Consider the following 54,607-nt stretch of genomic DNA (forward strand, 5'->3'; position numbering starts at 1 on the left):
CGTTTCTTCCCTGACAAAAGAGCTTTACAACCCGAAGGCCTTCTTCACTCACGCGGCATTGCTGGATCAGGCTTGCGCCCATTGTCCAAAATTCCCCACTGCTGCCTCCCGTAGGAGTCTGGACCGTGTCTCAGTTCCAGTGTGGCTGGTCGTCCTCTCAGACCAGCTACTGATCGATGCCTTGGTAGGCTTTTACCCTACCAACTAGCTAATCAGATATCGGCCGCTCCAGGAGCATGAGGTCTTGCGATCCCCCACTTTCATCCTTAGATCGTATGCGGTATTAGCGTAACTTTCGCTACGTTATCCCCCACTCCAGGGTACGTTCCGATATATTACTCACCCGTTCGCCACTCGCCGCCAGGTTGCCCCGCGCTGCCGTTCGACTTGCATGTGTAAGGCATGCCGCCAGCGTTCAATCTGAGCCAGGATCAAACTCTTCAGTTTAATCTCTGTTTATTTGCTGCTTTCGCAGCACCGTGATTGCTCACGGGTCGCTCACTCAAAATACTGACAGGCCACTACTTTCGTAGCGCCTATTTCATTACTTCTTGTGAACATTTAATATTTTAAGTATCGCGGAACCGAGGCTCCGCGTGCACTTTCATCAAACGCCCACACTTATCGACTGTTAATTTTTAAAGAACTTGTTCGGTACTGCTTGGTACTGCTTGCTGAAGAAGCGTTGTGTTCATCAGCGAAGAGGCAAGATTATGAGGCGTTTCGAACATCTCGTCAACCACTTCTTTTTGCCCCGCTTCACTCTGCAACACGCTGTTTTGTGCACGCCGTTTTGCGGGGAGGCGAACTATAGCAAAGGGTTCGACTGCTGACAAGAGCGACAGCGTAAAATGTCGCTTTTACCGATCCAAAGTACGTCATGTCCATCCTGCTCACCACCCTCAACGCCCGCTACACCCACGCCTCGCTGGGTTTGCGCTATCTATTAGCGAACATGGGGGAACTGCAGGAGCAGACGCGCTTGCAGGAATTCGTCATCGGCGCCAAGACCACCGAGATCGTCGAACGCATCCTGGCGCACTCGCCGAAGATCGTTGGTTTCGGTATCTATATATGGAACGTCGAGGAAAGCACCAAAGTCGTCGCCATGCTCAAACGCGTGGCGCCGCACGTGATGGTGGTGCTGGGCGGGCCGGAAGTGTCCTACGAGTCGAACGAGCAGGAAATCGTCAAGCTGGCCGACTACCTGATCACCGGCTGGGGCGACGTCACCTTCCCCAAGCTGTGCGGCGAGATCCTCAACGGCCCGAAACCGCTGATGAAGGTGCACGCCGGCGTGCAGCCGCCGATGGCCGAGATCAAGCTGCCCTACTCCCTATATACCGACGACGACATCAAAAACCGCACGATTTACGTGGAAGCGTCGCGCGGCTGCCCGTTCAAGTGCGAATTCTGCCTGTCGGCGCTGGACAAGACTGCCTGGCCGTTCGCGCTGGAGAGCTTCCTGGCGGAGATGGAATCGCTGCATGCGCGCGGCGCGCGGCTGTTCAAGTTCGTCGACCGCACCTTCAACCTGAATATCAAGACCAGCCTGAGGATCATGCAGTTCTTCCTCGATAAGCTGGAGGCCAACCCCGACGATCCGGTCTACGCCCACTTCGAGCTGGTGCCGGACCACCTGCCCGACGCACTGAAAGAGGGCATCAGCAAATTCCCTCCCGGAGCGCTGCAGTTCGAGATCGGCATCCAGAGCTTCAACCCGGCGGTGCAGACGCTGGTCAGCCGCAAACAGGACAACCAGAAGGCCGCCGACAATATCCGCTGGCTGACCGACCACTCCAACGCCCACATGCACGTGGACCTGATCGCCGGCCTGCCCGGCGAGACGGTGGAGAGCTTCGCCGAGGGCTTCAACAAGCTGTGGGCGCTCGATCCGCACGAGATCCAGTTCGGCATCCTCAAACGCCTGCGCGGCACGCCGATCATCCGCCACACGCAGGAATTCGGGCTGGTGTTCGAGCCGTACGCGCCGTACACCATCCTGGCCAACCGCGACATCGACTTCCCGACCATGCAGCGGCTGGTGCGTTTCGCCCGCTACTGGGACCTGGTGGCCAACTCCGGCCGCTTCGGCAATACGCTGCCGGTGCTGCTGGGGGATTCGGCGTTCGAGCGCTTCATGGCCTTCTCGGACTGGCTGTACGCCAACACCGACGCCACCCACCGCATCGCGCTGGAACGGCTGGTGGCGATGGTGTCGCGCTATTTGCAGGAGCGCGGCATGGACAAGGCGGAAGCCGACGCGCTGCTGGCCAGCGATTACGCCGGGTCCAAGCCGAAACCGGCCGAAACGCCGGCGCCCAAGCGGCAGGCGCGCAGGCTGGCCGCCTGATGCCAGGGAGCGCCAGCGCACCCTCGCATGAAGACAAGTGGCGGCCAGGGCCAAACTCCCTTAAACTGACGTAATGCCTACAGCCCAAGAGCCTACCCTCACTCTCAATCCCGGTGCCGCCGACGGCCCGTCGGTCGCGGCGGGCGGCACCTGGCAAGTGCACGCTCTGGCGCAGGGCAAGGCGATGGCAACCATCACCGGGCTGCTGAAATCCCTCAAGGCCGACAAAGTCCATTGGGACCTGTCGGCGATCGACAGCATGGACCACATCGGCGCCCAGCTGTTCTGGAACGCCTGGGGCAAGACCCGCCCGCCCGACCTGCACCTGGCGCCGGGGCAGGAGGAATTCTTCAACCGGCTCGAAACCACCGGCAAAATCGAACTGCCGCGCCCCCGCCAGCAGCGCCTGACGTGGGTGATGAAGCTCGGCTTCGCGATGCTGCTGTTCTTCGAGCACATGGCCGGCTTCATCACGCTGATCGGCCAGCTGACGCTGGACCTGTGGCGCTTCGTCCGCGCGCCGCAACGCGGCCCGTGGAAGGAAATCTCGGCCAACATCTTCCACGCCGGCTTCCAGGCGCTGGGCATCACGGCGCTGGTCGGATTCCTGATCGGCGTGGTGCTGTCGTTCCTGTCGGCCCAGCAGTTGCGCGCCTTCGGCGGCGACATCTACCTGGTCAACCTGCTCGGCATGAGCATCATCCGCGAACTGGGGCCGCTGCTGGCGGCGATCCTGGTGGCCGGCCGCTCCGGCTCTTCGATCACCGCGCAACTGGGCGTGATGCGGGTGACCGAGGAACTCGACGCCATGCTGGTGATGGGGATCTCGCACGGCTTTCGCCTGGTGATGCCGAAGGTGCTGGCCCTGGCGATCTCGATGCCGCTGCTGGTGATCTGGACCGATTCGATGGCGCTAATCGGTGGCATGCTATCGGCCAATGTGGAACTGGGCCTGTCGCCGCAGTATTTCATCTCCAAGCTGCCGGACGCGGTGCCGCTGGCGAACTACATGATCGGCCTTGGCAAGGGCGTCGTGTTCGGCGTGCTGATCGCGCTGGTGTCGTGCCACTTCGGCCTGCGCATCAAGCCGAACACGGAAAGCCTCGGACGCGGCACCACCACCTCGGTGGTCACGGCCATCACCGTCGTCATCCTGGCCGACGCGGTGTTCGCCATCCTGTTCAACGGCGTGGGGTTCTGATGGCCGACCAGGCGCTCGTCCCCGAAAAAGCCTGCGGTCCGGGCACCGGCACCGGCGAACTGACGCTCGACGGCAGCGTGCCGATCGTCGACATCACCGGCCTGTGGACCAAATACGGCCGCACCGTCGTGCACCAGGACTTGAACCTGGAAATCGAGCAGGGCGAGATCATGTCCATCGTCGGCGGCTCCGGCACCGGCAAGACCACGCTGCTGCGCCAGATGCTGGGCCTCGAACGTCCCGCGCGCGGCTGCGTGCGCGTGTTCGGCGAAGACATCAGCGAGATCGGTCCGGCGCAACTCCAGCAACTGCGCAACCATTGGGGTATGCTGTTCCAGCAAGGCGCGCTGTATTCGGCGCTGACGGTGTTTGAAAACATCGCCCAGCCGATGCGCGAACTGCAGGTGTTGCCGGAAGACCTGGTGCGCGACGCCGTGCTGCTGAAAATGAATATGGTCGGCCTGGGGCCGGAGCACGCGATCAAGATGCCGTCCGACCTGTCCGGCGGCATGGTCAAGCGCGTGGCCCTGGCGCGCGCGCTGGCGCTGGAGCCGAAGCTGCTGTTCCTCGACGAGCCGACCGCCGGGCTCGATCCCGACCTGTCGGAAGCGTTTGTGTCGCTGATCAAATCGCTGCACCGGGAGCTCGGACTGACGGTCGTCATGGTCACGCACGATCTGGATACGCTGTTCGCGCTGTCGACGCGCATCGCCGTGCTGGCGGAAAAACACGTGATCGCCCTCGGCCCGCTGCAGGAGGTGCTGAAGGTCGACCACCCGTTCATCAAGGAGTTCTTCCTGGGCGACCGGGGACGCCGCGCGCTGGAAGCACTGGACGAAAAGGCGCTGGACGACAAAACCAATAAGGATCACTGATGGAAAACAGATCTCACGCACTCACCACCGGCTTTTTCACGATCACCTTATTGATCGCGGCGATCCTGTTCGGCATCTGGTTCAACCGCGACCGCGTCGAACGCCTGCCGTACGTGATCGCCACCACGCAATCGGTGCCGGGCCTGAACCCGCAGGCGCCGGTGCGCTACCGGGGCCTCGAAGTAGGCAAGGTCGGCGGCATCGCCTTCAATCCCAAGATGGCCGGCCAGATCCTCGTCATGCTCAACATCAACACCGACGCGCCGATCACCAAGACCACCTACGCCACCCTGGGCTACCAGGGCGTGACCGGCATCGCCTTCATCCAGCTCGACGACGAGCAAACCGGTTCGCCGCTGCTGGCCACCAGCAGCGAGGCGCCGGCCGTCATCCCTCTGCGCCAGGGCTTCCTCGACCAGGTGGAAAAGCGCGGCAAGGAGATCCTGTCGCAGACCGAGGAAGTGACCAAGCGCCTCAACACCCTGCTCAGCCCCGAGAACCAGAAGATCATGCTGGCGGCGTTCGCCGACGTCAGCGAAACCGCCAACAAATACCGCGACCTGCCGGCCAAGCTGGAACCGACCATCGTCAAGCTGCCGGCGCTGGCCAACGAAGTCCAGCGCACGCTGGTTTCCGTCAACGCGCTGGCGACCGACGTCAATCGCCTGACCACCGGCCTGCAGGCGCCGGACGGCCCGATCGCGCGCGTCAGCGGCACCGTCGACCGCATCGGCCTGTCGGTCGAATCGGTGGCCGGCGGCCTGGAACTGGACACGCTGCCGCAAGTGAACTCGCTGGCCGACGACACCCGCTCGTCGATGCGCGCGTTGCGCAAGACCATGAACAAGATTAACGATCGTCCGCAAAGCCTGATCTTCGGTGCGCCCGGCACCCCGCCCGGCCCGGGGGAAGAAGGCTTTACCGCTCCGACCAAATAAGGATCACCGATGACCACGACCCTGCGCGCCCGCGCCATCATCATCGCCGCCGCCGTCCTGCTAAGCGCCTGCGCCAGCAAAGGCCCGACCAACGCCAACTACGACTTCGGCCCGCTGCCGCCGCAAGCCACGGCGGCAGGCGCCAACAGCATCGGCGCCATCATCGTCGCCGACGCCACCGGCCCGGCGTCGCTCGATTCGGAGCGCATGCAATACCGCCTGCTGTACGCGGACGCGCGCCAGTCGCGCCCCTACGCCTACAACCAGTGGACCAGCACCCCGCTGCAGCTGATCACGCAGCGCATGAAGGCGCGCATCGCGCAGGCCGGCGTGAAGGTGCTGTCGACCAGCGACTCCGCCGCCAGCGTCAACCTGCTGCGGCTCGAGGTCGACGACTTCGCCCAGAACTTCGAGTCGGCCACGCAAAGCAGCGGCAACATCAGCCTGCGCGCCTCGGTGTTCCGCAGCCACCGCCTGGTGGACCAGAAAACCTTCACCCGCAGCGCCCCGGCGCCAAGCGCGGACGCCGCCGGCGGCGCGCGCGCCCTGGCCGACGCCGCCGACGCGTTGGCGGCCGACGTGCTGGCATGGCTGGCGGCGCTGCCGCCACAGGGGCAATGACGCAACCGGCAACATCGGCGCCGCCCGTTCCGGCGCCCGTCCGCAAAGGCTCGCCGCTCTCGCGCGCGGCGCTGCTGGCCTATCTGCTGCTGATCATCTACGCCAGCTGGTTCCCGTTCTCCGGCTGGCAGAACCAGGGCCTGTCGCCGCTGATCTTCCTCGAAACCTCGAGCATGCCGCGCTACTGGACCAAGTTCGACGCCATCATCAACGTGGTCGGCTACGTGCCTTTGGGCGCGCTGATCGTCTACTCGCTGTATCCGCGCATCCGCGGCATCTTCGCCTTCCTGCTCGCCACCTTCTGCGGGCTGCTGGTGTCCGGCACGATGGAGGCGGTGCAAACCTATCTGCCCAGCCGCGTCTCGTCCAACCTGGACTTCTACACCAACGCCGCCGGCTGCGCGATCGGCGCGCTGGTCGGCGCGCTGACGGTGCGGCGGCTGCTCGATGAAAGCCCGCTGCAACGGCTGCGGCGCGCCTGGTTCGCGCCGCACGCCAGCCAGGGCCTGGTGCTGCTGGCGCTCTGGCCGCTGGCGCAAATCTATCCGCAAAGCTTCCTGTTCGGCCTGGGCCAGCTGCTGCCGATCCTGTCGGACTGGCTGTCGCAGCTGCTCGACATGGACATCGACCTGGCCAGCTACGTGCGGCCGGACATGGTGCTGACCGTCGAACAATACTGGCTGTCGGAGACCATCATCACCGCCTGCGGCATGGTCGGCGCGGCGCTGACCTTGCTGTGCCTGCTGCGCAAGCCGGCCCCGCGCGCGCTGCTGGTGACGGCCATGATCGCTTCGGCCATCGTCGTCAAGGCGCTGGCGACGGCGCTGCTGTTTTCGCCCGAGAACGCCTTCGCCTGGGTCACGCCGGGCGCCGAGGGCGGCTTCCTGATCGGCGCCATCATGCTCGCCGGCCTGATGTTCGCCCCGCAAGTGGCGCAGCGGCGGCTGGGCGCGGTCACCTTGCTGTTGAGCCTGGTGATCATCAACACCACGCCCGCCAACCCGTATTTCGTGGCCACTTTGCAAACATGGGTGCAAGGCAAGTTCCTCAATTTCAATGGCGCGGCGCAATTCCTGTCGCTGCTGTGGCCGTTCTTCGCGGTCTGGTTCCTGTGGCTGCCGTCTCACAAGCTCAACAAAGAGACCAGAGAACCGGCCACCGCCCCCGGCCAAGGGCGGGTATCATAGCGCCTCAAGCATTGGCCTCGCCGGCTGACAACTTTTTCCGAGAGAGATAGCCATGAGCGACACTCCGTATTTCAAACACCACGTCTTCTTCTGCATGAACAAGCGTGACGACGGCCGCAACAGCTGCGGCGACCACGGCGCGGAAACCGCCCAAAAGCACGCCAAGAAACGCTGCAAGCAACTCGACATCAACGGCCACGGCAAGGTCCGCATCAACCAGGCAGGCTGCCTCGACCGTTGCGAGGAAGGCCCGGTGCTGGTGGTCTATCCGGAAGGCGTCTGGTACACCTACGTCGACACCAGCGACATCGATGAAATCATCGACAGCCACCTGGTGCAGGGCAAGATTGTTGACCGTCTTAAAATCTAACGAGCTATGAACAAGAACGAAAAATTCACCCTGGCGGGTAACGCCGGCCTGATGGAAGGCCAGATCGACTATCCGAAGAACGACACGCCGGTCGGCGTCGCCCTGGTTGCCCATCCGCACCCGCTGTACGGCGGCACGATGGACAACAAGGTGGCCGTCACCCTGGCGCGCACCTTCGCCAGCCTCGGCTACGTGGTGGCGCGCATCAACTTCCGTGGCGTCGGCGCCTCCGAGGGCGTGCACGACCACGGCCATGGCGAAACCGACGACATGGCCATCCTGCACGCCTGGATGACCGGGAAATATCCTGGCCTGCCGGTGGCGCTGGGCGGTTTCTCGTTCGGCACCTTCGTGCAATCGAAGCTGGCGCAGCGCCTGGCCGCCGCCGGCACGCCGGCCGAGCGCCTGGTGCTGGTCGGCAGCGCCGCCAAGAAATGGGACATGGCCGACATCCCGGCCGACACCATCCTGATCCACGGCGAAAACGACGACACCATCCCGCTGATCGACGTGCTCGACTGGCTGCGTCCGCAGGAGATCCCGGTGATCGTCATCCCGGGCGCCGACCACTTCTTCCACCGCAAGTTGCAACACATCAAAAGCTGGGTAACCCAGCTGTGGCGCCGTCGCAGCGACGTTGCCGACACTGAAACGGACACCTCCGCGGCGGATTAACGCTCTATAATCCCCGCTGTTTTTTACGCAGTCTTTTAACCTTACCACCGAATAATTAGCCCATGAAAAAATTGATCGCGGCACTGGCCACCAGTGTGATGTTGATGTCCGCCGCTGTGGCGCAAACCCTGCCGCCCCCCACCATCGCCGCCAAATCCTGGCTGCTGCTGGACGCCACCAGCGGCCAGGTGATCGCCTCGCAAGATCCCAACGCCCGCGTCGAGCCGGCCTCGCTGACCAAGATCATGACCGCCTACGTCGTCTTCGGCGCGCTGCGCGACAAGAAGGTCACCCTGAACCAGATGGTCAACGTCTCGACCAAGGCGTGGAAGGTCGACGCCAGCAGCTCGAAGATGTTCATCGACCCGGCCACGCCGGTCAGCATCGACGACCTGCTGCACGGTCTGATGATTCAATCCGGCAACGACGCCGCCGTCGCGCTGGCCGAAGCGGTCGCCGGCGACGAATCGGCCTTCGTCGTCATGATGAACAAGGAAGCCGAGCGCATGGGCTTGAAGTCGACCCGCTTCGCCAATCCGCACGGCCTGCCCAGCCCGGACAACTATTCGACCGCGCAAGACCTGTCGGTGCTGGCCAAGCGCGTGATCCTGGACTTCCCGCAGTTCTACAAGATCGACTCGATCAAGAGCTTCACCTACAACAAGATCACGCAGCCGAACCGCAACCGCCTGCTGTGGCTGGACCCGACCGTCGACGGCATGAAGACCGGCCACACCGAAGCGGCCGGCTATTGCATGATCGCCTCGGCGCGCCGTCCGAACGGCGCCAGCGAACGCCGCCTGATCTCGGTGGTGCTGGGCACCAACTCCGACAACACCCGCACGCAGGAAAGCCAGAAGCTGCTGAACTGGGGCTTCCAGAACTTCGACACGGTCAAGCTGTACTCCAAGGGGCAAGCCATCGCGACGCCGGAAATCTGGAAGGGTTCGCAAAGCGCGGTCAAGATCGGCTTCACCAGCGATGTCATGGTGACGGTGCCGAAAGGTGTCGCCGCCAAGATGAAGCCGGTGCTGGAGCGTAAGGACCCGCTGGTCGCGCCGCTGCCGCTGAACACCCGCGTCGGCTCGCTGAAGATGATGGTTGACGGCAAACCGCTGCTGGAGCTGCCGGTGGTGGCGCTGGAGAACGTGGAAGAGGCGTCGATCTTCGGCCGGGCCTGGGATTCGATTCGTCTCTGGATGAATTAAGTTAATCCACGTAGGGCGGATTAGGCGGAACGCCGTAATCGGCCATGCATGCGTCATCGTCGGCGCATGCATGGCCGATTACGCTGCGCTAATCCGCCCTACGTGTCTCTTCGTATCTCTCTCCTACCGAAAGCACGCCCATGAGCTCCAACCTGTCCTGCCCGTCCATCGCCACCAGCAACGGTGGCCCGACCTTGTCGCGCATCGTCGCCGGCATGTGGCGCATGAACGAATGGAACCTGACGCCCCAGCAACGCGTGTCGTTCATCGAGCAATGCCTGGAGATGGGCGTGACCAGCTTCGACCACGCCGACATCTACGGCGGCTACGGCGTGGAGGCGGTGTTCGGCGAGGCGCTGACGCTGCAACCGTCGCTGCGCGCGCGCATGCAGCTGGTAAGCAAGTGCGGCATCAAATTGATCAGCGCGGCCCGTCCGGACCATACGATCCAGCACTATGACACCAGCGCCAGCCACATCATCGCGTCGGCGGAACAGTCGCTGCGCCAATTGGGCACCGATCATCTGGACCTGCTGCTGATCCACCGCCCCGATCCGCTGATGAATTTCGACGAGATCGCCGACGCTTTCGGACGTCTGCGCCAGGAAGGCAAGGTCCGGCATTTCGGCGTGTCCAATTTCAGCCGCCACCAGTTCGAGAGCCTGAACCGCCGCATCGCGCTGGCGACCAACCAGGTGGAGTTCTCGCCGCTGTGCGTGGCGCCGATGTTCGACGAGATCTTCGACGGGTTGCAGGATCTGGGGGTGTCGCCGATGATCTGGTCGCCGCTGGCCGGCGGCCGCCTGTTCAGCAAGGACGATGCGGCGGGCGTGCGGGTCAGCGCCGCGATCCAGAAGATCGCCGACGAGCTGCGGCGTCCGTTCGGCAGCGTGGTGTTCGCTTGGATTATGCAGTTGCCGAGCCGGCCGGTGCCGTTGACCGGGTCGGGGCGCATCCAGGCGGTGGCTGAGGCGGTGGAGGCGACGCAGTTCACGTTGAGCCGCAGCCAGTGGTTCGAGATCCTGCGCGCCGCGCGCGGGCACGAAGTGGCGTGATCCGCGCGCTTACTCCACTGAACCTCGCTTAAATCTAAAACACGTAGGGCGGATTAGCGTAGCGTAATCGGCCAATGCATGCGTCTCGACGGCGCATACGTGGATCAGATAGCGCGCCCGTCCCGTACCGAGCTCAAATCTCGTCATACACGACCGGCGGCGCGATCCCCTTCCAGCCCTTCTTCCAAGCCAGGTTCAGCGCCAGCGTGAAGGCGATATACACCACAAAGAACAGCACGAAGTAAGCGGCCTGCAACCACGCCAGCAATCCCAGGTTCACCACCAACAACACCAACGCGCCCCAGCTCTTCTTCTGCTTGGAGCTCGGGAAGCGCACCGTCGACACCATCAGCGTGCCCACCACGAACAACAGCAGCACGACCAGGATCGCGTGCCAGGTGGTCGCCGCCGGGTCCGGCCAAGCCACCACCACCGACGCCACGCAAGCCGCCCCCGCCGTGATCGGCATGCCGACGAAATAACGCGGGTCGGTCCGGCCGACGCTGACATTGAAGCGCGCCAGCCGCAACGCGCCGCAGGCGACAAAGAAGAAGCTGGCGATGCCGCCGGCCCGCAGCAAGGTCGGATGGTCGACGCCCAGCTGCACGAATCCGTAGCAGTACAACAGCAGCCCCGGCGCGCAGCCGAAGTTCATCACGTCGGCGATGGAGTCGAGCTGCATGCCGAACTCGGACGAGGTGTTGGTGGCGCGCGCGACAAAGCCGTCGAGCGCGTCGAACACGCCGGCCAGCACCAGCAGAATGGCCGCCAGCCGGTAGTCCTCGGCGGACCCGACGAGGGCGTTGTCGACCGAGATGACGATGCTGCCGAAGCCGCAGGCGATCGACATCAGCGTCACCATACTGGGCAATGCGAACTTGGCGCGCCGAACGCGCGCTTGATTGATAGGTTTCAAATGACAAATTCCAGGTTAAGCATACCCTCAACGCCAGCGGATGGCTGGCTGAACGGTTAGCTTACCATTTTACGCAAGCCGTCCCGTACGAAGCGGTCCGGCTGGCAGATTGCGTGCCGCAGCCGCACAATCTGGCTTAGAATCGCTGTAGCCAGCCCGGGCAAAACGCCCATACGCACAGGAGTTTTCAACATGGCAAACCACAAGCACCGGCAACTCCCCTTCTCTCCGTTGCCGGCGGCAATGCTGCTGATCGCCGCGCTGCTCGCAGGCTGTGGCGGCGGAGGAGGCGGCAACAGCAGCCAGACTGCGCCAACGACATCGACCACCCCGCCGCCGCAGGAACCCGGCGCCCCCACGCTGACCGGCAACACCGCCCTGGACGGCTACAACTGGCTCAATTACCGGCGCGCCCAGCTGGGCTTGTCGGTCCTGGCGCGTAACAGCCAGGTCGACGCGGCCGCGCTGGGGCATTCCAACTATCTGCGCCTGAACAATACCGTCAGCCACGAGCAGACCGTGGGCGCGCCCGGGTTCACCGGTGTCAACCTGACCAACCGGCTCGGCGCCGCCGGCTATGCGCTGACCGGCGGCTACGCGATCGGCGAGGTCATCTCCGCCACGACGGAGACCTCCGGCTTCTACCAGGCCGAGGAGCTGATCACCGCGATCTATCACCGCTTCGTCATGTTCGAGCCGGTCTTCAAGGAAGTCGGCACCGGCGCCACCACCGTCTCCGGCGGCTACACCTACTTCACCGCCGACCTCACCGCGACCAACGGCCTGGGCGCCGGCATCGGCGCGGGCAAGCTGGTCAATTACCCGGTCGGCAACCAGACCAACGTCCCGATCAATTTCCTCAGCGATACCGAATCGCCCGATCCGGTGCCGAACCAGAACGAGGTCGGCTACCCGATCAGCGTCCACGCCGACAGCGGCCGGGGCGGCGCCGGGGTGGTGGTGCGCAGCTTCACCATCGCGCCGCGCGGCGGCAGCGCGCTGAACACGCTTCTGCTCAGCAGCGCGACCGATTCGCGGACCACGTCCTCGGCCGCCGCCATCATCCCGCTGGCGCCGCTTCGCCGGGGCACGGTCTACGATGTCAGCTTCGATGGCTCGGTGAACGGCGTGGCGGCGCCGCGCACGTGGTCGTTCACGACCCGGCAGTGACCCGCCGCGAGGGCGGCCCATGCGTTGTTGCGGCGGGTAAGGTCTGCTATGGTACGGCTTCCGTACCGCTTCCGACCAACCACCGATCCGCGATAACGCACCGCCCATGACATTTTCCAGCACGCCAGCCTTAGCGATTCGCGCCGAGGGCCATATCCTGCAAGTGGAAACCGGCCTGCAGCAGCTGATGGGCGACCGCGCCCTGTATCTGCAGATCCTGCGCCGCTTCCGGCAACGCTACCAGGACAGCGCCAACCAGGCGCGCAACGAACTGACCGCCGGCGACGCCGCCGGCGCGCAACGCATCATCCACACGCTCAAGGGGGCGGCCGGCATGATCGGCGCCCAGCAGGTCTATCTATTGGCGGTCAATCTGGAGCAGGCCTGCGCGGGGCCGGCGGCGCTGTGCATAGGACCGCTGGCGCAGCTGGAGCACGCGCTGCGCTGCCTGATGGGCGCGATCGACGCCGAGCTGGACGCGGCCGACGAGCAACCGCCGGCGGAATCGGTGGCCGCCGGCCAGCATCCACCGGAGACGCGCATGCTGGTGCAGCATCTGGCCCGGCTGCTGGAGGAAGGCGACGGCGCGGCGATCGATGTGCTGGAGCACTCCGCGACGGTGCTCGCGGCAAGCTTGGGAGTGGCGGTGTTTCAGGAGGTGACCGAGGCGGCGCATCAGTTCGACTTCGAGGCGGCGCTGGCGGTATTGCATGCGGCGAAGAGCTAGTCTTCAGCGCGTATATTCTTTTTCTTCGTCGAAGGCGTCGGCGCATTCCTTGTCGCAGAAACGTTTGACGTTGTCGAGCGGCTTCTCGCAGTACCAACACGACCCCTTGGGCGGCAGCATCTGCCGCGTGCGGGCCGGCGAGACGGGCGCCGCCATCGCAGGAGGCGCCGTGCCGGCGCCGTCGTCCGGTACGCTTTCTTGTGTCGGTTCCACGATCCCCTCCGTTCCAGGCGGTGCCCAAGTCAACGTTGCAAGGTTACTTCAGCGGAATATCTCAAGCATGAGAATTCTCAAGGCCGTGCCGGTTTCGAGCCATGTGTTGGAAAACCGAACACTCATCTGCGACGAATCAATCATAGCAGGTTCGGGGAACCGGCCACAGCCGCCGGATCGGCAAAAAATGCACCCATGCGACACTTCTCCAGCGCCGCCCACTGCGGTCGCGCCGCCGCTCATAGGGGATAAATATTTTTTAATTGAAAAGTCGAAAATGATAGTGAGTCGCCATGAAATTGTGGCTTCATGGCATCTTCGGCGGCCCCACGGCCAGCCAAGCGGCTTATAATCATTACACCATTATCATTCCCGCCTGGAAAGTTCGAATGCCTGAAACTGTTCACGCTTCCCCGCCGTCCACTGCGGGCCACTCCCCCCTGTCCACCCGCGCGCTGGCGCTCGCCGACCTCGGCCTGATCGTGCTCGACGCCGGGCAACGCATCGTCCTGTGGAACCAATGGATGGCCAGCCACTCGGGCCAGTCGTCGCACCGGGTGCTCGGCAGCGATCTTTTCGACGTGTTTCCCGAATTGCGCGGCCAGCGGCTAGAGCAGGCAGTGCACAGCGCGATGCAGAGCAAAACGCCGCAGCAGCTGTCACCGGGACTGAACCGCTCGCCCTTCCCCCTGTTCCCGACCGGCACCTGGGGCGGCGAGCGCATCGAACAGGCGGTGTCGGTAACGCCGTTCACCGAAGGCAAGGAACGGTTTTGCCTGATCCAGGTAAGCGACATCAGCAGCACCGTCGGCCGCGAGCGCCAGCTGCGCGGCCAAGCCGAGGCGCTGCGCGCGCAATCGTATGTCGACGGGCTGACCGGCATCGCCAACCGGCGCCATTTCGACGTCGCGCTCGACCGCGAATTGCGGCGCGCCCAGCGCAACGGCGGCCAGCTGTCGCTGCTGTTGATGGATATCGACTCGTTCAAGGCATATAACGACCACTTCGGCCACCAGCAGGGCGACGCCTGCCTGACCCTGGTCGCGGAAGCGTTCGCCGCCATGCTGCAGCGTCCGGCCGACCTGGCCGCGCGCTACGGCGGCGAGGAATTCGGCGCCGTGCTGCCCGACACCGGGCCGGAGCAGGCGGCGCTGGTCGCCGAGACCATCCGCGCGCGCATCGCCGCACTGGAGGTCACGCACGCGCCCGCCGCGATGCGTCCGTATGTGACAATGAGCATCGGCGTGGCCAGCTTCGTCAAGGACCGGCTGTGCACCGCCGAAACCATGCTGGCGGCCGCCGACAGCTGCCTGTACGCCGCCAAACACGCCGGACGCGACTGCGTCATCGTTCACAAACTGGAAGAAACCAACGCATGAAAATTCGCCCCGCCTTCACCTTCGCATCGATTCTGTCCGCCGCCGTCGCCGCCACCCTGGTGGCCTTTACCTCCCCGGCCGCCTTCGCCGCGCCGACCGCCTGCACCGGCGCCGCGCCGTCCGGCGAACTGACCGCGCAGCGCATCGTCGCCGCCAACCCGACGCGGTCGGAGCCGGGGTTGTATGAAGGTCCGGTATGGATCAAGGACGCGCTGTATTTCTCGGACTTCACGTTCGGGCCGGGCTTCCCGTCGCGCATCCAGAAGCTCGATGCCAACGGCAAGGTCACCACCCTGATCGCCGACAGCGGCAGCAACGGCCTGGCGGTCGACGCGCAGGGCAACATCCTGGCGGCCACGCACAAGTACAAAAGCGTGTCGCGCTACACGATGGATGGCAAGCGCAGCGATGTCGTGACCAAGTACAACGGCAACGTCTTCAACTCGCCGAACGACATGGCGCTGGCCGCCGACGGCACCTTGTACTTCAGCGACCCGGCGTTCCAGCGCGACGCCGCGCCGGGCGGGCAGGACAAGACGCGCGTGTACCGCGTGGCGGTAGACGGCACGGTCACCGTGGTGGACGACACGCTCACCAATCCGAACGGCGTATCGCTGTCGCCAGCAGGGGACATGCTGTATGTGAACGGTATGGTTGGCGAAAAAGGCGTGCTGCGCGCGTACCCTATCGCCGGCGGCAAGCCTGGCAAGGGACGCGACCTGGTCAATGGCCTGGGCATCCCGGACGGCATGGCGATCGACTGCCACGGCAACATCTACGTCACCGAGCACACGGACAAGCGCATCCGCGTATTCACGCCGCAGGGCAAGCACATCGCCACGATCAAGGTGGATGCGAATGTCACCAATGCGGCGTTCGGCGGTGCGGATGGCAAGACCTTGTTCATCACCGGTGCCGGGTCGGTGTGGAAGATCGCGCTGAACGTCAGCGGCTTGCCGTACTGATCGCGCGGCGAATCTGATTCGCCATCCTGGCCGGATGTCGAATCCGGTCCACGGGGCCACAATCCGAACCAAAATCTAAAACACGTAGGGCGGAACGCCGTAATCGGCCATCGATGAGTCGCCGATAACGCATGCATGGCCGATTACGCTGCGCTAATCCGCCCTACGTGGTTCCATCGTCGGGGGTCAAGTCTGACATTCGGACACGCTCTTAACCGTAGGTGCCTACGGCGAAGCTCGTGTCCGAATGTCAGACTTGACCCCGGAGTTTATTTCGATACAGAAGCGGCTAATCTCAAAGTGAGCCCGCAGTTAAAGGCATTGTTGCTGAAATTATGATCCTGTGTACTTACCTGTGTACTAAAAAAATCATCTGTCCGCAGTTTCTGGCTGCTGGCAGTCGGCCGCCGCTTTGCGATTAGTAAGGTGTCGCTGGCCTACCTACCTGCAGCGAATCTCCGACGGCGATCTGGTGAGCAGGTACTGCGCTGGCCCCTGCGCGGGGTCGGTGGCTGAGAGTAACGCGTAACAGAGCTAGGAGCCCTGTGAACCCTCTCGACTGCCTGGCGTTGGAGGCAAGACTCCAAGCTGCCGGAGCCCTTCAGCAAAGCAGGCTGACGAACGTTCTTGACCTTCTGTCACTACGTCCATTCTATTCGCGATTTGATCCGTCGGCATATTAACGCGCGGGTCACTGAGGTAGTCATCGATAATTTTTTCGAAGACCGTGATGCACCCGATCATCCCAAGCAATCCCTCAACCATTTCGTACGATCCGAGATCATGGGCAGGGATTTGTTCGAGCGCACTTCTTCTGGCAGATAGTACTTTGTTCGCATTTCGGAGCATTGTGCGCATATGTGCTTGATTTCCCTCGCGCGCGACAGACCGGACTGCATCCACGCAGTTGCTAATTTGCCGCTCGGCGCGGTAGACGAGCGCGGAAACGCTTCGTGCGCGACGCTGATGAGTGCGCAAATCGGCGTCGACCGCCAATTTTGCTGCGGCCGCGTTCTGACCCCTCATTACAAAGATTGCAACGCCAAGCGCCACGATCGTACCAATGGCCTGTACCCACGCCGCCCAATCAGACTTCCCGAGATCGAGCCGGGCCCCCGTTGCGACAGTCGCGGCGAGCGCGCCCAATGCGAGCAGAGGGTAGCGAACCACTCGCGTTTTCCAATAGTTGCTAAAAATTATCATCAAGGAATAGTAGCATGATCGACTACCTCCTATGTTCCGAACTCATCCCAGCCCTATCACTGCAAGGACCACAAACGGCATGCTGTCGCCGGCATTACTGATGAGCGCGACACGGTGTGTGCCGACGATGAGCAGCCAGTGCGCCGAGCGTAAAGGACAACGTGAATCGGCTATGCGAAGTGGTCCGACGTCAGCACCGTATAGCCATCTTCCACCTTGTGCGCAGTGAATGCGACGCCCTTGATTCGCTCGATGTTCTTCTCAAGCGATGCCAGCGGCGTGGTGCCGTCAGAACCAGCGAGCACGGTCAGTGCAGTGCGGCTGATGCGAAATTGACGCCACAGATCGGCGTCGAAAAGCTCGAACGAGACGAAGTCGCCAGTGGTTATTTCTTCAACGTTTCGGATATCAGGATCGTTCAGCATTTAGCCTCCATTGAAAGAGAGGCAAGCTTAGCACGATGCGCGATTCAGTTACCGTCTGAGCCCCTAGCCCGCTGACCGAAACGTCCGCGCTCTATACAAGGGCGTTTGTTGCCGGCGACGCAGGGCTGACTGCCGAGACGCGCCGCCGTGTACCGCGAGCGTGAGAGGGGAGGGACGAATGGGCGCGCTCAGCTAAATTCGAGTCGCAAGAACGGAGATCAAGTAAGTTGCCTGCTCAAAAGCCGATTTTGCGGCAATCGCCATGTTGTCGATGTCGGTATCAAGAGCGCTCGCTTGCATCTGCTCGAACTCGTCAAAATCGACTGTGATCACCTCTGAACGCCGCTGATATTGCGATGCGACCGCTTGGAAGTACCTGTTGAAAGTTCGGCAGTGAACCGCAAGGGAGGCATCGGGGTAATCCAGGGCCGGAATGCTCGCGATCACCTCTGCGCAATCCTTTAGCGTTTTCAAATTATAGTGGACGACTTCATGCGCCATTCCGGCCTCGAAAAAATTCCTGAGCCGGTCAGAGTGTGCCTGCGCGTCGCCCATTACAAACTGAATAGTTTCCGCGCGTTGACTTCGTTCGGCGTTTCTATTGCGCTTATCGCGTTCTACGCTATCGCTGTGCTGTTTCGCTGTGAAGGCGTACGCCCCCAAAATCGCCGCAAGCGACCCAATGCCCTGGACCCAAGAAGCCCACTCCGATTTGTTGAGTTCGAAGTGATCTCCGATCACAACAAGACCAGCCAGAACCCAAATGCCAAGGCCAAGCCAAACACCCTTGTGCTGAATAAGTCGCTTAAAGGTTTCCATAGAGGAATCATAGCATGCACTACACATGAACGCGGTCGACCGTCATCACCAAGTCAACTGAACCGAATCAGCGCCGGTGTCACTGCCCCCGAAGCGCTGTGCATGCGGCAAACCTGCATTCGCCAAGCAGCTCGTCCAATACGGCGTCTGCATCGCCTGCCAGCTGGCCGCGCGCGTGGCCTCGCTGCGGCCGGAAGACCTGGACATCCTGCGCTTCATGCTGGGCTTGAAGCAATCCCCGCGCTCGCAGCGGGGCAACTGCAACGTCTACCTGTGGAACCGCCGCGACCTGCCGTCGATGGCTCGCTTGGTCGGTCGGCTTTGTCCGCGCTGGCGAGCAGGTGCTTCAGCTGCGCTACTACCACGCCACCGGCGCCGGCGCAAAACGATCCAGGCTGTACGGCTCCGCGATCGGCCGCGCGATGAGGGATCGCCAATGAAATAGAAGTTCACTCTGCGCTGGTGACCGCCTCGTAGACGGTCGTCATAACTTCCCACAGCCGATCGTTTTGGCGATTGATGATCTCTTTAGCAGATCTGGCCTCTTCAACTGAGATGCTCAGCGAATTGTGGGCAAATCGATAGTGTTGGGCGGGGATGCCGCTCAGAACGCCCGAAGCATTTCCGAGGGCACTTTGGACACCAGCGAGCTTGAGTGCCGCCTTTTGCCCAAGAGGTATCAAAGAGATTATCTCGTCACTATTGAAAGTTTTTGCAAGCTGCCCCAACTCGCTGATTGCGAATTTAATCGCGCTCTCAGTGATTCGCTCGGCCGGGGCGCCGGAGAGCTGTTTGCTAGTTTTCTCGACCCGCAATCTCATCGCTTGAAGTCTATGTTGAAAGTTCGCGGCGTGGATGATTGCAGCCACCCTGGCATCTTGATTCCGGGACCTGCTCTCGCTGTGCGCGATGTAGATCGCACCGATAAGTGTTCCGACCGTGCCAATAGCGCCCACCCAAGTGCCCCAGTCGGACGCCGACATGGGTTTCCAGCCGTGGCTTACGAATATCGCGACCACGATCCCGTGCAACGCGACCATCATTGCGGCACCAAAAAGTGTGATCACGAACCGCTGGAGCAAAAGCATGTCTTTCCTTGGCAAAAGGAAATACTAGCATGAACGTTCCCTCAAACACATTATGTGTTTTTGCCTTGGTGGTTTGCTCTACAACGACACGCACGAAAGCCAGGCCATGGTCCTCCACCGCGCCCGCAAGCAGGCGCAGGCCGGCGCCGAGCGCAGCCAGGATGACGCCGACCGCCACAACGGCGCGCTGATGCGCAAGGACGCGCGACTGGTGCGGCTGCTGAAGGTGTTCTCGGCGCTGGCCGACGACCAGCGCGAAGCGTTGGTTGAGCGGGCCATTGCCGGAGTAGCACCATGAATCACGACTGTTTAAAAAACGCCGCGATGGCCACGATCAGCGCTAAGAGGGAGACGAATGCCGCAAACATAGCGGCACGAGCAGACGTACCTGATGTCTGCGCAGATTCCAAAGCAGCGCCTGCCGAGTCCTCTGCGGCTTTGACGCTTCGCTCAGTCAGTCGCAGCTGCGCTGACTCAGACGCAAGCCGTTCCTTGCGCAAAGTGTCATCCAGCCAAGCGACGAGGACTTGCCTCTCCGGCATTCCAAGGATGCCCGCGAGCTTGGCTTGTACGGCTGTGATGCCGATACGGTCACATTCTGCCCAGACTAAGCTGCTTTTGGGATCGTCCATCGTAGCTCCGATTGAAAACCGGATCGTAACATGATGCGCCGCAGCCGACCGAGCGCCCTCACTGCGCCATCGATCTGGATCACGCGCGGCGAGCGACTGCGAAAATAATCGGGTTATCGCTTGGGCTTGGCCGACGCGCTGCGAGAGCGCTGCGCCGGCGCGACCTGCGCCGCATCGACCTTGGCGCGGGAGTCGAGCCGCTCCTCAATACGAGCCGAAATAATATCCGCCAGCTGGGCGATCGTTACGGCGTTTTCTGAGATAGCGAACGACGTGCCCGGTCCTGCAATGCTTTCAACCTCATTGCTCACCGCATCGTCCACCAGACGGTCATGGATACCCTGGCGCACGTAGTACTCGTGCAGCGCGTTGATGATTTCCGAGTTCATGCTGCGGCCATGGCGCTTGGCCGACTCGGCCACCATATCCCGCATACCGTCAGGAAACCGCAACATGAATTTGTCGGACTCACGCGACACAGTTTTTCTCGGGGCTTGGCTCATACACGCAGGATACAAGCATAGCGACTGTATTCAAATAGAGTCACGGTGACACAAATATCACTTGTAGTTAACAACATGGGGGTATACGATTACATCATGTCACCGTGACACTAAGGAGCTTTTCATGAAGAGTAGCCAAGCAGTAGCCCATCTCCAAGTTCGCACGTCTGAGGAAAATCGCGAATGGCTCAAGGCCAAAGCGCAAGACCAGGACCGTTCAGTGAACTGGATCATCAACAAGATTTTGGACGAAGCAAGGGAGGCGGAAGAGGCGAAGCCGCAGGAATAATCGCAGAAAAAACAAAGCCCCGAATCGAGAAAGCTGGGGAGCAGATCGATTCGGGGCTCTTGACACCCACTGATATGAGGCCAATAAATGAATGTTAACACCAGCATTGACACTGCACAAGCAAAAAATGCAACTCTGCCATTGTTGCAACTCGGCAGTCTGCAAGCCCATGTGAGCAGCGTGGAGGAGCAGGCCCTGACGGCGCAGACGCTCGCCGAGATCGCCTTCGAAATCATCGACGGCATGAACATCACCGACCCGGCCACTTTACAAGCCGCCACCCGCCTCGACGCCCTGTTTAAGTCAGCATACCGCGCCGCGATCCTGATTCAGGAATCGGCAGCGGCCATAAGCCTGGCCCTCGAAGAAGTCGAAGGCGGTGCCCAATGAAAGCGCGCACAAACACCGAAGCCACCGGCCAAAGTGCCGCCCTCGTCAGTGTGCTTCCGGCCCCGCGCATCATGCGCACCGGCGGCGTCGATCTGAGCGCCGTCGAGCAGCAACTGATCAAGGACTTCCGCCAGATGCGCGATGGCAGCCGCAGTGTCATGGTCCGCTTCTTCGAAAAACAGGCCAGTCGCGACCGTGAGCAGCGCATCGCCGAGAACAAACCGAAGTTCCAGCTGGTCGCGGGAGGTGTGCGATGACCGGCCGGAAGCTGATTACCATAGGCGGCACCAGCACGGCCACGCCGCCCGCGTTCGAAATGACCGCCGAGGAATCTGCTTGGGCTGTTCGATTCTTCACCGCATGCCGCAGCATGACCGAAACCTCGCGGCGCAACTGCTTAATCTTTGTGGACGTGGCAGAGGATCAGGCCAAGAAGCGTCCGCTCCGCCCGGCCGCCAAACTGCATCTGATAAGCGGAGGCGCCAAATGAGTGCACCGAAGAAACCACTTAGCGCCACCCCATCGGTGCGCGCGCCGGCGCCGTCGGCCGAACTCACCGCCAACCAGTTGCGCGCCGCCCAGCTCTTTGCCGCGCTAACGGACCAAACGCAAGAGGCGATGTTGCACATGATGATTGAAATGGCAAAGGACTTCCCGCGTCACAAGCGCCCGGTGCTACGCCTGATCGGCGGAGGTTCGAAATGACCGCGGCCACGACTACCCCGCCCCGTGCGCGCAAGAAACCGGCCGCCGAGCCGCTGCGCCTGGTGGTGGATAGCCTCAGCGCCGAGGACAAAGAGCTGCTCCGCTACTTCCACGCCATCGCTCACGAGGTCCGAGGGCATATGCTGGACATCGTCCGACAGGTGTCGGTCAGTAAGCCGCTGGTCGCGCCCGACAGCGCGCCGGCGGCGACTGGCCTGCGCTTGGTGACCGATGCAGATGCGCGGCGGCGCTGAATGACGACCCTCGCCGAGCTGGCGCGCATCCGTGCCGTCTACGGCCTGGCGCCAGTGGGCGGCGTCTTGTGGCTGGGCGTCGGTATGCTGCCGCCCAAGCGCAACGCTATCCAGATCGACCCGGCCAACCTGCCGACCGCGCTTGAGTGCCGCGCCGTGGCCGGTCTCGACGTGGTGCTGGTATTCCCGGGCAACCTGACCCGGTACGGCGCTCTGCGCACGCTGTCGGACCGACTCTATCAGGCCCGGCCGCGCCGGCTGCTGCTGGTCGACGGCGACCGTAACCGAACAGCATTTCTTAAACTAGCGGAATCATGATGGCAGATGGACACATGGACGGCCAAATGGCTGGCTTCATTTTAGACAAGGAGGACGGCCACGCCCGCGCGGCGCGCGTCGAGCTGGAGCGCCAGGGCGAGACGGCGCGGCCGTTCGACCGCTCGCGGCAGCACGGGGAGCGCGTCGTCAAAATCCGGTGCGGCGCCGACATCAAGCCGCTGCCGATCACCTGGCTGTGGCCGGGGTGGGTGCCGGCCGGGAAGCTGACCATTCTGGCCGGCGCAGCCGGTACCGGCAAAACCACACTCGCCCTCGCGCTGGCGGCGGTGCTGACCGCCGGCGGCCGCTGGCCAGACGGTACCGTGTGCGCTGGGCTGGGCAACGTGCTGATTTGGTCGAGCGAAGACGTGGCCGACGATACCCTGGTGCCGCGTCTGATTGCCTCCGGCGCAGACCTGGCGCGCTGCCATTTCATTGAGGGGATCGCCCAGGACGGCGAGAGCGTGCCGTTCGACCCGTCGCAGGATATCCCGGACCTGAGGCGCGCGGCCGAGGCCATCGGCGGCGTCAGCCTGCTGCTGATAGACCCGATCGTATCGGCGGTGGCCGGCGACATGCACCGCGCGAACGACGTGCGCCGCAGCCTGCAGGCGGTGGTCGACTTCGCGGACGCCCACGGCTGCGCGGTCATCGGCATCACGCACTTCGCCAAGGGCGGCGCCGGCAAGGCGCCACAGGACAGGGTCATCGGCTCCCAAGCATTCGGCGCGCTGGCGCGCATGGTTCTGGTGACGGCCAAGGAGGAAGGCAGCAACCGGCGCGTCATGGCACGGGCGAAGTCGAACATCGCGCCCGACGACGGCGGCGTGGCCTATTCGCTCGAGCTCGTGACGATCGCCGGCGGCATCGAGGCGACGCATGCTGTCTGGGAGGGGATCATTGACGGCACGGCGCGGGAGATCCTCGGCGACGTCGAGCACGACGACAGCGGCGAGGAAGGCGACGCGCGGCAGGATTTGGAGCGCATGCTGGTGGACACGCTCCGGGAGGCGGGCGGCAAGATGGCCGCGAAGGCGCTACAGGGCGAGGTGCGCGACGCCGGCCACTCATGGGACGCGGCCAAACGGCTGAAGAAATCCCTCGGCATCGAGGCAAAGAAACTCAGCATGGGCGGCGCTTGGCTGTGGTGCCTTCCAGAAACTACCGACTGAAGGGAGCGCGAAGGGAGCGAAGGGAGCGAAGGGAGCGCGAAAAAAACAGTGCTCCCTTCGCTCCCTTCGTGCACTCTTCGCACCCTTCCATTACATTCCTCGCTCGAACTGCCCCTGCTGGACCGTCTAGGATATTTTGCCTAGACGGTCCAGCACCCTCCGTCTGCTCAGTTTTGAGCCGACGCCCTCCTCTTCCGCGACCGATACAGGAAATCCTGCATCGCCACACCGTTCCGGGATTTCGCGGATCGGCGGGCACTATGGGAAATCCCATTGTGACGATAACGGCGGCGCGCCGGGCGATATGGGAAATCCCATACCGGTGCCGACTGCGGACGAAAACCGTGCGCGGTGGAGCATTTGCGACCTTCTTAGAGAGGGTCGCAAACCGGGGGGGGGTATCGTTTGCAGCAACGACACCGCCGGCGACGCATGCGCGCGGCGGTTGCCAGTCGGCGGTTGCCAGTCAGGTTGCCAGTGGAAAGCGGTATCGGGGCGGACTGTCCGGTGGCGCCGATGCGCACCGCCGGTGTACTTCAGCCGTAGAAGACTCAGGCAGGCTTGACCACGCCCAGGATGTTTGCGCGCGAGACGCTGTAGAGGCGGGCCAGAGCGCTGACACTCTCGCCGGCGGCGTACTTGGCGATGATGTCGGCGCGCTGGTCGGCGCTGGTCTTCGACGGACGGCCCAGTGTCTTTCCTTCGCTCTTGGCGCGGGCCAGGCCGGCGTGCGTGCGCTCGACCAGCATGTCGCGCTCCATCTCGGCCACGGCAGCGAGCATGGTCAACATCATCTTGCCGGCCGGCGACGTCAGGTCCAGCTTTCCGAGTTGGAGCACGATGACGCTGATCTTGCGGCTTGCCAGCAGCTTGACGGTGGCGCCCACGTCCTGCGCGTCACGGCCCAGGCGGTCCAGCTTGGCTACCACTAGCGTTTCGCCGTTGCGGATCTGGCCGAGCAGCGCGGCGAACTGCGGGCGCTGGGTGGCGCTGGTCTTGCCGCTGATCGTATCGGCGAACCAGTAATCGACCACATGGCCAGCGGCTTCGATTTCCAGCTTCTGATTGTCTGCGCTCTGTTCGGTGGTGCTGACGCGGCCGTATGCGAAGGTTGCCATGTGATTCTCCGGTGAGGACTGTTAGAAAACACTGTTAGAATATCCTCACCTGTTAGAAATAGCAAGCCCTATATTTCCAACAGTGATTTGTGTTGATCTTTGGTGATGTTAGTAATCGTTCGTTTTCTAACACCTCATGCACATATCGATTACCGTGTTGTAAGATGGAAAACATACGCATGGAGGTTGAGGGCTTGAAGGCCGAATACCGCTACGCGATCCACTCCTAGGACACGGCGACGGGTGGAGGCATCTGATACTTTCCCAGTAGGCTAGAAAGAGTGAGGCGCCCTGTTGCCGACACTTACTGGAAATGCTCAGCAATGACAACTTCAAAACTAAGATAGACAGGCCCTAATTATGAAAAGTTACTCTCTTCTTTTCGCCATTTCACTGTGCTCATCGACGGCCCAAGCTGGCTATGTAACAGGCTTCGACCTAAATACGTGGGGCGCGGCCAATGAAAGGATCGAAGCTGGTCGAGCCATCAATGACGACCACGCGACGAATAATAAATTCTACGGCTACGTGATGGGGGTTCACGATGCACTAGACGGAATAGTTTTTTGCTCCCCAAACAATGCAAAGGCCGGTCAGATTCTTGCTGTTGTAAAAAAATACCTTCAGCAGCACCCTGAATTGTGGAGTAAAGAGGCAAGTTTGCTTGCTGCATCGGCTCTAAAAGAGGCCTTCGCTTGCAAAAATACCAATTAGTCGTCATCGTCACCTCCTTGGGGTCTGCCAAGGCGCCAATGAACCAAGAGCTCCCAGAACCGTTCGGCGATGCCGTTTTCCGGTATCACTCTTATTTAGCATGGGCACAGAATTGTGCCGAAGGTAATGTGTGATTTTCACAGGATTAGGCCGACGGCGCGCCGCGTCCCATTACCAGATTTTCCGGTAACGCCGGCGACCAGGTCCAAACCCGGGATTTTCCCGCATTTGCAGCACGCCGTTCTACATGTGGGATTTTCTGGTATGTACTTGGTGCTGCGCCGACAGATCAAATTCGTTTGAATGCGATGTCGCGGCCCGGCGCGCTCCTCCAAATTTAGGGTCGCACCGGCGAGGGGTGACGTCCTGCATTGCAGGAGATGGATGTCGCTGCTGGTATTCCCGCTTTCGCCGGCATTTGGAGACGAGCGAAATTTTTCCCGCGTCTAAGCAGGATTTCCGGCTTTGCAGTCTAATAACTACGGGAAATCCCGGAGTTTGGTGCTGGCCCGAGGATTTGGGCCAGTGAGGCTCGCCGGCCGGCCTAAACTACAGGAAATCCCGAGATAGAGAACTCCTCAAATTGAGGAGTCGTCTGCCGGCCACGAAATACCGGAAATCCGGTAGATAACGAACTCCTCAAATTGAGGGAGTCTCCCGCCGGTGGTGGAAGTATCCCGTCCCCCACTGGGGGATCATCGGCATCCCGTCCGTCAATGGCGGATGGGCGGGTATCAACCGACTATGCGCTCGACGAATTGTCGGTCGACGATTTTTAGTAGGTGGCTTGCCAGAATCAGCATCTCTGCGGCTTCGACAGCATCCAGCGCAACCTTCCTGTGACTGTGCGGATTTTTGTACGAGCCTATAGCGCCCGCCATTATCGACTGAAGTGCTTGCCGTTCTGATACTGGCGCAGACTTATCAGAAAGTGGCCCGTCCTCGTGGAATGCTTTGCGCGCCAGATCAGTACCGAGCATGTGCGCGGGTAGTTCGCTGGCCACACGAATTTCGATTTCGAGTTCACGGAATGCTTTGAACACCGCTGTGTCGTACTCGCCGCGAAAGTACGGCGCCCAACAGGCCTCTAAAATCTGAGGGTGTAGCATTGAGCGAGGCAACTCGTTGGCTTTGCGATGGGCATCGACGCCAGCGCGATTGCTTAGTTTCGCACCTCGTCGAGTTACAAAATACCACCCGAATTGATCGCCAGGCTTGGGCGCAACCATTCCTTCCCTTATCAGCCAGTTCCAGGCCTCGGCAACGGCAAATCCGACTAAGTCGCGCTTTTCGGGATCGAAGGCGCCGAGAGTTGCGGCGTTCGTCAGATTAGCTGGGTGCACTCCCTTCGGTGCATTCCCCGGCTCCGCATTCAGCATCTCCAAAACGATGCCGGCCAGTTCTTCGGGCTCCAACGCCAGCACGACAGTCGCGTCAGGCAGCAGGTCACATAGTGTAGGCATTTCGGTGTCCGGGGAAATAATGAACCCTATGCTAACACTACCCGCTCGCCCTTCAGCATGCAGCCGAAGCAGACAATCTGTCGCGTGCCGCCCTTCAGCTTGCGCGCCTGCATCATTGCGCCCAGCACCGTCTCGATGACCTCGCGGCCACCGCAGCGCGGACATTGGATCATGTCGGCCGGCTTGCTCGCCCGCTTGCCGCGGTTGTTGACCGGCTCGTCGGGCTTGGGGATGGGAGGAACGATGTGCAGCATTAGTCGCTCACGCGCGGGTCGTCGGCTTCCAGCACGTCGCTGTAGTCGCCGTCGTAGAAGCACCGCCCGTCACTCGGGCGCACGTCGGCGCGGGCGCACCACACTGCATGCCCCTTGCGCTCAACGATCACATGACCGACCCATCGAGCGCGTATTGCGATGCTCTCCGGGCTTAGTGCGCCCATGCCGTCCGCCGGGTAGCGCAGCGGGACATCGGTGAAAAAATCTGATTCGGTGGCGTGGCTGGTGGTGGTCATTGTGCTTCAATCCTAACATGCCGCCCTTCGCCGCCGCCGGCGTCCGTTCGGCTTTATCGCGCGCCAGTTCAGCGAGAGGCGAGCACTTGACGGCTTGCACTCAGTGCCTGCTCACCGGCGCAGCAATGGAAACTGCGGCTCGGAAAGAGCTTCAGGGCGAGAGTCGAGCACCGGGTGGCGCCAGCCAGCCATATGCAGCTCTCTCATCTTCTCATGCCAGCCGGCGAGATAGGATTGATTTAAGAACACATCCGCCCGCGAGATGCCTTTATTTGCGTCTCGCGCGCCGATGTCCATCCAAGCCCCACTCCAGCCACGTGCAAAATTATTGTCCCGAGTCGCTTCACCTCGGTAAGCTGCGGCCTGCGCAACATCCCAGGTTCCGGCTGCGAGGTGCTCGAACTCTTCGAAAGCGAGCCGCCGGCCAGCAAGGGCAGCCCGCTCTTTCATCCACTGCCGCACTATATTCAGCATGCCCCTCCTCTTTGCAGTCGATGACAGCCACAGCGCGGAAGCAATCAATGCGTACCAAACTGCGCACCTGAAAATATTTTTTAGAGAATTTCCACATAAAAATCAAGGTGTTAGGTGCGTACCAAAGAAACTTATCTGAGAAATTCGATTTGATGGGCAACCAAGCGATCTATACGGTACTCCACCGCTCTCGCGGGACCAATGAGACTACCATATGCAAAAGCTTGCCCGTATTATTTTGACCACCATGATTTCGTGCGCTCTCGTGGGCTGCGCCACAATGCCCGTCCAGCCCTGCAAGCCTGGCGATATCCCCCATGCCGCCAGCATGCGCAATTGCCGAACGCGTTAGCCGGAAAGTGGAGTGGCGCGCGCATACATGCCGCCGACCTCGCGCGCGGCCTGCTCGATGAGCTGCACGGCCAGGGCAAGGTTCCCCATCCGCTCGGCCTGCTCGAGCATGCGCTCCAACCCTCGCAGACGGTACGCCTGGTGGGCGATGCCGATGTCGTCTAGTTCGGCAACCAGCTTCACCCGGGTTTCATAGAACAGCGCGCGCAAGGCCGGGTTCAGCTTAGCGCCGGCCTTGCGCTCCGGGTGGTGCGCCTCAACGCACTGGCGGCTCACATCGATACCGAATTTTTCTTTGACCGAGGCGGCCACCTGCGAGGGCGCGGCAAAGCACGCGAGCTCAGTCAGGATATGCATTCTCACGGCGGTGGGCAAGCCTCGCATGACTCCTCCCTGTCAAGCCAGGTCAAGCAAGCCGACGCCGGCCAGCAGCACCGCAGTGCCATCCACATCGATGATATCGGCGGACTGCAGGTGTCCGCGCTGCTTCGCACAGACCCTGGCCAGCGCGCGCAGGGCGGCCAGTTCCTTGCGCTTCAGCTCGGTCACCTGGCGCCCGGCCTCGCTCTGCTGGATGCTTCGTTGCAGGCTCCAGCCATCATCCCCGCCGGCCTTGAGCTGGGCATCAAGCCGGCGCTTCTCCCTGCCCACGGCCAGCCGGCGCGCGTGGGCGGTGTGCCACAACAGCGCGGCGTTTGTCAGTTCTCGGTCGCTCATCTCATCTCCGTTTACGCGGCAACGCCGTTTATCGCGCCGTGGCGACGCGAAAAGACTATGCGGGTGTGGTTGGGCCTGCCGGGCAGCGAAAGCCGCTCAGCGGGCCGTTTGGCTTAGTCGGTCATCGTCCCGCCGCTCTTGAAGTGAGCTGCGCGCGCAATCGGGGTGAGGCCATCGAACTGTGCCCGGGTGATGCTTCCGGCGCGCGGCGCTGGGGACGGGGCGGGTGCTGGAGTGCCTGCGCTTGCAACGTCGCCAATGCGACCGCCCTCGCTCATGAACTTGGCACGGCTGGCCGGCGGCAGCGAATCGAACTGCGTGCGCGTGATGGTGCTGCCGGTGCCCCGCTGCTGGCCAGCCGCTGCGGCGGGCGCCGGTGCGCCAGGCTCGCGTTGGATCATCCCTTTTTTTTCGTAGCCGTCGACCAGCTGAGCGAACGCCTCGTTGAAGTCGGCGGGCTCGCCGTGGCGAGTCGGCGAGTACAGCTGAATGCCGTGCTTGTCGACGGCCACCAGCTTGCCGGCCTCAAGGCGGAACGAGTCGCCAAAGAATGAGGCAGCCATGTCCGAAGGTAGCTTGATGCCTTCCATCACGGGGCTGTTTTTGAAGTGCTCGCCCAGAGCTAAGCGCCAGGCAGCCGGTGCGTCGAACGCCTCTTCTCGGCCGTTCGAATGCACGTAGACAGGTTTGCCGTCCTTCACGACAGCGGAGCCGTCTTTGTTCAATTTCAATTTCATGATGTTGCCTTTCGATTAAATTTTGTTCGAAGTGGGAAAATCCCACCTCGCTCCGGGGATGCCTCCGGGCCGGCTGTTGGTCATGGGTATAGGTGGCAGGGGCTGCGCGGTGGTCCGGTGCTTTGTACGAACTCGCCCAAGTCAGCGCACCAGGTTTCGGCCGGCTGCTCGTCGTCGCGGTGGCGGTGGTAGTCGTCCTCCGCTTCCGGCACCACCCCCCCGCTGGGGGCTCGGATGTCCACCCCCAGCGGGGGAGCACCGGTGTGCGTCGGCTTGGCCGGCCTGTTGGTCGACCTGCTGAGTTTTGAGCAGGTCGATGCTGGCTATGGGGGTATCTCCAAATTTGGGGACACCTGCAGGGGGTGGTGAAATGCCACCCCCTTTGGAGATGCATCCACTTTTGGACACATCTTTGTGCGGACGCATTCCGTTCACACACGGCGCGGGGCTGGTGTTGGCAGGTGCTGAGGAGATGCGCGCAAAACTGCTCATATCGTCGGCGCCGGGCCGGTGGTCGCCGACTGCCTGAGGGGTGTCCTCAATTTTGTGGAGACCCCCTGGGGTATCGTAAATCTTGCCGACACCCCCTTGCGGTACTGAGGTGGCTAGGTCGGCGCCGGCCGCCGCCTGAGTCTCCTGAGCTTCAAGGAGATCGGCTGAGGACGCGCGGGCCTCCTGAAATCTCAGGGGGGTGTCGACTGGGGCGTTCGGCGCTGAGGTGTGCAAAGAATTTTGCGCACCCTGGGTTGGCTGGCGATCGGCAAAATTTGGATCGTGGAAATCGCCGAACCCTACACAGGATAGGGTTTGCGACGGCGCGCCGTCCGCGTCAGCATCAAACCCTATAGGCTTGCGGTTTGCGAACCCTATAGGCTTCTTCTCCGGTGCTGGGCGCGTCATGATCTCGACGAAGCTGGCTTTCGCTTTTCTCTTCGGCGCCGGCATGGCGATTCCCAGCACCTGAAGCAGCGGCAGGGGGTCAGCGCGGTGCGGCTCCAGGAGTGCCAGCAGCACGGCCATTTGCAAGCCGCTGTTGGTCTCCAGCGCAGCGAACGCCATATCGACCGCCTCCCGGCGCTGCGCGGCGTTGGGGCGTGCTGGCGTCGCTTGGCGGGCCAGTCCATACCGATGTGCCACCTTGAGCTGGAAATCAGCCTGTAGGGCTTGCAGCTTGGCCCGGTTGCCCATCAGGTCGCTTCCGACCATGCGGCCGTCGACCAGCGGCAGAATTAGAATGTGCGCGTGCGGCGCCGCCTCGTCGTTGTGTACTACCGCACTCAGCACCGGCGCGCCGATGGCGGCGGCGGCCCAGCGCACCGCGTCGGTGAAAAATGCGTCTTGGTCGACCGACGTATCGCTGGGTAGGCTGACGACAATCTCCAGCGCGCGCACTGCGTCCTTGCGGAGCGTGCCCAAGCCGGCGGCGGACATCAGCGCTTGAGCCTTGGCGACCACGCCAGCAGCATCGCCGGCGCCGGCCAATACGCGATTCAAAGGCGTGCGCCTCGGATCGATCGAGCAACCCGGGGTGCCTCCCATCTCTGCCAGGATCTCCCGGTGGTTGTGGCGCGCGGCGACGCCGACGACACCTTTGCCAGTCAGCTTCTGCATGCGGAGGAACTGCGCGCTCGCAGTCATCCGAGATCCAGCTTGCCCTGAGCGTCCGCCTGGCGACCGCCGAAGGCGTACCGAGCGATCCCGCAGTGGATAAGGCCGTCCGGACCTTCTACGCGCTCGCGGTGCGAGGTGATCAGAAAGCCGGCCTCCTCGAGCTCCTGCACCCGCGTGGCGATGCGGTAGAAACCGAGCCCGACGCCCTCTAACGTGTTCAGGCCACGGCCACCGAGGAACTGAAGAATGGCCAGCAGCGTTTCGCGCTGGCTGCGCCCGGTCGTATCGCGCAGGAATAATCCGGCCTGGCGCACTTCGCGGCGCAGCTTTGCGATATACTGGTTGCTGCACTTCAGTACTTTGATATTCCCACCTACGCCGCCCGCCAGCTTTGTAGGTCGAGCGCCTCCCTTACCGGAGGCGTTTTGTTTTTTGGGAGTCATGCTGCACCGCCTTCCGCGCGATAGCCGATCGGATCAGCCAGCCATCGGTGCACCTCGGCATTCGGGTACATGCTGCAGCGCTCGCTCAGCCGGACAGGCGCCGGCGCGCGGCCGGCGTTGACCAACTGGCGCCATTTCTCGCGGGATACCGGAATGATGTGTTGCAGCTGGAGCCAGCGGGACATGCCGACCAGCGGCAAGGATGTCGATACGGCGGCGCTCATTGCTGGCCACCGTTCAACAGGGCGACAATGGCCTCGGTCGGCCAAGCCAGGCGGCGATTAATTCGGACCGGCTGCAGCGGCCCGGTTCCTGTCCAGGCCCAACGATTCAACGTGAGGGGCTTCCGATTCAGTGCGGCGGCTGCCTGGGCAGTCGTCATTGTTTCTCGTACAGCAGTAGACGGGTTACTTGACATGGCGTGTGGCCTCTTGTGATGTTCAGTAACACCACTTCACAGCCGGGATTTTTTCCCGGCAAGAGGAAAATAAAAAAGCCAGCGCACCTTATGTACGCTGGCTTTCTTTAGATTTTCATACAGCGGGAAATTTTCCCGCTATTTATTTCCCGCCTTCCCGACTCACTTTCCCCGGTCTTTCGCATATGCTTTTCTGGTCCAATTCGCCCCCTGTAGCGCTTCCCTTAAAATATTCCCACCAGATAATTGCCCGTGCGGACCGAGTATCTTCTCTTTCGCCATAATTTCAGCCACTCTGTCAGCCATGTCTTTGATGCTCGACCGCGCCCCGGCACCGTTATCAGCTTCATCCAGTTGATCGGCTATATTTCGCGCGGCATCCTTCCAGCTTGCGGTGCTCGCACTCGTCGAATTGCTCGCCCCTACGGCTTCGCCGACGCATGCCACCGGCTGCACCACGGGCGGTAGAGGCTGAAACCCCTCGATCAACTGCGTGTCGCCGACGGTGCGCGCATAGGTCAAAGCAGCAATTCGGAAGACCTCCAACCGCGCGGCTATCTCGCGATCGCCATCCGCCCTTGCGCGCTCCTCCTCCTCGCTCGGTTCCGGCCTCGGCGCGGTAGCATCCATCACGGGATTGATTTTGTCCCAAATCGCGCGGCTGCGGATCTCATACTGCGCAAAATAGCTAAGCGCCTGGGCTGCGTCCAATTCGCGCAGCGTTGGCCTCAGGCTGCCAGGGTTAGCCAGGACTATGTTAGACAGCTCCAAGTCTGCTTGCGGGCTGTGCTCGCGCAGCCAATAGTGCGCGTCAGGGCAAAATCGTTGAAGATCATTAAGCGCGCTTATGCGTAGGCGTTGGTTTCTGTTCATCATCACCCCTTCAAGGTGGCTCTCTTCAGGAATCGGGGCACCAGCCAGGCGGTGAAGAGCCGCTTTTCGGGAGCTAACCTATGCTGGTGCTTTAAACTTTTGCTGGCGCTGGCGGGCGCGGCGCCGACTAAGCCGCTTGGCCGAACCGCCCAACGACCACCTTGCCGCCCTCGGCTATCTGCGCATCTACGAAGGTGGCCCAGAGTTGAAGAATCTTCCGGCGCTCATCCGCGTACTCAGCCCGGTTGTACACGCCTTTAATCCCTCGGATCTGGTGCGCCAGCGCTTTCTCGATAGCGTCCGACGACAGGCCCATCTCGTGCAAGTGGGTCGACGCGGTGCGGCGGAAATCATGGATGACGAAGTGCTGCAGGTCAGACTTCATCGCGCGCACGGCCTGGTTCAGCGTGGATTTAGCGATCGGCCGGTCCTCGTAGCCGCGCCGCATCGCGAACAGAAAGCGCTGGCTGTGCGACAGCGTCTGCAGCTCGCGGATCATCTCGACCGCCTGGGCGGATAGATACACCCAATGCTCGTTATCTTTCTTCATGCGCGCGGCCGGGATGCGCCACACGCCGGCGTCGAGGTCAAACTCGCTCCACTCGGCCTCAATCAGCTCGGACTTGCGCACCATGGTGATCACCAGCAGATGCAGCGCCAACTTATAGGCACGGCTCATGTTGGAGGCGTAGACGGCGCGCAGCAGGCGGCCAATCTCATCCGGCGCCAGCACGCGGGTGCGGCTCTGCTGCGTGGCAATAAAGCGAGCCACCAGCTGCTGAGCTGGGTTGACGGCTACGGCCTGCCGCGAGATCGCGTATTCGTACATGCGCTTCACCACGTTGCGGGTGAAGAGCGCCATTTGCGGCGCGCCGCGCCCCTTGACCTTGTCGCAGATGGCCAGCACGTGGCCGGCGTTGACGTCGGCCAGTGCCATATTCCCGATCGCCGGCAGGATGTCCTTGTCGAGGGCACGGCGGGTCACCGTTCGATATGAGTCGGACTTCCCCGCTATCTCCGACCCGAACCACTCGTCGGCGAAGGCGCGGACGGAGTCGAGCACCCTTGTCGCCCCCCTATCCTTCCTGGCCTCGACTATCGGCGAAATGCCATCCGAAACTGATTCCGCGTACTTTCTCGCCCGGTCGCGCGCATCCAACAGGCTGATCGCCGGATAGTCGCCGATCGTCACGAGCGGCTGCTGTTTGCCGTTCAGAGAGTAGCGGTAGCGCCAGATCTTGGCGCCGGACGTCATCACCTCCAGCGCCAAGCCGCCGCCATCCGCGACCAAGTAGCGCTTGTCCTTCGGCTTCATGGCCTTGATGCGCTTGTCGTTCAGTGGGATGGCTGCTTTAGGCATTTTGAGTACACAGATTTTTTCTATGGATGATTGTGTACTGAAGTGTGTACTTAAAAATGCTTGCTGTCAATTGGCATGGCTTGGCAAACTTTGTCGATAACCCTTTGATTTTCAACAAATTGTGCACTCGGAATTGGCGCATCCTGGCAATGCTGGGCAACTACTCATTTTCCGATACAGAAGCGGCTGAAGATCACGCCCAGCAAATCGTCCGACGAGAACGCGCCCGTGATGCTCGACAGCTGCACCTGCGCCAGCCGCAGCTCCTCCGCGAACAAATCCAGCGACTGATCGTTTTGCGCCGCGTGCTCGCCGGCCCGCTCCAGATGCGCGCCGGCGTTCTTCAGCGCGATCAGGTGCCGCTCGCGCGCGAGGTACAGCGACTCGCCTGTCTGCTGCCAGCCGGCGATGCGCAGCAGTTCCTTGCGCAGCAGGTCGATGCCGATGTTCTCGTGCGCCGACAGATATACGTGCGTCGCATCCGGCATCACATCCACGCTCGGCTTGTGGCCCGACAAATCGATCTTGTTCCAGATGCGCAGCACCGGCACGCCCGCCGGGAAGGCGGCAACGATGTTTTCATCCGCGCGCGACGGGCCATGGTCGGCGTCCAGCAAATGCAGAATCACGTCCGCCTTGCCGACCTCGCCCCAGGTGCGCTCGATGCCGATGCGCTCGACCACGTCCACCGTCTCGTCCGCATGCCGGATGCCGGCCGTGTCGATGATGTTGAGCGGGATGCCTTCGATCTGGATCGTTTCGGTGACCTTGTCGCGCGTGGTGCCGGCGATCGGCGTGACGATGGCGACGTCGGCACCGGCCAGCGCGTTGAGCAGCGACGATTTGCCGACGTTCGGCTGACCCACCAGCACCACGCTCAGCCCCTCGCGCAGCAGCGCGCCTTGCGCCGCCTGCTTGAACACCTGGTCCAGCGCGCTGACGATGCCGGCCAACTGCCCCCGCGCGTCCGATTTCTCCAGGAAGTCGATCTCCTCCTCGGGGAAATCCAACGTCGCCTCGACCAGCATGCGCAGCCCGGTCACGCCCTCGACCAATTTGTTGACCGTCTTGGAAAACACGCCCGACAGCGATTGCGACGCCGACTTGGCCGCCGCCTCGGTCGAGGCGTCGATCAGATCGGCCACCGCCTCCGCCTGCGCCAGGTCGAGCTTGTCGTTCAGATACGCGCGGCGCGTGAATTCGCCCGGCTCGGCCAGACGCAAGCCCAGCCCGGCGCCCGCTTCCAGCACGCGCGCCAGCAGCAGCTGCAGCACGATCGGTCCGCCGTGGCCTTGCAGCTCCAACACGTCCTCCCCGGTGTACGAGTTCGGCCCCTTGAACCAGATGGCGATGCCTTGGTCGATGATGGCGCCGTCGGCCTGCGTGAACGGAATGTAGGTGGCGTGGCGCGGCTTCAAGGCGGTGGCGCCGAACAGCGCGGCGATCAGCGGTTGCAAATTCTTGCCGGAGGCGCGTACGACACCGATGCCGCCGCGTCCCGGTGCGGTGGCGATGGCGGCGATGGGGGAGGAGTCGATATTCATGGGCTAATTGTAGAGGATATAAAAAAAGCCCGCGATCAACACGGGCTTCCTGGCAACACTAAGCGCTAAGGATTACGCCTTGGCGGGCTCCGGCGTCGCATACTTCTTGGTGATCACATACTGTTGACCGATCGACAGCACGTTGTTGACCACCCAGTACAGCACCAGGCCGGACGGGAAGAAGAAGAACATGACCGAGAACGCCAGCGGCATGAACAGCATGATCTTCGCTTGCATCGGGTCGGCCGGCGCCGGGTTCAGCTTGGTGGTGATGTACATCGAGATCGCGTACAGCACCGGCAGGATGAACCATGGGTCCGGCGCGGCCAGGTTGGTGATCCAGCCGATCCACGGCGCGCCGCGGATTTCCACCGACGCTTGCAGCACCCAGTACAGCGCGATGAAGACCGGCATCTGCACCAGGATCGGCAGGCAGCCGCCCAGCGGATTGATCTTCTCGGCCTTGTACAGTTCCATCGTGGCTTGGTTCATTTTGGCCGGGTCGCCTTTGTAGCGCTCACGGATGGCCTGCATCTTCGGCGTGACGAGCTTGACCTTGGCCATGCTCTTGTAACCGGCGGCCGACAGCGGGAAGAACAGCAGCTTGATCAGGATCGTGAAGACGATGATGGTCCAGCCCCAGTTGCCCAGCACCTGGTGGATATGCACCATGACCCAGAAGATCGGCTTGGCGATCACGGTCAGCATGCCGTAGTCCTTGACCAGTTCCAGGCCAGGGGTGACTTTTTCCAGCAGCTTTTCTTCCTGCGGACCGGAATACAGCTTGGCGGTGTTCGACACGGTGGCGCCCGGCGCCAGGGTACCCAGCGGCTGGATGGTGCCGATCGCGTACTGGTTGGTCGTCACTTTCTTGGTGAAGATGGTGCGCGGGGTCTTATCCTGCGGCACGAAGGCCGAGACGAAGAAGTGCTGCGAGATCGCGACCCAGCCGTTGTCGGCCTTGGTTGGATGCTCCTGGATCATGTCCTTGCCGGACTTGGCGGCGGACTCGGCGTCCTTCTCCAGCGTTTCGAACTTCAGCTTGTGGTACTTGTCGGCCGCCGTGTACAAGGTCGGGCCGGTGTAGCTGCTGTTGAAGAACGAGTCGCCGGCCGGCTTGTTGCCGTCGTGGACCAGCTGCAGGTAGAGCTCGGGCTTGACCGGCGCAGTGCCGACGTTGGTGACGTCGTGGCGCACGTCGATGACGTAATCGCCGCGCTTGAAGGTGAAGGTCTTGGTCAGCTTGACGCCGCCCTGCTCCGATTCCAGCACCAGTTGCACCTGGTTGGCGCCGTCGAGCGTGCGCGGACCTGGCTTGGCGACGAAGCCGGTGGTGTGGTTCGGCAGGCCGGGCGCGCCGATCAGGCCGGTCTGGCCCAGATAGGTCTTGCCGGTGGCGCTGTCGATGTCGAACAACACCTGGTTCTTGTGGGTGTCGACGCCGTCCTTGTAGTTGAGCAGCTCCAGGCGGCGGATGGTGCCGCCCAGGGTGTCGATGTCGACCTTGAACAGGTCGGTCGTTACGGTGATGCGCTCACTCTTGAACGGCGCGTCCGCGCCGGTCGCGGCGGTCGCGCCCGGCAATGCGGCGGCGCCGGCGGTCGCTTCGGCCGTGGCGGCGGTCGGCAGTTCCGATTTCTTCGCCTCGGGCGCCTTGGCGGTTTGGGCCGGAGCCGGGGCGAACATGGAAGGCTGGCCGGTCGAGACCATCCAGTTGTTCCATAGAACTACCAGCGACACGGCAAACACGATCCACAGGATGGTACGTTTATTGATATCCATTAGGGTATTTATCAGGAGTGGTTGCAACCGCAAGCGGTCGTTGAAGAGGAATTCTTGGCATCCGGCGCGTCCTTGGGAGGCACCGGATCGAAACCGCCGTCGTTGAACGGATGGCAGCGGCACACGCGTTTGGCGGCCAGCCAGCTGCCCTTGCCCGCCCCATGCACCTGCAACGCTTCCAGCGCATAGTTCGAGCAGCTCGGATAGAAGCGGCAACGCGGCCCCAACAGCGGACTAATGGTCAGCTGGTAGGCGCGCAGCAGGAAGCGGAGCAACTTGGTCATGACGGCGTAAGTGGAGGCGTGGCGGCCGAAGGCAAGGCCGCCAGCGGCGCCGATGCCACGGCGGGCGAAGCCGCCAGCGCGGCCTGCCGGCCGGACAACTTGGCCTGCGCGGCGAACAGGCGCGCCAATTCCACCCGCAGCGTCCGTTTGAGCGTCGCGGTGGTGGCGGGACCGTCCTTGCTGTTGACCGGCTTGGCCAGGCGCACCACGCAATCGATGGCGGGCAGGCCGGTCACGCGGAACAGCTCGCGGGTGACGCGCTTGATCGTGTTGCGCGTGACGGCCCGGGGCGCGAAGCGCTTGGCCACCACGACGCCCAGCCGCGCATGCGGCAATTCGTTCAGACGGGTGTAGAGCACGAAGTGCGCGCTTTTTTGCGTGGGGCGCAAACGAAAAACGGATGAAAATTCATCCGTTTTAACGATACGCCGAACGCGCGCGAAGTCGTGGGAACCTTCGCCTGTCGAGCCGCTTGAAATACAGCTTTCCACGCGATCAGCTAACAAGCAGGTGGCTTATACAGCCAGACGCTTGCGGCCTTTTGCGCGACGTGCGTTGAGCACATCACGGCCACCACGGGTAGCCATACGAGCGCGGAAGCCGTGGGTGCGTTTACGACGCACGACGGAAGGTTGGTAAGTACGTTTCATGTTGGTCTCGCTAAAAGCAGAAAAAAATACAAAATCGGGCCAGCGCCCGTCAATTTTTGGTGCCAATGACACTTCGCGCACCCATGCCAACGCTACCGGCACAGCTGGGTCCATCTCATCGCCCGCTAATCCACGCTTACTCCATATTGACGTTCAAGTGAATAAACACGGAATACGGGCGGGGAACCCTGAATTATCAGCATTTCGGCCCTGCTTGTCAACAACAGATCCCGTTTGGCGGCGATTCCGGCCCCACCGAAAGTATGAAAATAAGCGGCGTGCCTGTGGATAACTTTAGCGAGCGAGAGTAGAATAGCGCGTTACGTGTGGCGAACCCGAGGCGCAACAGCCCCGGTCCACACCCTCATCAGCAGTAGAGAATAGATAAGATTCATGGAAAATTTCTGGCAGACCTGCTCCGCACAGTTGGAGTTGGAACTGACGCCGCAACAATTTAGCGCGTGGATAAAACCGCTCATCCCACTCGATTACGAGGCGGGCAAGTTGCGTGTGGCCGCACCGAACCGCTTCAAGCTGGACTGGGTCAAGTCGCAGTTCGCCAGCCGCATCACGGCGCTGGCCAGCCAGTACTGGGAAGCGCCGACCGAAGTGCAGTTCGTGCTCGACCCGCGCCTGTCGATGCCGCGCAAGCCGGCCGCCGTGGTGCCCGCGCCGGACTACAACGACGGCAACCCGAACAACCACCCGCGCAATTCCGATCCGGTGCCGTCGGTGCCCGAGCTGCCGGCCTCGGCCGCGCCGCGCCGCGAGCAAAGCCGCATCAACACCGATCTGACCTTCGACAGCTTCGTGACCGGTAAGGCCAACCAGCTGGCGCGCGCCGCCGCCATCCAGGTCGCCAACAATCCGGGCGTGTCGTACAACCCGCTGTTCTTCTACGGCGGCGTGGGCCTGGGTAAGACCCACTTGATCCACGCCATCGGCAACCAGGTCATGGCCGACCAGCCGGGCGCCAAGATCCGCTACATCCACGCCGAGCAGTACGTGCGCGACGTCGTGACCGCCTACCAACGCAAGGGCTTCGACGACTTCAAGCATTACTATCACTCGCTCGACATGCTGCTGATCGATGATATTCAATTCTTCGGGGGCAAAAGCCGCACGCAGGAAGAATTCTTCTACGCGTTCGAAGCGCTGATCGCCGCCAAGAAACAGATCATCATCACCTCGGACACGTATCCGAAGGAAATCACCGGCATGGACGACCGCCTGATCTCGCGCTTCGACTCGGGCCTCACGGTCGCGATCGAACCGCCGGAGCTGGAAATGCGGGTCGCCATTCTGTTGAAGAAGGCCAAGCAGGAAGGCGTCACGTTCTCGGACGACGTCGCCTTCTTCGTCGCCAAGCACCTGCGCTCGAACGTGCGCGAGCTGGAAGGCGCGCTGCGCAAGATCCTGGCGTACTCGCGCTTCCACGGCAAGGACATCACGATCGACATCGTCAAGGAAGCGCTGAAGGATTTGCTGTCGGTACAGAACCGCCAGATCTCGGTGGAAAACATCCAGAAGACCGTGGCCGACTTCTTCAACATCAAGGTCGCCGACATGTACTCCAAGCGCCGTCCGGCCAACATCGCCCGGCCGCGCCAGATCGCCATGTACCTGGCCAAGGAACTGACGCAAAAGAGCCTGCCGGAGATCGGCGAACTGTTCGGCGGAAGGGATCACACGACGGTGCTGCACGCGGTCCGGAAGATCGCTTTGGACCGCACCAAGAACCCGGAATGCAACCACGAACTGCACGTGCTGGAACAAACACTGAAGGGCTAGCGGGACGCTAGTTTTGCCATTATGATTGGTTGAACTGCAGAGCTGCACATAAGTTAATCTTGAAATATCGTTAATCTTTACTACTGAGGATAATCTATGCAATTGGTCAAAACCACCCGAGATACCCTTCTCCGGCCACTGCAGATCGTGAGTGGTATTGTCGAGCGTCGGCACACTATGCCGATTCTGGCCAATATCCTCATCCGCAAAGACGGCGAGAACGTATCCTTCCTGTCGACCGACACCGAAGTCCAGATCACCACGAACGCCGCGATCGGTTCCGGCGCCGAAGTGACCGGCACCACCGTCGCCGCGCGCAAGCTGCTCGACATCCTGCGCGCGCTGCCGGAATCGGGCGACGTCACGATGACCCTGCTGAACAAGCGCCTGACCGTCCAAACGGGCAAATCGCGCTTCGCGCTGCAAACCCTGGCCGCCGAGGAATTCCCGACCGTCCAGCAAGCCGACAGCTACAGCGCCAGCGTCACCCTGCCGCAGAAAACCTTGAAGCACCTGTTCAACATGGTGCACTTCTCGATGGCGCAGCAGGACATCCGCTACTACCTGAACGGCCTGCTGCTGGTCCTGGACGGCAAGAACGTCATCGCCGTGGCCACCGACGGCCACCGCTTGGCGTTCTGCCAGGTCGAGACCGAGCAATCGTTCGAGCGCCAGGAAGTGATCATCCCGCGCAAGACCATCATCGAACTGCAGCGCCTGCTGGAAGAAAACGACGAGACCGTTCAACTGGACATCGCCGCCAACCAGGTCAAGCTCACCTTCGCCGACATCGAACTGATCTCGAAGCTGGTCGAGGGCAAGTTCCCCGACTACACGCGCGTGATCCCGAAGGGCTACAAGAACGAATTCACGATCGGCCGCGACGAGCTGCTGCGTTCGCTGCAACGCGCCGCCATCATGACGAGTGACAAGTTCAAGGGCGTGCGCTGCATCATCACGCCGGGCAGCATGAAGATCAGCTCGACCAATGCCGACCAGGAAGAAGCGGTCGAGGAACTGGAGATCGACTACGGCGGCGACAGCGTCGACATCGGTTTCAACGTCACCTATTTGCTCGACGTGCTCAACAACCTCAAGTGCGACCAGATCAACGTCGCCCTGGGCGATTCGAACTCGTCGGCGTTGATCTCGATCCCGGATAACACCGATTTCAAATATGTCGTTATGCCGATGCGGATCTAAGAGGTGGCGGATTACGCCTTCGGCTAATCCGCCCTACGTGTTTCCGGACAACGCCGCCGCCGCAAGCCCCAGATATATCAAAAGGCCTGCGGCGGCAACTACACCCGGAATCGGATCGGTACGGCTCGCGGCAAACACCGCAACCGAACCACCCGGAACATGATCGGTACGGCTTGCGGCGGATGCCGCGGCCAAACGACCATGGATCCACGTAGGGCGGATTAGCGCGAAGCGCGTAATCCGCCAAACCAGCAGGCCCCAATCAACACCAGCAACAGATAAACAGAGAAAGCAGTCCATGTCCGCCATCCCAGCAGAGAATCCAGCCCCAGTGGTACCGACCGAAGAATACGGCGCAGCATCGATCCAGATCCTCGAAGGTCTGGAAGCAGTACGCAAACGTCCCGGCATGTACATCGGCGACACCTCGGACGGCACGGGCCTGCACCACCTGGTGTTCGAAGTGCTGGACAACTCGATCGACGAATCGCTGGCCGGGCACTGCACCGAAATCCACGTCACCATCCACTCCGACAACTCGATCTCGATCACCGACAACGGCCGCGGCGTGCCGACCGGCCTGAAGATGGACGACAAGCACGATCCGAAGCGCTCCGCCGCCGAGATCGTCATGACCGAACTGCACGCCGGCGGCAAGTTCGACCAGAACTCGTACAAGGTCTCCGGCGGCCTGCACGGCGTCGGCGTCTCCTGCGTCAACGCCCTGTCGAAAACGCTCAAGTTGACCATCCGCCGCGACGGCAAGGTCCACTTCATGGAATTCGCCCGCGGCGTGCCGGTCAACCGCGAACTGGAAATGAAGGACGGCTTCGCCGTCTCCCCGATCAAGGTCATCGGCGAAACCGACAAGCGCGGCACCGACGTCCACTTCTGGGCCGACGAAACCATCTTCGGCAACGTCGAATTCCACTACGAAATCCTGGCCAAGCGCATCCGCGAACTGTCGTTCCTGAATAACGGCGTCAACATCAAGCTGACCGACCAGCGCAACGGCAAGGAAGAAATCTTCGCCTTCGAAGGCGGCACGCGCGGCTTCGTCGAATACATCAACAAAGCCAAGACGGTGCTGCACCCGACCGTGTTCCAGGCCACCGGCGAACGCATGTCGGACCAGAACACCAACATCTCGGTCGACGTCTCGATGCAATGGAACGACGCCTACAACGAACAGGTGCTGTGCTTCACCAACAACATCCCGCAGCGCGACGGCGGCACCCACCTGACCGGCCTGCGCGCCGCGATGACCCGCGTCATCAACAAATACATCGACGAGCAGGAATTCGCCAAGAAAGCCAAGGTTGAAATCTCCGGCGACGACATGCGCGAAGGCCTGACCTGCGTGCTGTCGGTCAAGGTGCCCGAGCCGAAATTCTCGTCGCAGACCAAGGACAAGCTGGTGTCGTCGGAAGTGCGCGGCCCGGTCGAAGAGATCGTCGCCAAGACCCTGGCCGACTACCTGCAGGAAAAACCGAACGACGCCAAAATCATCTGCGGCAAGATCGTCGAAGCGGCGCGCGCGCGCGAAGCGGCCCGCAAGGCCCGCGACCTGACCCGCCGCAAAGGCATCATGGACGGCCTGGGCCTGTCGGCCAAGCTGGCCGACTGCCAGGAAAAAGACCCGGCCCTGTGCGAACTGTACATCGTCGAGGGTGACTCCGCAGGCGGCTCCGCCAAGCAGGGCCGCGACCGCAAGTTCCAGGCCATTCTGCCGCTGCGCGGTAAGGTGTTGAACGTGGAAAAGGCGCGCTTCGAGAAGATGCTGTCGTCGGAGCAGATCACCACCTTGATCGCCACGCTCGGCACCTCGATCGGCCCGGACGAATTCAACGTCGAAAAGCTGCGCTACCACCGCATCATCATCATGACCGATGCGGACGTCGACGGCGCCCACATCCGCACACTGCTGCTGACCCTGTTCTACCGCCAAATGCCGCAACTGGTCGAGCGCGGCCACATCTACATCGCGCAACCGCCGCTGTACAAGGTCAAGGCCGGCCGCGACGAGCGTTATCTGAAGGATGACGCCGAGGAAGCGACCTACATGATGAACGTCGCGCTCAACACCGCCGTGCTGACGCCGCGCGAAGGCGCCGACCCGATCGTCGGCGAGCCGCTGGCCGAGCTGGTGCGCCAGTTCAACCTGGCCAACGTCATCATGACGCGTCTGACGCGCGTGATCGACCGCGCCGCGCTGACCGCCATCATGACCGGCGTGACCCTGGATCTGAGCACGCAGGAGCTGGCGGAGACGTCGGCTGCGGCGCTGTCGAAGGAGATCAACGATATCGCCGTCAAGGTCACGGTGATTTCGGACGAGCTGTCGGAGAAGCACGCGCTGCGCATCGAGCGTATGCATCACGGTAACGTGAAGGTCAGCTCGATCGACGCCGACTTCGTGCAAGGCGCCGACTACAACGTGCTGGCCAGCGCCGCGGCTACGTTCAAGGGCTTGATCGGCGAAGGCGCGGTCGTCAGCCGTGGCGAAGGCGAGCGGACCAAGGAATCGGCCGTGGTCGACTTCCACCACGCGATGCAGTGGCTGCGCGACGAGGCGGAACGGGTGGTGTCGAAGCAGCGCTACAAAGGGCTGGGTGAGATGAATCCGGATCAGCTGTGGGAGACCACCATGGACCCGACCGTGCGGCGCTTGCTGAAGGTGCAGATCGAGGACGCGATTGCTGCGGATCAGATCTTCACTACGCTGATGGGGGATGATGTGGAGCCGCGTCGGGCGTTTATTGAGAATAATGCGCTGCGGGCGGGGAATATCGACGTGTAAGTCTTGCTGACACCGTTAAAGCAGCGATTTATTGCGTTTGCAGAAATGAGTACATGGATTCAAGCCCCTAGAGCTAGCACCTCTAGGCTATTCTCTAGGGGTATAGCTTAAATTCGCTTTCTTCATAATATTGTTCTCGGCGAATTACAGTCGGGTCCAGCGCGTAGCCGCGCAAGAGCCAACGCGCACTCCCTCCCACTTCGTGATCGACGACCGTTCTACCATGTAAAGCCTGACGATTGTTTACCCAAAGGACGTCGCCAGGATTTATCACTACCCGGCGGGCACGGCTAACACAGGCCTCCTCAAATCTGTTTTTTGCTGCCGCAGCTGGACTTCTTTCCGCAATCACATCATTGCTCACCGATTGATCATCTGTAGCATCGCCCGCCACAGTAACTGATGAATGACTGTAACGCACCCAAACTTGACCGCCGCTGCGAGCCTCAAGTACATTTGCACCATCCGCGTAATGCTCGTCGCCGAAAACATGTTTTGTTCCTCGAGCAAAAGTCCGTTGACAACCGATCAGAAACTGAGGCTTGGACAATTGCGCAATATCATCGGCGGTAAGGTCGGACATGAGTTCGTGAAGCAACATTAGCGTGGTCGAAACAGAATCCGCATTTTTCAACCCCATCAAGCAAACCACATCGGGTGAAGGTGCGATTCTTGTGGACGTTGGGTCTACCCCTCCAGGAAAAGGAAAGCTAGCGGCGTCGGTATGCCCGCGCATTGCTTTTGTGGAATTTTTTGACACCGCGCCCCCACCCTCCAGCGCCACAAGATTAACAAATAATTCGCCTTCATTCTCCGAACCATAGGAAATCATCCTCTTTGCGAAGAACCCTCCGAGCGAAATCGCGACTAGGCGGGCAGCGACAGTCGAGCGGCAATCGGGAATGGGATAGAAGCCGTTAGGCGTCTCGGGCAACCCTTCTACGCTAAAGACCCCTTTAAGATGCACGTAGGTCAACTTTTCCAACTCTTTACATAGATCTAAGGGGGAATGCCCAGCTTCGAGAAGTCTGCGAGTTATAATTTCTACAAGTGTCGCCTGCAATTCCACAGGCTGACCAAAGTCAACAGCGCGCCCTCCTCCTAGGAATTCGTCTACTGTTCCCAACAGGGCGAGGCGGAGTGCGATTTGAGCGCTCATATAAACCTATGTCAAAGTAAATTTTCTTGATACAGTGATGATACGGAGATATACTAGCCGGCTATCGGAGAGTCAAAGATGTCCAAAAATGCAACAATCAAAGCAGGAAACGGGTTCAGATCGAACACTTTACCTCACCGAGACCTGCACCTGACATCACCTACTCTTGCTTCAGGCATGGATCTACCGTGGCTGAAAGGCTCTGCAAAAGGTTTGTTAAGCAAGACAAAAGCCTCTCTATCAATCGAAAATCGAACTGTTTCAATCAGTGTTGAGATTCCTATTGACCTACAATCCGAGTTATTAGAAGCTTTTTCCGAAAAGCTAAAGATCGATTTTATCAAAAATTTACTTCATGTAGCGGCTCTACCCTCCAATTTTCGCACTCCTTTTCTCAAAAAAAAGATGGAGAGAGAAGATTTTGGGTACGGCACTCGATCACAGCGAGTTTATTTAACATCTGACTTTTGCTCAGATATCTCTGCACTGCATATTCCATATCAAGCCGCGATTAGTCAACGTTCGAGCAGTAAAGCAACACAGTTGAGCATTGGCCTAACAACTTCAATAGAACTATATCAACTAATCGAAGGCCGCGCAAACTCACGAAATGAGAGCGTCAATAAAATTGCGAGCGAACTATTCTCATGTGGTCTCGATGAATTGAATTCTCGTTTACATGACGAGGATGATGAACACGTGTTTGCTGATTTTGAAAATTTCAATAATAACCTGCAAAATCCCACTACGCGGCGATGGATGCTGAGAATCGACCGTCGACTTTATAATAGAACCAGTCTTCTCGCACAAGAATTTGGAAAATCGTTGGCCCAAATTGCGCTACTTTGTATTGCTCACTCGCTTGGTGGTTCCGGGTACCGAGATAAGCCAAAAAAATATTTCACTCATTTACATGCCGAGTGACGGTTATCAAAATGTCATCAATCGGGAAGAGGTAGCGAAAATACGCTGCGCACCAACGATGTGTCGCTGGAATTGCATATGCAGTCCCAGCGAAGGTTAGAGCCAAATAACCGCTAACCATATTCAATTGAGGCGCTGCGGCACTACAAATTTTTCCAGATAACCAAAATTTACTACCCAATTGCGCTTAATAGATCGTCAGGTGTCTCTTTTTGCCCTCTGCGCGGCAACTCTAGCGCCCAACGCAACATATCTCCCAGAATTGGGTAAATATCATTGTGCTTTGCACCAAATCGCATCCATCCTGTAGAAGCGTCGTATCTGCCAATATCCCGATTCGAGCCGTCATTATCAGGCGGCAGGTACTCTACAAGACTATCAATTCCTGCGTCTCGGCGCTCTTCTTCGGTCATCTGATAATATTGCCAAACCTTATTATTATGCGAAAAATCAAAATTCGCCAACCCTATCAGTAATTTTTCGAGGTGCGTATCCGCCAGCGCACTACGTCTTTTTCCAAAAGCAAAGTCAAATGCGAGTTTTGCTACAGCTTTTACAACCACGGGTTGAGCTATAACAGTTTTCATTTTCGCACCCGGCTTACCAAATCCAGGAATGCTTTTAATCGCCTGCCATACTCGGCTAGCGACATCTACCTTTGGATCTACCAAGCTTGGCGTGGCGCCGCTAATATTTGTTTTATTCAGGAAGAGTAGCGCGTTCACTGCGACGATATCTTTATAGCTCCAAACGCCACTATCCTGATGCCAATCGGTAGAATCCTTATCCTGGATATCATCCCATTCTAGAATATCATCAATCAGTACTTCTTTAATAAACCTGTTGACCGGATTTGAAGTGTCGAACTTCAGAGCCAAGCTTCTCTCCACCTTCTTCGCCAAATTATTTAAGTCGTGGAAGAGCTGGCGCTCCTGATCGACGTCTAAGCCTAAATGAACTTCGACCATCACTGTCGAAAAGCCGGAGGCAACCTCTAAGCATTCATGCCAAGCTTGGAGTACAGGAGGCGCGACATCTTGCCCACCCGCAGAAACAAATAGGCTCCCCTTTTTCGGATATTTATGGTACATCCGAATATCGTCTAGGAATTTAAAAACCAACTCCATTGCCTTACGTCTGTGCTGTCCGTCCACAACCCATAGGATGTCGCGCTGCGATAGCATTACCCTGAAGCAAGCCGTCTCTTCCTCTTTAGTTATCATTCGACTACCGGCAATATTTGCTCCGTCAGGATTGCAATTTCGAATGTTGACTACCAAGGGTTGCAGAGCCAAGTATGGCTGAGGGCCAAGATGTTGTTGAAGATCCACTAACGCTGGTAACTCCGGCTGCTTTGCAAGCTGACGACGTTTCATCGCCGATGAAACCAAACCTTTTAATATGTAAACCGCAAGCTTGAATGCATGCTCCTCATTCAATGGCCGCTGAGCAACCGGGCTCCCGTTTGAGGCGCGTTCATTCGCAACTTGAGATATAGAAAAAAAATCTCTCATCGGAATGGACATCAAAAAAGACCGATTACCTAGATTATGGCCGATGAAAACTTTGAACGGGCGGGCTGACGTATCGCCGTCTTCCATCAATTCATCTAAGGTTCCGATGGGGGTCGGCAATCCATTTACGGCATCGTACATTTTTTCTCCCGACAGGTAACAACGGCCGCCAGAACTGGTCAGCTATACGTTAAAGCAGACTCTACATTAAAAAAATCAACTTAGCAACACCCAGGATACTATCTTTTAAACTCAGACGAGGGTTTATGCGCCCCCAGGCCTCATGTTTATCGATCCCTGGATCAGTTTATGTCGGAATAAAAGATAGCTGACTATTTGATAGATAACTATTTGATAGCATATTTAGCAGCTCCCTCAACCTTTCACCTGTCAAATGGGGTGGTGCTGCGCTCGGCACAGATCACTTAAGGCATCGGGTAGATAGTCTTGGATCGATCTGGTGCCTCGCTCATACTCTGCGCCAGCCAGTGAAGGAATTAAAACTGATCGAGAGTTGATCTAGGTGCGGCTGAGTAAGGCTTTCGGCCTAACCAAACTTTAGGCGTGCTGAATGACTTCACATCGCACACGCTACTGTTATACCTCTTGCAGCACTTGGTAAGGCTTGAATACTCCGCGATAAAGTCGGCTACCTTCCCACTGGCAACCTTGACAATATTTTGTTTCCATTGAGGGCTTAGTCAAATTGCGCCATTGTTGGCGGTCTTGATAATTGCGCTAACCTCATCCACTCCAATTGAGGGCAAATTCGCCAAGTCGATCGTGTATTTTACTGAAACCACGCCGGCTGGTAGGGAAAAGTCTTCGGAGAATCGAGGAAAGTCGTCATCCACAGCGTAGACATCCGCACTTCGTACAAAGAAACGTAGAAGCTCGCCAGAGTTTCTTACTTCTTCGGACCAGCCCATGTTCGCTATCTTTGTCATGAAAAGGTCTAGGGCAGCAGCATCTTTTCGAAGAAGATCTACAATGGCGTCCACTTGTCCAGCCAGAGAATCGTTGCCGCCTATGCTCTCCTCCAACTGAACAGACACAAATAGCAATTGGCATCCGACAGGGACGCATAGCTGGTCAAGTCGAGATATTTCATGTTCCGGACGACTCTTGCGTGTGGTTTTCACCTCAATATGAAGTCGATCGCCGACAAAGTCGTGACGCTCGTACTCCGGACCACTCCATTGGTCGACTGCGGCCGATCCGAGTATCGGGATCATCAGCGAACGAAGTACCATCAACTCACCGAAAAGGCCAACTTGGACAATCTTGTCCATGGCTTGCCGAGCTGGCTTCCAAGCTGACTGCCATGAGCGAATAATTGCAGCCACGGCCTTCCAGGGGTCGCGCGATTGGCACACAATGGCATCAATAATTTCATTGCAAAACGGCGTGAAGACCTGCTCATGTGATGGCGGTGCTGAAAGATCCAAGACGCCACCCGTTTCAAGACGACGGTGCCGCACCTTAAGCCCGTTGAGGTCTGCTGGGGGTGCTACTGCTGGTCCCTGAGCTATTGGTATAAGCAGGTGAAGCAAGCCGGCTTGGTCCATCGCAGAGGATAAAGCGGTTTCGTTGCCATCAATGAAAATAGGAATAACAGCGAGAGCATCCTCGCTTTGTGGCCGAAGGGCTCTTAATTGTGACCAATTTGAGGAAGTAATACCATTATCCATTGGACACCATGCTATTTACGACCCAAGTTGTTCCCGCATCGGAGGTCTGCGGTAGGCTCAATGCCAATGCAATAACCGGTTCGCTGCTAGAAATGCCAAGGTATTCAGGGTCTAGCGGATAGATCAAGAGAAGTCCCTGCGTAGACGGTCGCGCTGCGCGCATCGCCTCAGCGTCATATGCACCGCTTTGCCGTTTATAGGCGTCTGCGCCTCGTGCCAGGTCGACGCCCTCATGCGCGGGATCGGTCAATATGCCAATACTTTCACTGCTGATGCGTTTGCGTCGAACAAGCCCGATATCTCGTCCTCCCAAGGAAATCGATCTGCCTTCCGCCGGGGACGCTATGAACACTGCCCAATCCGTCAGTTCACCAACAACTGATCGTTCCAAAATCCAGTCGGCCAGTAGGTCATTGCGAAAGACTACGATGTCCTCGTGGATTTGATAACTTCTTAAGAATGCTGCAATGGTTTCTGGAGGTACGTCTCGCGCCAGTATTCCCCCCTGGCATTTTGTTAAGGGAACGAGATTCTCTATCAGTAGATTGGTCAGAGAAAAGTTCGCGCTCAGCTTTACAGGGTCGGACAAAGGCAATAGCACCGTCTGAGGGTGTTCGCCCGACCAGGAGTCTTGCCGCGACAGCGAGGTTATAGATTTGTTGCGTGCTGTTAGCAGAAGATCGCTATGGGCTCGTAGTCGGATCGCCATCTGATCTGGCCTACGTCCGGCACGAGCCAGCGCAACAATCGAATCACGTAGCGACTGCTCGACTAGCGCCAGCTCAGAGAACCATCGTGCTATACCGTCAGTCGTCCATATCCGAATGAGGTCCTCGTAGCCGCGACGGAACCCATACCAACGAGCCATCTGGAGTAATGTGTCACACATAGAAGCCGTGCGCAGAAAATATGAAATAGTCAGCCCCTCAAGGGTCAAACCTCTAGAAAGTCTGTTGCCTCCAACGGCAACAATATGACGCCCGGGCTTCTGGTCGTATTCCAGGTTTTCCCCAGTAACACTGTTGAGCTCAAGGACTACTATCTCTTTCAAGACACCGATAGCAGCGCTGAGGACGGTTTCGTCGTCAGGAGGAGCATCAATACCAGTCTTCATGTTGTGCCAGACTGGGCCAAAAACTATTTCCAGTCTCTGCCCTTGCCGGTCAGCCTCGCGCCACAGGTCAAGCTGATCACGGATCGCATCTGCAATACGACTTTGGTCAACAGTCCGATGACTCACATGCACAAGCATCGTATGAGGTCGACCTATGAGTCCCCGCAAAATCCGGACACCTCCAGCTAAGCAGAAAGCAGCGACAGCGTCCGCTAACGAGTTTGGCAATGTGTCAGTCGCCTGCTCCAGGACAATCTCAGTCTTCCTGCGTCTGCGCGCCCCTCGCAACGCCTTCACCTCTTCCGCCGCCACCGTCCGCAGAACGTCACGCCCATGAGCTGATACGCCGAACAACTCCTCAGTACCGGTGTACCCTTCGGGGCGGGGTAGCTGAATGACGAAATCCTTGGGAAAAAGGTCGTCACCCACGTGCCGATCCACAGCCTCCGGGTTGATTAAGATGTTGGCAAAGGGTGTTGCGGTATATGCAATATAAGCCGCTTTCTTTATTCGCGTTAAAATGGAACGGATAAGAGCGTTCGTCCGAGATGGCGCGAGATTCTCATCCTCATCCTCCTCGTCGGCGATCATTGCATCAGGTAGCCTATTGCCTTTGGTGTTGATAGAGGCCTGATCTGCTTCGTCATCAACAATCAACACCGGCAAGTTATTTAAAAACTGCTCTGATGATTGCAGCCAGCGGTCAACCTTCTCAAGAACCGGCACATTCTTTTTTATAACTGCAAGGAATAGCCCTTTTGACTGAAGAACGTTTGGGTCCGGCATTTGAAAATCTTCAAAGGGCGTCGTCAGCGTAAGCCATGTCCTGCAACCGTCTAAGCCCTGTCGCCCGTTATGCTGATTGCCGATCAGCTCCTGTTCTAGTCGGTTCTGAGTCTGATTCCGCAACGAATCATGAATGCCAGACAGAACGATCACCATTCGATACCCGGCATCTACCGCGCGTGCGGCAACAGCAGTGTAGTTCGCAGTCTTACCGCTCTGCACGTAGCCGACGACAAGTCCCCGTCCCTGGAACGGTGCGCTGGTTTTCGGATCAGGTAGGTGCTTCAGAACGCGATATGATTCCGCTGACACCGAGTCGACCTGCGGCTGTTCCCACTTAGGATCCGAGCTCAGCAGTTCCTCAAGTTGTTTCCAGTAACACCACGACTCAGTAGATAGACGGTCCGTCCAATTGGATTGCTGTGGTACCGAACCGATAATCCGAACTGTGCCCATTAGGAATCTCTTCCAGTCATCAATTGCTTTTGGATTTCCACCTCATCAAGCCCAGCTAAGAAGGCAGCCAGATGTGCGAGTGCCTGCGGATCGGACTGAACAACTTTCACCAGTGCCGATAGGCTTGGGCTGATTTCACTCACTTGAATGTCGACAGCGCCGGTTAATCCTTTTGTCACTTTCCACATAAACTTGTCAGTCTTGACCTCCTTCACACCAATACGCGGAACAGGGATTAGCACTGCAGTTGACGTACCGGCTGGTGGAAGGCCAGCCGTTGACGTCGACCCAGTACTATTTCTTACGCCGTTTCCCGAATTTCCAGATACTGGGATATTTGCAGGCAATGTACCAACTGGCTGCCGCGGCTTACGATACTTTTTTTGACTATCTTTACGCGCCACACTAGCAAGCGTTTTGACTTCAGTTTGCAGCTGCATTGGAAGCTGGACGATTTGTTTACTAATATTGATTTTGAGTGCATCGTCAAGCACTTTGTCAAAATTGACTACTACACGCGCGAGCTTGGTCTTTTCATCATTCGTTTCCCACATCTGATGCCATCCGCCCCACTTAATCAGGCGATCATGGCGATAAATGAAAAGACCCTGAGTTTCATTTCTTTTGCCGTGGAGACCGATAAGGTCGAGGGCACGTCGAGCCTGGTCGGCCCCACCATCTTTATGGTGGAAGGCGATCTCGTCCTCACTGGGCAGTAAAAACGCCTGTACAAAAACTTTTCCGTCATCATTTTCCGTGGGAATGCGGATTGTTTTAGCGTCATATGCCGAGGTCAGCGGATGGCCTACAGGGTTGTTTGGTTCAACAGGAATGCCGTTGATGGTGATCGTCACCTTTTTTCGACCTGCCGCTTTAGCTTCGAGAAACCGGTGGAATACCAACGCCAGATGTCGCTCCAGAAGCATGATTTCTGACGAATAGGGGTCAAGCCCTCGGCTGGTAGGCATCGCCTGCGGCGGGCGCATATCCTTCCAGAGAACTGCTGTCCCATGATTGCCCAGGGCTGCAGCCTCCTGCTCCCAAGGTGCTAGAGAGTCCGACTTGGCGATCCAGCCCTCCATGTCGTCAACGTCCCAGGTGAGGTGGTTAGCCTCGGCGCCGTCGCACTTGGTCACGACTGTAAAAACCTTTGCCTGAGACCAAGACGCCCCTTTCAAACCATAGCCATACTTTCCGAGGCTATTACCTTCGTACTCGGAACTACTGCCAATTCGCATTGCCTCGGCGAGCGTAGAGGGATTCATGCCACAACCGTTGTCAGAAATGCTCATCCATCTACCATGCCCGCCATCGGGCCGGCCAAAGGTGATAGCGATATCGGTGGCGTCGGCGCTGATAGAATTGTCCACCAAATCAGCCACAGCAGACGGCATGCTGTGGCCTACTGACGCCAGAATTCTCACTAAGCGCGAAGGATTCGGCGGGAGTCGAACTCCGTTTTGCACCGCCTCGGCAGAGGCTCGTACCTCTCGTAGTTTCTTTTGGGCACCCGTAAAAAGATCCGGCCTCGCGTTACTGAGGGTCCGCCAAGTACGCGCGCCTTCGTCGTCATGAAGGGCTATCATGCCCGACGTGGTTAGTCTGCTGCTTTCGCCATCGGCGAGTATTGCCTTAGTTACCTCATGATCTACAGGAAATACAGCCCACGAACCTATCGCAGGACGTGAACCCGCCTCAATCTCCATTGCAAACAAACAACCTGGCGCAACAAAGTGATAGCACTTGTCGTTGGGGCAATTTCCCTCCATTCGCCAATTTTTTTCTTGTCGCTTCAGCCACTGACGCGTTTCGCCAACCCCGCTATCCGTGTCATACCGGAGGGTCATCTCAATTGCATCGGCATCTTTTGCCGCCGGGAACACCCGGTCCACCACATCCCAGTCAAAGTTGACGGCACGCTGCTTGGAGCCTTCTTTCCCCTGCTTGCGATATTCGTGAAACATGCCCAGTTCACTGTGGGTGAGGACTCGTAGTATCAAGAAACGCATAACTCTTCGCCATTCCTTCCTGTCGTAGTGACCAACGTTTTCTTATCTAATCCAAGCAGTTCTCTGCGAATGTCACGTAGCGGCTGGCAACCGATCATCGATCGTATTGACATCGCTATGGCATAGGCAACAAGCGGCGGTACAGCATTACCAATCTGCTTGAATGCCGGATTCATGCTTCCACGAAATGCGAAACCGTCAGGAAACGATTGTAACCGTGCAGCTTCACGCACTGAGATAGTTCTTGCTTGCTCGCCATCAAAGTGAATGTGGCTATATGAGTCCTTGCCAAGATGAGCGAGAAGGGTACGCACTGGCTTGTCGCGATATAGCTTCCACCATTTATTGGGGAACTTACTTGGATCATAGGGAAGTGTCCATGACTTGATGAACTCCTGCATCTGAGCAGAGTCCAGTGATTTACCTCCACCAGATCGCCAATGTTTATTCATCAATTGC

At 59.8% G+C, this 54,607-nt stretch carries 59 protein-coding genes and 1 rRNA gene (1 of these 60 cut by a window edge); 28 read left to right on the plus strand and 32 right to left on the minus strand.

Annotation, left to right across the window (positions count from 1 at the left end; genetic code table 11):
* Positions 1 to 447 (minus strand): 16S ribosomal RNA (locus MRBLMU1_RS23495); the annotation flags it as partial.
* Between the two features lie 433 nt (positions 448 to 880).
* Between MRBLMU1_RS23495 and MRBLMU1_RS23500 the strand changes: the two genes are divergently transcribed.
* The 10 genes from MRBLMU1_RS23500 (at position 881) to MRBLMU1_RS23545 (ending at position 10,483) form a co-directional block, all read left to right on the plus strand.
* Positions 881 to 2,353, plus strand: a complete 1,473-nt coding sequence (locus MRBLMU1_RS23500) for a B12-binding domain-containing radical SAM protein (protein ID WP_363506572.1) — start codon at positions 881 to 883, stop codon at positions 2,351 to 2,353.
* 73 nt (positions 2,354 to 2,426) lie between these two features.
* Positions 2,427 to 3,554, plus strand: coding sequence for an MlaE family ABC transporter permease (locus MRBLMU1_RS23505; RefSeq protein WP_363506575.1), 1,128 nt, complete (start codon positions 2,427 to 2,429; stop codon positions 3,552 to 3,554).
* On the plus strand, positions 3,554 to 4,429 hold the full coding sequence (locus MRBLMU1_RS23510; protein WP_363506578.1) for an ABC transporter ATP-binding protein: 876 nt from the start codon (positions 3,554 to 3,556) through the stop codon (positions 4,427 to 4,429). Before MRBLMU1_RS23505 ends, MRBLMU1_RS23510 begins: the two co-directional genes overlap by 1 nt.
* On the plus strand, positions 4,429 to 5,367 hold the full coding sequence (locus tag MRBLMU1_RS23515; RefSeq protein ID WP_363506581.1) for an MlaD family protein: 939 nt from the start codon (positions 4,429 to 4,431) through the stop codon (positions 5,365 to 5,367). The genes MRBLMU1_RS23510 and MRBLMU1_RS23515 overlap by 1 nt, the downstream gene beginning before the upstream one ends.
* 9 nt (positions 5,368 to 5,376) lie before the next feature.
* Positions 5,377 to 5,988, plus strand: a complete 612-nt coding sequence (locus tag MRBLMU1_RS23520; protein ID WP_363506584.1) for an ABC-type transport auxiliary lipoprotein family protein — start codon at positions 5,377 to 5,379, stop codon at positions 5,986 to 5,988.
* Complete coding sequence (locus MRBLMU1_RS23525; RefSeq protein WP_363506587.1) at positions 5,985 to 7,175, plus strand: VanZ family protein; 1,191 nt, start codon at positions 5,985 to 5,987, stop codon at positions 7,173 to 7,175. Before MRBLMU1_RS23520 ends, MRBLMU1_RS23525 begins: the two co-directional genes overlap by 4 nt.
* A gap of 52 nt (positions 7,176 to 7,227) precedes the next feature.
* The gene (locus MRBLMU1_RS23530) at positions 7,228 to 7,545 is read left to right on the plus strand and encodes a (2Fe-2S) ferredoxin domain-containing protein (protein WP_363506590.1); all 318 of its coding nucleotides are present in this window, start codon (positions 7,228 to 7,230) and stop codon (positions 7,543 to 7,545) included.
* A gap of 6 nt (positions 7,546 to 7,551) precedes the next feature.
* Entirely contained in the window at positions 7,552 to 8,220 is a 669-nt protein-coding gene (locus tag MRBLMU1_RS23535; RefSeq protein WP_363506593.1) for an alpha/beta hydrolase, read from the plus strand.
* Positions 8,221 to 8,282: 62 nt separating this feature from the next.
* Entirely contained in the window at positions 8,283 to 9,428 is a 1,146-nt protein-coding gene (locus MRBLMU1_RS23540; RefSeq protein WP_363506596.1) for a D-alanyl-D-alanine carboxypeptidase family protein, read from the plus strand.
* Between the two features lie 140 nt (positions 9,429 to 9,568).
* On the plus strand, positions 9,569 to 10,483 hold the full coding sequence (locus MRBLMU1_RS23545; RefSeq protein WP_363506599.1) for an aldo/keto reductase: 915 nt from the start codon (positions 9,569 to 9,571) through the stop codon (positions 10,481 to 10,483).
* A gap of 133 nt (positions 10,484 to 10,616) precedes the next feature.
* On the opposite strand, the gene pssA is transcribed toward MRBLMU1_RS23545, so the two are convergent.
* Positions 10,617 to 11,399: a CDP-diacylglycerol--serine O-phosphatidyltransferase gene (gene pssA, locus MRBLMU1_RS23550; RefSeq protein ID WP_363506602.1), complete on the minus strand. Its 783-nt coding sequence runs from the start codon at positions 11,397 to 11,399 to the stop codon at positions 10,617 to 10,619.
* 192 nt (positions 11,400 to 11,591) lie between these two features.
* Between pssA and MRBLMU1_RS23555 the strand changes: the two genes are divergently transcribed.
* A complete protein-coding gene (locus MRBLMU1_RS23555) occupies positions 11,592 to 12,569 on the plus strand; it encodes a CAP domain-containing protein (protein WP_363506605.1) in 978 nt (325 codons plus the stop codon).
* Between the two features lie 106 nt (positions 12,570 to 12,675).
* Positions 12,676 to 13,296 (plus strand): Hpt domain-containing protein, encoded by a 621-nt coding sequence (locus MRBLMU1_RS23560; protein WP_363506608.1) that lies wholly within the window; start codon positions 12,676 to 12,678, stop codon positions 13,294 to 13,296.
* 3 nt (positions 13,297 to 13,299) lie between these two features.
* On the opposite strand, the gene MRBLMU1_RS23565 is transcribed toward MRBLMU1_RS23560, so the two are convergent.
* Positions 13,300 to 13,509, minus strand: a complete 210-nt coding sequence (locus MRBLMU1_RS23565) for a hypothetical protein (protein WP_315222755.1) — start codon at positions 13,507 to 13,509, stop codon at positions 13,300 to 13,302.
* A 389-nt stretch (positions 13,510 to 13,898) separates the two neighbouring features.
* Here MRBLMU1_RS23565 and MRBLMU1_RS23570 point away from each other — a divergent pair, with 389 nt between their 5' ends.
* Both MRBLMU1_RS23570 and MRBLMU1_RS23575 read left to right on the plus strand, forming a co-directional pair.
* Entirely contained in the window at positions 13,899 to 14,888 is a 990-nt protein-coding gene (locus MRBLMU1_RS23570; RefSeq protein ID WP_363506611.1) for a GGDEF domain-containing protein, read from the plus strand.
* Positions 14,885 to 15,853, plus strand: coding sequence for an SMP-30/gluconolactonase/LRE family protein (locus MRBLMU1_RS23575; RefSeq protein WP_363506614.1), 969 nt, complete (start codon positions 14,885 to 14,887; stop codon positions 15,851 to 15,853). Before MRBLMU1_RS23570 ends, MRBLMU1_RS23575 begins: the two co-directional genes overlap by 4 nt.
* Positions 15,854 to 17,226: 1,373 nt before the next feature.
* On the opposite strand, the gene MRBLMU1_RS23580 is transcribed toward MRBLMU1_RS23575, so the two are convergent.
* From MRBLMU1_RS23580 to MRBLMU1_RS23590, 3 genes are all read right to left on the minus strand, one after another.
* Positions 17,227 to 17,481 carry a hypothetical protein gene (locus tag MRBLMU1_RS23580; protein ID WP_363506616.1) on the minus strand — a complete coding sequence of 85 codons (255 nt, stop codon included), beginning with the start codon at positions 17,479 to 17,481 and terminating at the stop codon, positions 17,227 to 17,229.
* Positions 17,482 to 17,673: 192 nt separating this feature from the next.
* Positions 17,674 to 18,300, minus strand: a complete 627-nt coding sequence (locus MRBLMU1_RS23585) for a hypothetical protein (protein ID WP_363506619.1) — start codon at positions 18,298 to 18,300, stop codon at positions 17,674 to 17,676.
* A 449-nt stretch (positions 18,301 to 18,749) separates the two neighbouring features.
* Positions 18,750 to 19,388, minus strand: coding sequence for a hypothetical protein (locus MRBLMU1_RS23590; RefSeq protein ID WP_363506621.1), 639 nt, complete (start codon positions 19,386 to 19,388; stop codon positions 18,750 to 18,752).
* A gap of 106 nt (positions 19,389 to 19,494) precedes the next feature.
* Between MRBLMU1_RS23590 and MRBLMU1_RS23595 the strand changes: the two genes are divergently transcribed.
* Complete coding sequence (locus MRBLMU1_RS23595) at positions 19,495 to 19,686, plus strand: hypothetical protein (RefSeq protein ID WP_363506623.1); 192 nt, start codon at positions 19,495 to 19,497, stop codon at positions 19,684 to 19,686.
* Position 19,687: 1 nt separating this feature from the next.
* Here MRBLMU1_RS23595 and MRBLMU1_RS23600 read toward each other — a convergent pair whose 3' ends face one another.
* Together MRBLMU1_RS23600 and MRBLMU1_RS23605 are read right to left on the minus strand one after the other, a co-directional pair.
* Positions 19,688 to 20,020 (minus strand): hypothetical protein, encoded by a 333-nt coding sequence (locus tag MRBLMU1_RS23600; protein WP_363506626.1) that lies wholly within the window; start codon positions 20,018 to 20,020, stop codon positions 19,688 to 19,690.
* A 113-nt stretch (positions 20,021 to 20,133) separates the two neighbouring features.
* Positions 20,134 to 20,523, minus strand: coding sequence for an Arc family DNA-binding protein (locus tag MRBLMU1_RS23605; protein WP_363506629.1), 390 nt, complete (start codon positions 20,521 to 20,523; stop codon positions 20,134 to 20,136).
* 124 nt (positions 20,524 to 20,647) lie between these two features.
* Here MRBLMU1_RS23605 and MRBLMU1_RS23610 point away from each other — a divergent pair, with 124 nt between their 5' ends.
* From MRBLMU1_RS23610 to MRBLMU1_RS23645, 8 genes are all read left to right on the plus strand, one after another.
* Positions 20,648 to 20,812 carry a hypothetical protein gene (locus MRBLMU1_RS23610; protein WP_363506632.1) on the plus strand — a complete coding sequence of 55 codons (165 nt, stop codon included), beginning with the start codon at positions 20,648 to 20,650 and terminating at the stop codon, positions 20,810 to 20,812.
* An 87-nt stretch (positions 20,813 to 20,899) separates the two neighbouring features.
* Positions 20,900 to 21,202 carry a hypothetical protein gene (locus MRBLMU1_RS23615; RefSeq protein WP_363506635.1) on the plus strand — a complete coding sequence of 101 codons (303 nt, stop codon included), beginning with the start codon at positions 20,900 to 20,902 and terminating at the stop codon, positions 21,200 to 21,202.
* Positions 21,199 to 21,459 carry a hypothetical protein gene (locus MRBLMU1_RS23620; RefSeq protein ID WP_363506638.1) on the plus strand — a complete coding sequence of 87 codons (261 nt, stop codon included), beginning with the start codon at positions 21,199 to 21,201 and terminating at the stop codon, positions 21,457 to 21,459. Before MRBLMU1_RS23615 ends, MRBLMU1_RS23620 begins: the two co-directional genes overlap by 4 nt.
* A complete protein-coding gene (locus tag MRBLMU1_RS23625) occupies positions 21,456 to 21,692 on the plus strand; it encodes a hypothetical protein (RefSeq protein ID WP_363506641.1) in 237 nt (78 codons plus the stop codon). Before MRBLMU1_RS23620 ends, MRBLMU1_RS23625 begins: the two co-directional genes overlap by 4 nt.
* Complete coding sequence (locus MRBLMU1_RS23630) at positions 21,689 to 21,907, plus strand: hypothetical protein (protein ID WP_363506644.1); 219 nt, start codon at positions 21,689 to 21,691, stop codon at positions 21,905 to 21,907. Before MRBLMU1_RS23625 ends, MRBLMU1_RS23630 begins: the two co-directional genes overlap by 4 nt.
* Positions 21,904 to 22,161 (plus strand): hypothetical protein, encoded by a 258-nt coding sequence (locus MRBLMU1_RS23635; RefSeq protein WP_363506647.1) that lies wholly within the window; start codon positions 21,904 to 21,906, stop codon positions 22,159 to 22,161. Before MRBLMU1_RS23630 ends, MRBLMU1_RS23635 begins: the two co-directional genes overlap by 4 nt.
* Positions 22,162 to 22,479, plus strand: a complete 318-nt coding sequence (locus tag MRBLMU1_RS23640; protein ID WP_363506650.1) for a hypothetical protein — start codon at positions 22,162 to 22,164, stop codon at positions 22,477 to 22,479. It begins immediately after the preceding gene.
* 26 nt (positions 22,480 to 22,505) lie between these two features.
* Positions 22,506 to 23,651 (plus strand): AAA family ATPase, encoded by a 1,146-nt coding sequence (locus MRBLMU1_RS23645; RefSeq protein ID WP_363506653.1) that lies wholly within the window; start codon positions 22,506 to 22,508, stop codon positions 23,649 to 23,651.
* Positions 23,652 to 24,202: 551 nt separating this feature from the next.
* Here the strand turns inward: MRBLMU1_RS23645 and MRBLMU1_RS23650 are convergent.
* Positions 24,203 to 24,769, minus strand: a complete 567-nt coding sequence (locus MRBLMU1_RS23650) for a recombinase family protein (protein WP_363506656.1) — start codon at positions 24,767 to 24,769, stop codon at positions 24,203 to 24,205.
* Between the two features lie 360 nt (positions 24,770 to 25,129).
* On the opposite strand from MRBLMU1_RS23650, the gene MRBLMU1_RS23655 reads away from it, so the two are divergent.
* Positions 25,130 to 25,483, plus strand: coding sequence for a Rap1a/Tai family immunity protein (locus MRBLMU1_RS23655; protein ID WP_363506659.1), 354 nt, complete (start codon positions 25,130 to 25,132; stop codon positions 25,481 to 25,483).
* Positions 25,484 to 26,217: 734 nt separating this feature from the next.
* On the opposite strand, the gene MRBLMU1_RS23660 is transcribed toward MRBLMU1_RS23655, so the two are convergent.
* From MRBLMU1_RS23660 to rpmH, 17 genes are all read right to left on the minus strand, one after another.
* On the minus strand, positions 26,218 to 26,946 hold the full coding sequence (locus tag MRBLMU1_RS23660) for a TIGR02391 family protein (RefSeq protein WP_363506662.1): 729 nt from the start codon (positions 26,944 to 26,946) through the stop codon (positions 26,218 to 26,220).
* Positions 26,947 to 26,972: 26 nt separating this feature from the next.
* A complete protein-coding gene (locus MRBLMU1_RS23665; protein ID WP_363506665.1) occupies positions 26,973 to 27,200 on the minus strand; it encodes a hypothetical protein in 228 nt (75 codons plus the stop codon).
* A complete protein-coding gene (locus MRBLMU1_RS23670) occupies positions 27,200 to 27,457 on the minus strand; it encodes a hypothetical protein (RefSeq protein ID WP_363506668.1) in 258 nt (85 codons plus the stop codon). The genes MRBLMU1_RS23665 and MRBLMU1_RS23670 overlap by 1 nt, the downstream gene beginning before the upstream one ends.
* Positions 27,458 to 27,568: 111 nt before the next feature.
* Positions 27,569 to 27,931, minus strand: coding sequence for a hypothetical protein (locus tag MRBLMU1_RS23675; RefSeq protein WP_363506671.1), 363 nt, complete (start codon positions 27,929 to 27,931; stop codon positions 27,569 to 27,571).
* Positions 27,932 to 28,279: 348 nt separating this feature from the next.
* Entirely contained in the window at positions 28,280 to 28,666 is a 387-nt protein-coding gene (locus MRBLMU1_RS23680; protein WP_363506674.1) for a DUF2280 domain-containing protein, read from the minus strand.
* Between the two features lie 12 nt (positions 28,667 to 28,678).
* Positions 28,679 to 28,999, minus strand: a complete 321-nt coding sequence (locus tag MRBLMU1_RS23685; RefSeq protein ID WP_363506677.1) for a hypothetical protein — start codon at positions 28,997 to 28,999, stop codon at positions 28,679 to 28,681.
* Between the two features lie 113 nt (positions 29,000 to 29,112).
* Positions 29,113 to 29,736: a DUF6651 domain-containing protein gene (locus MRBLMU1_RS23690; protein WP_363506680.1), complete on the minus strand. Its 624-nt coding sequence runs from the start codon at positions 29,734 to 29,736 to the stop codon at positions 29,113 to 29,115.
* 141 nt (positions 29,737 to 29,877) lie between these two features.
* Positions 29,878 to 31,374, minus strand: coding sequence for a plasmid recombination protein (locus tag MRBLMU1_RS23695; RefSeq protein ID WP_363506683.1), 1,497 nt, complete (start codon positions 31,372 to 31,374; stop codon positions 29,878 to 29,880).
* On the minus strand, positions 31,371 to 31,790 hold the full coding sequence (locus MRBLMU1_RS23700) for a helix-turn-helix domain-containing protein (protein ID WP_363506686.1): 420 nt from the start codon (positions 31,788 to 31,790) through the stop codon (positions 31,371 to 31,373). The genes MRBLMU1_RS23695 and MRBLMU1_RS23700 overlap by 4 nt, the downstream gene beginning before the upstream one ends.
* On the minus strand, positions 31,787 to 32,014 hold the full coding sequence (locus tag MRBLMU1_RS23705; RefSeq protein ID WP_363506689.1) for a helix-turn-helix transcriptional regulator: 228 nt from the start codon (positions 32,012 to 32,014) through the stop codon (positions 31,787 to 31,789). The genes MRBLMU1_RS23700 and MRBLMU1_RS23705 overlap by 4 nt, the downstream gene beginning before the upstream one ends.
* Before the next feature lie 356 nt (positions 32,015 to 32,370).
* Positions 32,371 to 33,084 carry a hypothetical protein gene (locus MRBLMU1_RS23710; protein ID WP_363506692.1) on the minus strand — a complete coding sequence of 238 codons (714 nt, stop codon included), beginning with the start codon at positions 33,082 to 33,084 and terminating at the stop codon, positions 32,371 to 32,373.
* A 124-nt stretch (positions 33,085 to 33,208) separates the two neighbouring features.
* Positions 33,209 to 34,441: a tyrosine-type recombinase/integrase gene (locus tag MRBLMU1_RS23715; RefSeq protein ID WP_363506695.1), complete on the minus strand. Its 1,233-nt coding sequence runs from the start codon at positions 34,439 to 34,441 to the stop codon at positions 33,209 to 33,211.
* A gap of 164 nt (positions 34,442 to 34,605) precedes the next feature.
* Positions 34,606 to 35,985 carry a tRNA uridine-5-carboxymethylaminomethyl(34) synthesis GTPase MnmE gene (gene mnmE / locus MRBLMU1_RS23720; protein WP_363506698.1) on the minus strand — a complete coding sequence of 460 codons (1,380 nt, stop codon included), beginning with the start codon at positions 35,983 to 35,985 and terminating at the stop codon, positions 34,606 to 34,608.
* A 72-nt stretch (positions 35,986 to 36,057) separates the two neighbouring features.
* Positions 36,058 to 37,767, minus strand: coding sequence for a membrane protein insertase YidC (yidC, locus tag MRBLMU1_RS23725; protein ID WP_363506701.1), 1,710 nt, complete (start codon positions 37,765 to 37,767; stop codon positions 36,058 to 36,060).
* Positions 37,768 to 37,778: 11 nt separating this feature from the next.
* Entirely contained in the window at positions 37,779 to 38,051 is a 273-nt protein-coding gene (gene yidD, locus MRBLMU1_RS23730) for a membrane protein insertion efficiency factor YidD (protein WP_363506704.1), read from the minus strand.
* Positions 38,048 to 38,542 carry a ribonuclease P protein component gene (gene rnpA, locus MRBLMU1_RS23735; RefSeq protein ID WP_414646116.1) on the minus strand — a complete coding sequence of 165 codons (495 nt, stop codon included), beginning with the start codon at positions 38,540 to 38,542 and terminating at the stop codon, positions 38,048 to 38,050. The genes yidD and rnpA overlap by 4 nt, the downstream gene beginning before the upstream one ends.
* 24 nt (positions 38,543 to 38,566) lie before the next feature.
* Positions 38,567 to 38,701: a 50S ribosomal protein L34 gene (gene rpmH, locus MRBLMU1_RS23740; protein WP_010401996.1), complete on the minus strand. Its 135-nt coding sequence runs from the start codon at positions 38,699 to 38,701 to the stop codon at positions 38,567 to 38,569.
* A 393-nt stretch (positions 38,702 to 39,094) separates the two neighbouring features.
* On the opposite strand from rpmH, the gene dnaA reads away from it, so the two are divergent.
* The 3 genes from dnaA (at position 39,095) to gyrB (ending at position 44,495) form a co-directional block, all read left to right on the plus strand.
* The gene (gene dnaA, locus MRBLMU1_RS23745; protein WP_090328089.1) at positions 39,095 to 40,492 is read left to right on the plus strand and encodes a chromosomal replication initiator protein DnaA; all 1,398 of its coding nucleotides are present in this window, start codon (positions 39,095 to 39,097) and stop codon (positions 40,490 to 40,492) included.
* Positions 40,493 to 40,588: 96 nt separating this feature from the next.
* Positions 40,589 to 41,695, plus strand: coding sequence for a DNA polymerase III subunit beta (gene dnaN / locus MRBLMU1_RS23750; RefSeq protein WP_315222734.1), 1,107 nt, complete (start codon positions 40,589 to 40,591; stop codon positions 41,693 to 41,695).
* A gap of 298 nt (positions 41,696 to 41,993) precedes the next feature.
* Positions 41,994 to 44,495, plus strand: coding sequence for a DNA topoisomerase (ATP-hydrolyzing) subunit B (gyrB, locus tag MRBLMU1_RS23755; protein WP_363506709.1), 2,502 nt, complete (start codon positions 41,994 to 41,996; stop codon positions 44,493 to 44,495).
* A 94-nt stretch (positions 44,496 to 44,589) separates the two neighbouring features.
* Here the strand turns inward: gyrB and MRBLMU1_RS23760 are convergent, their stop codons facing one another.
* Complete coding sequence (locus MRBLMU1_RS23760; protein WP_363506712.1) at positions 44,590 to 45,654, minus strand: hypothetical protein; 1,065 nt, start codon at positions 45,652 to 45,654, stop codon at positions 44,590 to 44,592.
* Between the two features lie 78 nt (positions 45,655 to 45,732).
* On the opposite strand from MRBLMU1_RS23760, the gene MRBLMU1_RS23765 reads away from it, so the two are divergent.
* Entirely contained in the window at positions 45,733 to 46,578 is an 846-nt protein-coding gene (locus MRBLMU1_RS23765; protein WP_363506715.1) for a hypothetical protein, read from the plus strand.
* A gap of 173 nt (positions 46,579 to 46,751) precedes the next feature.
* Here the strand turns inward: MRBLMU1_RS23765 and MRBLMU1_RS23770 are convergent, their stop codons facing one another.
* From MRBLMU1_RS23770 to MRBLMU1_RS23790, 5 genes are all read right to left on the minus strand, one after another.
* Entirely contained in the window at positions 46,752 to 48,233 is a 1,482-nt protein-coding gene (locus MRBLMU1_RS23770) for a DNA sulfur modification protein DndB (RefSeq protein WP_363506718.1), read from the minus strand.
* A 560-nt stretch (positions 48,234 to 48,793) separates the two neighbouring features.
* Entirely contained in the window at positions 48,794 to 49,783 is a 990-nt protein-coding gene (locus tag MRBLMU1_RS23775) for a PD-(D/E)XK motif protein (RefSeq protein ID WP_363506721.1), read from the minus strand.
* The gene (locus MRBLMU1_RS23780) at positions 49,776 to 52,139 is read right to left on the minus strand and encodes a Z1 domain-containing protein (RefSeq protein ID WP_363506724.1); all 2,364 of its coding nucleotides are present in this window, start codon (positions 52,137 to 52,139) and stop codon (positions 49,776 to 49,778) included. The genes MRBLMU1_RS23775 and MRBLMU1_RS23780 overlap by 8 nt, the downstream gene beginning before the upstream one ends.
* Positions 52,139 to 54,148 (minus strand): ATP-binding protein, encoded by a 2,010-nt coding sequence (locus MRBLMU1_RS23785; protein WP_363506727.1) that lies wholly within the window; start codon positions 54,146 to 54,148, stop codon positions 52,139 to 52,141. Before MRBLMU1_RS23785 ends, MRBLMU1_RS23780 begins: the two co-directional genes overlap by 1 nt.
* Positions 54,136 to 54,607 carry the 3' end of a DNA cytosine methyltransferase gene (locus MRBLMU1_RS23790; protein WP_363506730.1) on the minus strand. The gene runs 1,064 nt beyond the window's last position, so the window shows 472 of its 1,536 coding nt (coding positions 1,065-1,536); its start codon lies off the right edge, out of view; the stop codon is at positions 54,136 to 54,138. Before MRBLMU1_RS23790 ends, MRBLMU1_RS23785 begins: the two co-directional genes overlap by 13 nt.

It is taken from the genome of Burkholderia sp. LMU1-1-1.1 (genome assembly GCF_040675865.1).
GTDB lineage: Bacteria > Pseudomonadota > Gammaproteobacteria > Burkholderiales > Burkholderiaceae_D > Rugamonas.

What these genes read in the sequence shown, in the direction of transcription:
- MRBLMU1_RS23650 (WP_363506656.1), bottom strand. Translation starts at nt 24,769, where the DNA reads ATGGCAACCTTCGCATACGGCCGCGTCAGCACCACCGAACAGAGCGCA.
- MRBLMU1_RS23675 (WP_363506671.1), bottom strand. Translation starts at nt 27,931, where the DNA reads ATGCTGAATATAGTGCGGCAGTGGATGAAAGAGCGGGCTGCCCTTGCT.
- MRBLMU1_RS23655 (WP_363506659.1), top strand. Translation starts at nt 25,130, where the DNA reads ATGAAAAGTTACTCTCTTCTTTTCGCCATTTCACTGTGCTCATCGACG.
- MRBLMU1_RS23695 (WP_363506683.1), bottom strand. Translation starts at nt 31,374, where the DNA reads ATGACTGCGAGCGCGCAGTTCCTCCGCATGCAGAAGCTGACTGGCAAA.
- gyrB (WP_363506709.1), top strand. Translation starts at nt 41,994, where the DNA reads ATGTCCGCCATCCCAGCAGAGAATCCAGCCCCAGTGGTACCGACCGAA.
- MRBLMU1_RS23635 (WP_363506647.1), top strand. Translation starts at nt 21,904, where the DNA reads ATGACCGCGGCCACGACTACCCCGCCCCGTGCGCGCAAGAAACCGGCC.
- yidC (WP_363506701.1), bottom strand. Translation starts at nt 37,767, where the DNA reads ATGGATATCAATAAACGTACCATCCTGTGGATCGTGTTTGCCGTGTCG.
- MRBLMU1_RS23610 (WP_363506632.1), top strand. Translation starts at nt 20,648, where the DNA reads ATGAAGAGTAGCCAAGCAGTAGCCCATCTCCAAGTTCGCACGTCTGAG.
- MRBLMU1_RS23540 (WP_363506596.1), top strand. Translation starts at nt 8,283, where the DNA reads ATGAAAAAATTGATCGCGGCACTGGCCACCAGTGTGATGTTGATGTCC.
- MRBLMU1_RS23770 (WP_363506718.1), bottom strand. Translation starts at nt 48,233, where the DNA reads ATGTACGATGCCGTAAATGGATTGCCGACCCCCATCGGAACCTTAGAT.
- MRBLMU1_RS23585 (WP_363506619.1), bottom strand. Translation starts at nt 18,300, where the DNA reads ATGGAAACCTTTAAGCGACTTATTCAGCACAAGGGTGTTTGGCTTGGC.
- MRBLMU1_RS23760 (WP_363506712.1), bottom strand. Translation starts at nt 45,654, where the DNA reads ATGAGCGCTCAAATCGCACTCCGCCTCGCCCTGTTGGGAACAGTAGAC.
- MRBLMU1_RS23775 (WP_363506721.1), bottom strand. Translation starts at nt 49,783, where the DNA reads ATGGATAATGGTATTACTTCCTCAAATTGGTCACAATTAAGAGCCCTT.
- MRBLMU1_RS23660 (WP_363506662.1), bottom strand. Translation starts at nt 26,946, where the DNA reads ATGCCTACACTATGTGACCTGCTGCCTGACGCGACTGTCGTGCTGGCG.
- MRBLMU1_RS23590 (WP_363506621.1), bottom strand. Translation starts at nt 19,388, where the DNA reads ATGCTTTTGCTCCAGCGGTTCGTGATCACACTTTTTGGTGCCGCAATG.
- MRBLMU1_RS23615 (WP_363506635.1), top strand. Translation starts at nt 20,900, where the DNA reads ATGAATGTTAACACCAGCATTGACACTGCACAAGCAAAAAATGCAACT.
- MRBLMU1_RS23605 (WP_363506629.1), bottom strand. Translation starts at nt 20,523, where the DNA reads ATGAGCCAAGCCCCGAGAAAAACTGTGTCGCGTGAGTCCGACAAATTC.
- yidD (WP_363506704.1), bottom strand. Translation starts at nt 38,051, where the DNA reads ATGACCAAGTTGCTCCGCTTCCTGCTGCGCGCCTACCAGCTGACCATT.
- rpmH (WP_010401996.1), bottom strand. Translation starts at nt 38,701, where the DNA reads ATGAAACGTACTTACCAACCTTCCGTCGTGCGTCGTAAACGCACCCAC.
- MRBLMU1_RS23525 (WP_363506587.1), top strand. Translation starts at nt 5,985, where the DNA reads ATGACGCAACCGGCAACATCGGCGCCGCCCGTTCCGGCGCCCGTCCGC.
- MRBLMU1_RS23710 (WP_363506692.1), bottom strand. Translation starts at nt 33,084, where the DNA reads ATGATGAACAGAAACCAACGCCTACGCATAAGCGCGCTTAATGATCTT.
- MRBLMU1_RS23580 (WP_363506616.1), bottom strand. Translation starts at nt 17,481, where the DNA reads ATGCTGAACGATCCTGATATCCGAAACGTTGAAGAAATAACCACTGGC.
- MRBLMU1_RS23690 (WP_363506680.1), bottom strand. Translation starts at nt 29,736, where the DNA reads ATGAAATTGAAATTGAACAAAGACGGCTCCGCTGTCGTGAAGGACGGC.
- dnaN (WP_315222734.1), top strand. Translation starts at nt 40,589, where the DNA reads ATGCAATTGGTCAAAACCACCCGAGATACCCTTCTCCGGCCACTGCAG.
- MRBLMU1_RS23640 (WP_363506650.1), top strand. Translation starts at nt 22,162, where the DNA reads ATGACGACCCTCGCCGAGCTGGCGCGCATCCGTGCCGTCTACGGCCTG.
- MRBLMU1_RS23700 (WP_363506686.1), bottom strand. Translation starts at nt 31,790, where the DNA reads ATGACTCCCAAAAAACAAAACGCCTCCGGTAAGGGAGGCGCTCGACCT.
- MRBLMU1_RS23530 (WP_363506590.1), top strand. Translation starts at nt 7,228, where the DNA reads ATGAGCGACACTCCGTATTTCAAACACCACGTCTTCTTCTGCATGAAC.
- MRBLMU1_RS23510 (WP_363506578.1), top strand. Translation starts at nt 3,554, where the DNA reads ATGGCCGACCAGGCGCTCGTCCCCGAAAAAGCCTGCGGTCCGGGCACC.
- MRBLMU1_RS23645 (WP_363506653.1), top strand. Translation starts at nt 22,506, where the DNA reads ATGGCTGGCTTCATTTTAGACAAGGAGGACGGCCACGCCCGCGCGGCG.
- dnaA (WP_090328089.1), top strand. Translation starts at nt 39,095, where the DNA reads ATGGAAAATTTCTGGCAGACCTGCTCCGCACAGTTGGAGTTGGAACTG.
- MRBLMU1_RS23505 (WP_363506575.1), top strand. Translation starts at nt 2,427, where the DNA reads ATGCCTACAGCCCAAGAGCCTACCCTCACTCTCAATCCCGGTGCCGCC.
- MRBLMU1_RS23780 (WP_363506724.1), bottom strand. Translation starts at nt 52,139, where the DNA reads ATGGGCACAGTTCGGATTATCGGTTCGGTACCACAGCAATCCAATTGG.
- MRBLMU1_RS23535 (WP_363506593.1), top strand. Translation starts at nt 7,552, where the DNA reads ATGAACAAGAACGAAAAATTCACCCTGGCGGGTAACGCCGGCCTGATG.
- MRBLMU1_RS23600 (WP_363506626.1), bottom strand. Translation starts at nt 20,020, where the DNA reads ATGGACGATCCCAAAAGCAGCTTAGTCTGGGCAGAATGTGACCGTATC.
- MRBLMU1_RS23680 (WP_363506674.1), bottom strand. Translation starts at nt 28,666, where the DNA reads ATGCGAGGCTTGCCCACCGCCGTGAGAATGCATATCCTGACTGAGCTC.
- MRBLMU1_RS23665 (WP_363506665.1), bottom strand. Translation starts at nt 27,200, where the DNA reads ATGCTGCACATCGTTCCTCCCATCCCCAAGCCCGACGAGCCGGTCAAC.
- MRBLMU1_RS23515 (WP_363506581.1), top strand. Translation starts at nt 4,429, where the DNA reads ATGGAAAACAGATCTCACGCACTCACCACCGGCTTTTTCACGATCACC.
- MRBLMU1_RS23715 (WP_363506695.1), bottom strand. Translation starts at nt 34,441, where the DNA reads ATGCCTAAAGCAGCCATCCCACTGAACGACAAGCGCATCAAGGCCATG.
- MRBLMU1_RS23520 (WP_363506584.1), top strand. Translation starts at nt 5,377, where the DNA reads ATGACCACGACCCTGCGCGCCCGCGCCATCATCATCGCCGCCGCCGTC.
- MRBLMU1_RS23705 (WP_363506689.1), bottom strand. Translation starts at nt 32,014, where the DNA reads ATGAGCGCCGCCGTATCGACATCCTTGCCGCTGGTCGGCATGTCCCGC.
- MRBLMU1_RS23670 (WP_363506668.1), bottom strand. Translation starts at nt 27,457, where the DNA reads ATGACCACCACCAGCCACGCCACCGAATCAGATTTTTTCACCGATGTC.
- MRBLMU1_RS23630 (WP_363506644.1), top strand. Translation starts at nt 21,689, where the DNA reads ATGAGTGCACCGAAGAAACCACTTAGCGCCACCCCATCGGTGCGCGCG.
- MRBLMU1_RS23685 (WP_363506677.1), bottom strand. Translation starts at nt 28,999, where the DNA reads ATGAGCGACCGAGAACTGACAAACGCCGCGCTGTTGTGGCACACCGCC.
- MRBLMU1_RS23555 (WP_363506605.1), top strand. Translation starts at nt 11,592, where the DNA reads ATGGCAAACCACAAGCACCGGCAACTCCCCTTCTCTCCGTTGCCGGCG.
- MRBLMU1_RS23545 (WP_363506599.1), top strand. Translation starts at nt 9,569, where the DNA reads ATGAGCTCCAACCTGTCCTGCCCGTCCATCGCCACCAGCAACGGTGGC.
- MRBLMU1_RS23620 (WP_363506638.1), top strand. Translation starts at nt 21,199, where the DNA reads ATGAAAGCGCGCACAAACACCGAAGCCACCGGCCAAAGTGCCGCCCTC.
- MRBLMU1_RS23560 (WP_363506608.1), top strand. Translation starts at nt 12,676, where the DNA reads ATGACATTTTCCAGCACGCCAGCCTTAGCGATTCGCGCCGAGGGCCAT.
- MRBLMU1_RS23785 (WP_363506727.1), bottom strand. Translation starts at nt 54,148, where the DNA reads ATGCGTTTCTTGATACTACGAGTCCTCACCCACAGTGAACTGGGCATG.
- MRBLMU1_RS23625 (WP_363506641.1), top strand. Translation starts at nt 21,456, where the DNA reads ATGACCGGCCGGAAGCTGATTACCATAGGCGGCACCAGCACGGCCACG.
- MRBLMU1_RS23765 (WP_363506715.1), top strand. Translation starts at nt 45,733, where the DNA reads ATGTCCAAAAATGCAACAATCAAAGCAGGAAACGGGTTCAGATCGAAC.
- MRBLMU1_RS23570 (WP_363506611.1), top strand. Translation starts at nt 13,899, where the DNA reads ATGCCTGAAACTGTTCACGCTTCCCCGCCGTCCACTGCGGGCCACTCC.
- MRBLMU1_RS23575 (WP_363506614.1), top strand. Translation starts at nt 14,885, where the DNA reads ATGAAAATTCGCCCCGCCTTCACCTTCGCATCGATTCTGTCCGCCGCC.
- MRBLMU1_RS23595 (WP_363506623.1), top strand. Translation starts at nt 19,495, where the DNA reads ATGGTCCTCCACCGCGCCCGCAAGCAGGCGCAGGCCGGCGCCGAGCGC.
- MRBLMU1_RS23500 (WP_363506572.1), top strand. Translation starts at nt 881, where the DNA reads ATGTCCATCCTGCTCACCACCCTCAACGCCCGCTACACCCACGCCTCG.
- mnmE (WP_363506698.1), bottom strand. Translation starts at nt 35,985, where the DNA reads ATGAATATCGACTCCTCCCCCATCGCCGCCATCGCCACCGCACCGGGA.